The sequence below is a fragment of the Delftia sp. WSY_7 genome (assembly GCF_043104845.1).
Taxonomy (GTDB): Bacteria; Pseudomonadota; Gammaproteobacteria; order Burkholderiales; family Burkholderiaceae_C; genus Comamonas; species Comamonas tsuruhatensis.
In genome coordinates, this window is record NZ_JBICLB010000036.1 from 1 (window position 1) to 54,438 (window position 54,438).

Genomic DNA, 54,438 nt, shown 5'->3' on the forward strand with positions numbered 1-54,438 from the left:
GCCGGGCCGAGACCCGGCCTCGAAAAACAACCACCCGGCAGGGTCAAAAAAGACCGAAGTATTTAGAACGGCAACGTCCCTTGCACATACAACGTCCGAGGCATCCCCACATACTTGCCCCCGTTGTTGTCCGTAGACCGCGTGTAGTACCTGCGATCGAACAGATTCTTGACCCCCACGGCCACCCGCAGATTGCCCAGCGACTTGCCAAAGTCATAGCCCGCACGCAGGCCCACGGTCGCAAACCCGGGAATATCACCCAGCCGCCCCGCAGCATCTTCCTGCGTCACATACTGCGTGCCCGACCCCGGAGAGCGCTGCTTCGATTGCGCGGCCAGGTCCGCATTCAGCGTCCACTGCCCCAGCGCATAGCGCGCCCATAGCTGGCCCGTGTGGCGCGAGTACAGCGGCAGGTCGCGCCCCGCGAAATCGCCGGCGCGCGAGACGGCCTCGGTGTAGGTATAGGACACACCCGCCGTCAGCCCCTTGAGCGCGGCATTCCACTGGCCCAGGTCGTAGCGCAGCGAGGACTCGATGCCGCGGTGGCGCGTGGCGCCCAGGTCGGTCCAGATGCCGTCCACGCCCACGCGGGTCAGCAGCAGTTCCTTGTCGAAGTCGATGTTGAACAGCGTCAGCTCGGCGTTCAGCGCCGGGCTGTTGTAGTGCGTGCCCACCTCATAGGTCTTGGCCGATTCGGGATGCAGGCCGCGCTCGGTCTGGGCCAGCTGCGCATACTGCTGCGGGCCGAAGGACTTGCCCGCGTTGGCGAACAGCGACCACTGCGCATTCATGCGGTAGAGCACGGACAGCGTGGGCAGGAGCTCGCGTGCCTCGGCCTTGGGGAACAGCTGGCTGGTGACGGTGCTGCCGTCGGCGCCCAGGTTGCTGACGTTGTTGAAGGAGTTGATGCGTTCGTAGCGCACGCCGGGGGTGATGGTCCAGTTGCCGATGTCGATGCGGTCATCGATGTAGAAGGCATGGGCCGTGGTGCCGCCCTGGCTGGTCTGGTAGGGCGTGATCGGCAGGGCCATGGCGTTGGCCATGGTGGCGGGGTTGTAGTAGGCGGTGCGCAGCGCGACCTCGGAACTGCTTTCCTTGAGGTAGCGGTAGCCCACGCTGACTTCCTGCACCACGGAGCCGGTCTCGAACAGGCGCGAGTAGCGCGGCTCGATGCCGAAGTAGTGGTAGCTGCGCGGCGCGGCGGTCAGGCGGCGCTGGTTGGCGTTGTCCTGCTCGATGTGGCTGCCGCGGAACGAGTCCACGTAGTAGCCCAGCACCTCGAAGTTGTTGCGCCCGTCCTTGTGGTTGTACTTGAACGAGGCATCGGTGCGGCGGCCGTCGAAGCTGTCGTAGGAGCGCGTGGACTGGAACGGGTCGGCCGCGTACTGCGCTGTGGTCAGGCCGCCGGGCATGCGGCCCGAGCCCTCGAAGTGGTGCAGCGACACGGCGATGTCGTCCTGGGCCGAGATGCGGTAGGCGCCCTTGAGCAGGATGTCGTCGATATCGGTCTTGTCATTGCCTGCGCGCCAGCCGTCGCCATGCGTGCCCGAGTACAGCAGGGCCAGGCCCAGGCCGGATTCGCTGGTGCCGCCCACGAAGAGGCTGGGCGTGGTCTTGGCATTGCCGCCGTGGCTGTAGAACTCGGTGCCCACCGAGGCCTCGGCCGCGAAGGTCTTGGGAATGGCGCGCGTGACGAAGTTGATGATGCCGCCCACGTTCTGGGGGCCGTAGCGCACCGAGCCCGCGCCGCGGATCACGTCCACCGACTCCAGGTTGCCCAGCGAGACGGGCGCCAGCGACAGCTGGGGCTGGCCGTAGGGCGCGTAGGAGACGGGCACGCCGTCCATCAGCACATACGAGCGCGGCGACAGGCGTGCCGTCAGGCCGCGCACGCCGATGTTCAGCGACACGTCGCTGCCGCCCGTGCCGTTGCTGTCCTGCACCTGCACGCCGGGCACCAGGCGCAGCACGTCGCGCAGGCTGGAGGCGCCGGTTTCCTCGATGCGCGCCCGCTCGACGATGGTGCGCGCGCCGGCATGGTCCAGCACTTTTTCCTCGCTGGGGTTGTCCAGCCAGTTGCCCGTGACGGTGATGGTGGACAGGCCGGCCTCGGGTGCGGTGGTGGTGGATGGTGCCTGTGCCGACGCCTGCAGCGACAGCAGGGCGGCGGCGACAGCGGCCGCGCAGCGTGTGAGCGTGGCGCAGTGATTGCTGGAAACCATGGAAAACTTCCTTTGTGCCTCTGGGAATGGTGCAGCGCTGAAGGGTCGGCTGGCAGGCTGCAGGACGCGTGGCGGCGGGCGAGGCGGAAGCAGGAGACAAGGACCGGTCAGCATGCATGGCGGCAATGCCGGTTCGGGGCGCGAGTCTAAATGAGAATCATCCAGCCGGCACCAGGCTGGCAGCAGCTGCGCGGGGTCGCGTTGCCCGGGCGCTACAGCGCAGCAGGTGCTGCCAGCGCAGCGGGCGCTTACCTTGCTGCTTTTGCTGCTGGAAGGGACTGCATTGCGCGGGCCAGCTCGCCCAGCGTGGCCAGGGCCTGCCCGGTCTCGTCGCTCCAGTCATGGCCGTAGTTCAGCCGCAGGCAATGGCCGAAGGCCTGCGAGGCCGAGAAGATCGGCCCCGGCGCCACGCTGATGCCGCGCGCCAGCGCTGCGCGGTGCAGGGCCAGCGCATCGCAGTACGGCGGCAGCTCTATCCACATGAAGTAGCCGCCCTCGGGCCGCGTGGCCCGCGTGCCTTGCGGAAAGTGGCGGGCAATGGCCGATGCCATGTGGTCCCGCTGCAGGGCCAGGCTCTGGCGCAGGCGGCGCAGGTGACGGTCCACGCCACCGCTTTCCAGGTAGTCGGCCAGCGCCTGCTGGCTGGGGGCATTGGTGGCCAGCGTGGTGGTGAGCTTTTGCCGCGCCACGGCGCGCGTGAAGCGGCCCGGAGCGGTCCAGCCCACGCGCCAGCCGGGCGCCAGGCACTTGGAGAACGAGGCGCAGTGCAGCACCCAGCCCTCGGTGTCGAAGGCCTTGGCCGGTGGCGGGCGGTGTTCGCCAAAGTACAGCTCGCCGTAGACATCGTCCTCGATCAGCGGCAGCTGGTGGCGCGTGGCCAGTTCCACCAGGGCCTTCTTGCGCGCCTCGGGCATCAGGCTGCCCAGCGGATTCTGGAAGCTGGTCATCAACCAGATGGCCTGGGGCCGGTGACGCTGCACGGCGGTCTCCAGCGCGGCCAGGTCCATGCCTTCGCCGGGATGCGTGGGCACCTCGATGGCGGACAGCCCCATGCGCTCCAGAGCCTGCAGCGCGCCATAGAAGCACGGCGATTCGATGACCACGGCGCCACCGGGCCGCGTGACGGCGGCCAGACACAGGTTCAGTGCCTCCAGCGCGCCATTGGTGATGACCAGGTCGGACGGTGACAGTGCCAGACCGTCGGCCAGGTAGCGCCGCGCGATCTGGCGTCGCAATGCCATGCTGCCGGGCGTGAGGTCGTCGAGGGCGCTGCGCGGATCGGCCTGGCGCGCGGCGCGGGCCAGGGCCTGGCCCAGGCGCTGCAGCGGGAACAGGCGTGGCGAGGGAAAGGCCGAGCCCAGCGGCACGACATCGCGGTCCATGGACGATTCCAGAACCTCGAACACCCGCTCGCTCACATCGACCACGGCAAAGCGCTCGCCCGGGGGGGCCGACAGCTGCGTGGGCTCGGGCGGGGCGCTGTGCGGCCGCGCCGCGACGAAGTAGCCCGAGCGCTCGCGCGCGCGCACCAGGCCGCGTGCCTCCAGCAGGTAGTAGGCCTGGAACACCGTGGAGGCGCTGACGCCGCGCCGCTCGCTGGTGTGACGCACGGAGGGCAGCTTGTCGCCCGCGCGCAGCACGCCTGCGGCGATGGAGGCCTCGATATCGTCGGCCAGTTCCTGGTAGCGCGTCATGCCTGGGGAGGTCGCGGCCCGGGGATCAGCCCTGTTCGGCCAGCAGTTCCTGCAAGGCCTTGATCTGCTGGCGCAGGCGCTCGTTCTCGGCTTCAAGTTCGTTCACGCGCTGCTGCAGTTCCTCGGGCGAGGCGGTCACGGCCGCACCTTCGCCGTCGGCAGCGTCGGCTTCGGGCTTGGCGGCCTTGGGCTTTTTCTTGGCATCGCGCACGCGCTTGGCGGCCTGCTTGAGTTCGTCGGCGCCGGCGGCGGCCACGGCCTGCTGCTCATCCACGGGCAGGCTGGCGACCACGGCGGCGGTGCTCAGCGAGATGTCGCCCGAGCGCACGGCGGCCACCACTTCGGGCGCGGCCTTTTGCTGGATGGTCTCGATCAGCTTGACCTGGCTGCTGGACAGGCGGGCCACGCGGGCCAGGGCCTCGCGCGTGTCCAGGGCCTCATCGGGCACCTTGGCCACGCTGGCCAGGGCGGCGGCGACCACGGGGTCGGTCTCGCCTTCCCAGGGCGCTTCGCCTTCGGGCTGGGCCGGCGCCTCGGCCTTGGCCGCCATCACGGCGGCGGCAGCGGCCGAGCGGCGGGCCGCAATGATCTCGCGCTTGCGCAGCGCCAGCACGCCGCGCTGGAAGTCGGACACGCTGCGGCGGCCCAGGTGCTGGTCGATCATCCACAGGTGCACGTCGTCCATGTTCTTGAACTGCGTGGCCTGGATGGTGTTGAAGGGCAGGCCGTGCTTTTGGCAGATGGCGTAGCGGTTGTGGCCGTCGATGAGCAGGTCGTTCCAGAGCACGAGCGCATCGCGGCAGCCCTCGGCCAGGATGCTGCGCTCCAGCGCGTCGAGTTCATCGGGGGTCAGCGGGTCGATGTAGGCCTTGAGTTCTTCGTTGACGACGATGTCCATGGCAGTGCAGAAATGAGGAATGAAAGAAAAAGGCGACCGCTCCAGGCCATTGCGGCAATGGACCTGGACGGCCGCCAAGAAGAAAAACTGGAAGCAGGGGCGAAGCCCGCCCTCAGAGCAGGCGCGAGATCAGCGCGCCTTCAGCCGGGCCTTCCAGGGGGATGCGCACGCGCACCGGGTTGCCCTGGGCCACCTGCACGGGCTCGCCGTCGAGGTTGAACATCTTCTCCAGTAGCAACTGGCGGTTGCCCTGGGGGTGGATGATCTCCAGCGTGTCGCCCACCGAGAAGCGGTTCTTGGTCTCCACCTCGGCCATGCCGTCGGCATAGCTGCGCACTTCGCCCACGAAGTGGCTGCGCTGCAGCACCGAGTGGCCGGTCTCGTAGTTCTGGTAGTCCTGCGAGGGACGGCGCTCCAGCAGGCCGCCCGTGTAGCCACGGTTGGCCAGGCCTTCGAGCTCGGTGATCAGGTGCGGGTTGAAGGGGCGGCCGGCCACGGCATCGTCGATGGCGCGGCGGTAGACCTGGGCCGTGCGGGCCACGTAGTACAGGCTCTTGGTGCGGCCCTCGATCTTGAGCGAGTCCACGCCGATCTTCACCAGGCGCTCCACATGCTCCACGGCGCGCAGGTCCTTGGAGTTCATGATGTAGGTGCCGTGCTCGTCTTCCATGATGGGCATCAGCTCGCCGGGGCGGCCCTTTTCCTCCAGCAGGTAGACCTGCTCGGCCTTGGGGTGGCGTGCGCCGTCGCCGCAGGTGCTGGTGAACTGGCTGTCGGCTTCCTCGCGGGCCTTCTCGAAGCTGAAGTCCTGCTCCATGGTCTGGGCCAGGGCCTCGCCGGTATTGGGGTCCACGGCCGCGTCATGCGTCTTGTAGTCCCAGCGGCAGGCATTGGTGCAGGTGCCCTGGTTGGGATCGCGCCGGTTGAAGTAGCCCGACAGCAGGCAGCGGCCCGAGTAGGCGATGCACAGGGCGCCGTGCACGAAGACCTCGATCTCCATGTCCGGGCATTCCTGGCGGATCTTCTCGATCTCGTCCAGCGACAGCTCGCGCGACAGGATGATGCGCGAGACGCCGGCCTTCTGCCAGAACTTCACCGTGGCCCAGTTGGTGGTGTTGGCCTGCACCGAGAGATGGACCTCGGTCTCGGGCCACTTTTCCTTGACCATCATGATCAGGCCGGGGTCGGCCATGATCAGCGCGTCGGGCTTGCACTCGATCACGGGCTCGATGTCGCGGATATAGGTGCGCACCTTGTCGTTGTGGGCGATCAGGTTGCTGGTGACGAAGAATTTCTTGCCCCGCGCGTGCGCCTCGGAGATGCCCTGGGCGATCTGTTCGAGGCGGAATTCGTTGTTGCGTGCGCGCAGGCTGTAGCGGGGTTGCCCGGCGTAGATGGCGTCGGCGCCAAAGTCGTAGGCCGCGCGCATCTTGTCGAGCGAGCCGGCCGGCAGCAGCAGTTCGGGGGCTTTGAGGGTCATGATCCCCGTATTGTCCTGCATAGCGCTTTCCAACATGGTTCGCTAAGGCTCAGGCGAGCCAAGCCCTTGCAGATGCACCAGCAACTGCCTTGCATGGGCGGGCAACTGGTCTTCCCGGGCCGTGCACAGCAGCAGCTGGCGCCGGGCCCAGGCATCGCTCAAGGGCACGGCGCGGGCGCCGCTGGCCGGGGCCAGGCGCTGCGCGGCTGCCGCCGGCATGACGGCCACGCCCACGCCCTGGCCCACCAGCTGGCAGATGCTGTCCAGGTGCTGCAGCTGGGCGCGCCAGCGCAACTGCCCTTCCGACGGCCCCCCCAGCAAGGCGGCCTGCTGGCGCACCAGCATCTGCAGGGCGGCATCGTGCGGCAGGCCCACCCAGTCTTCGGCCAGCAGCTCCTGCAAGGCCAGGCGCGTGCGCCGGGCCAGGCGGTGGCCGCGCGGCAGCACGGCCACCAGCGGGTCGGGGCGCCAGGGCGTGGCCTGCAGGCCGGTGGTGTCCTGCGCATCGCTGGCCACGCCGATGTCGCACAGGCCCTGGCGCAGCCGGTCCAGCACTTCGGCGCTGCCGCATTCCTGCAGCTCCAGCGCCACGCGCGGGTGGCTGCGCAGAAAGCCCGCCACGGCCAGCGGCAGGTGCTCGCCCACGGCCGAGGTGTTGCCGCAGACGCGCACATGGCCGGCCAGCCCCGCGCCGTACTCGGCCATGTCGCCGCGCAGGCGCTGCATCTGTGCCAGCACGCTGCGCGCATGCTGGCCCAGCGTGTGGCCGGCCGCCGTGGGCCGTACGCCGCGCGCCTGGCGCGCGAGCAGGGCGCAGCCCAGTTGCGCCTCCATGCCGCGCACGCGCTCGCTGGCCGAGGCCAGGGTCATGTGCGCGCGCCCGGCCGCCGCGGTGAGCGTGCCGCAGTCGAGGATATGGACGAACAGCTGCAGGTCGGTGAGGTCGAATCGCATGGCCTGTGGTGCTGAAGGATCAGGCCATGCCTGAGCCTTGGTTTGAAGATTCCCGATTGTGATCCCTTTGTTGGTGCACGAGCATGGCGCCATGAGGTTCAGGAAGGGCCTGAGCCAAGTCGGTGGAAAGTGCAGGGTGGCCGTGATGTGGGATGCGTGGTGGGTGCTGGCGGCGGCGGTGGCCGTGTTCGGGCTGGCCGGTGTCGTCAAGGGGGTGGTGGGCCTGGGGCTGCCCACGGTGTCCATGGCGCTGCTGGCGCTGTTCATGCCGGCCGGGCAGGCAGCGGCCTGGCTGCTGCTGCCGTCCCTGGTGACCAATGTGGTGCAGATGCGGCCCCTGCCATCGCTGCGGCCGCTGCTGCGGCGCCTGGGCTGGATGCAGCTGGGCATTGTCGCGGGCACGGTGGGCGGCATGCTGTGGTGGGGCCCGGTGGGCGAGGCCGCCGTGGCGCGCACGGCGCTGGGCGTGGCCCTGGTTGTGTATGCCCTGTGGGGCCTGTGGGGGCCGGGCCTGCAGTTGCCGCAGAGGCATCAGGCCTGGCTGGGCCTGTTGTGTGGTCTGCTGACGGGCGGGATCACGGCGCTGACCGGCGTGTTCGTGGTGCCGGCCGTGGCCTTTTTGCAATCGCTGGCGCTGGGCCGGCAGGCGCTGATGCAGGCCATGGGTCTGTGCTTCACGGTGTCCACGCTGGCGCTGGGCGCGGGCATGGCGCTGGCGCAGGGGCCGGACCATGCCGCTTCGTCCTGGACGGGCTGGGGTGCCACAGCCCTGGTTTCCGCGCTGATGCTGCTGCCCGCCCTGGCCGGCATGGCCTGGGGCGAGCGGCTGCGCCAGTCGCTGTCGCCCCAGGTCTTCAAGCGCGTGCTGATGCTGGGCCTGCTGGCCCTGGGCATCTACATGTGCGCCCGGGGCTAGCCCCGGGCGTTCAGGCGCGGAACACCTTCACGGGGCTGCCGCGCTCCACCTCCCAGTGCTGCTGGCTGCGCGTGCGCCGGGCCTGGCCCTCGCCCTGCGCGTTGAGGCGCGCCAGCTTCAGGGCCAGCAGCTCGCGCGCCAGCCGCTTGTTGGCGTGCTGGCTGCGCTCGCTCATGACCTTCACCGAGATCCCGCTGGGCACATGCAGGGCATGGACGGCGGAGTCCGTGGTGTTGACATGCTGGCCGCCCTTGCCCGAGGCCTTGCAGGCCTGGAAGACGATTTCGCCGTCTGCCGGCAATTGCCGGGGCGGCTCGCACTGTTGCACGGCCACGAACCAGTTCCTGCGCGGGTGGTGGGGGCGCAGGGGACTGTCGAAGACCCACTGGATGGTGCCCAGCCAGGCGCCCAGCGTGCCGTGAAGCAGGCCGGTGTCGCCCTCGCAGCGCAGCAGCACGGACTTGTAGCCGGCCGGCGTGGGCGTTTCTTCCAGCACGTCCACGGTGATGCCGCTGGCGGCGCAGTCGCGCAGCAGCTCGCGCAGGGTCAGGCGCACGGCATGCTCGCACTCAGCGGGGCCGTGGGATGCGGTCAGCTGGATCAGCAGCATTGCATGGCTCCCTTCTTGTAGGTCAGCAGGGGGCGCAGCCGCGCCACCAACTGCACCAGGCCGGCTTCCTGCAGGCTGGCGACGACGGAGTCCACGTCCTTGTAGGCCTGGGGGGCCTCCTCGTAGACCAGTTCGCGGTCGGCGCAGACCACGGCGCTGCCGAATTTTGTGCGCAGCAGTTCGTCCAGCGTGAAGCGCGGGCGCAGGCGGCCCATGCAATCGGTACGTGCCCACTTGCGGCCCGCGCCGTGCGCCAGCGAGTGCAGTGCCTCGTCACGCCCGGCCACGGGCCGCACAAGGTAGCTGTAGTCGCCGCGCGAACCCGGGATCACCACCAGACCCTGGTCGGCCGGCGTGGCGCCCTTGCGGTGCAAAAAGCCGTCTTCGCCGCGCCAGTGGTGGGCGATCACGTGGTTGTGGGTGATGTCCAGCAGGGCCTGGCCGCGCGTGCGCAGGGCGCGCAGCAGGCGTGCCGCAATGCTGGCGCGGTTCAGTTGGGCGAAGGCGATGGCGGCCGCGTGCTGGCGCAGGTACTGCGTGGCGGCATCGCTGCTGGCGGCCAGGCCGTCGTGGCTGAAGGCCTCCACATGGGCGCGCAGGATGGCGCCGCCCAGCCCGCGCGAGCCGCTGTGCACCATGAGGTGCACGCGCTTCCTGTCGAGCGCGCCGTCCTCGTACAGCGTGTCCACCACTTGCAGTTCGGCAAAGTGGTTGCCGCCGCCAATGGTGCCCAGGCTGTCCTGCAGATACGCCAGGTCGGCCACGCCGCTGGCCTGGGCGATGTGCTCCAGCTGCTGCATGTCCACGGCGTCCAGCAGTTCCTGGGGCAGGGGGCCGTCGATGTTGCCCACCGCCTTTTCCAGCTTGGGAGCCGAGGTCTTGTGCGCTGCCAGCTCCGTGCTGTACAGCGACATGCCGCAGCCGATGTCGCCGCCGACCAGGGCCGGGTAGAAGCGGCCCACGGAAAAGAAGGCTGCCCCTACCGGGTAGCCCCGGCCCGGGTGCAGGTCCGGCAGGCCCACGGCTGCGCGCATGCCGGCCAGGTTGCGGGCCGTCGTTTGAAGTTGTTGGATGGCGGTGTCTTCAATCCAGACGCCGCGGTTGGCGAACACCTGAAGATGGATGTCCGGCCCCCCTGAGTCGCTGCGCGCCTTCCCCCCTCTCGCTTCGCGGGGGGAGACGACACCCTCGGTGCGGGGCGGCCCTTCCTCGGTGTCTCTGGCTTGAGTGATTGCGGGTGCCGCGTTTGCGCCACGGAATACTATGGAATTGCCCATGAATGGCTTTCGATCGAGTGCTTGGGGCACATTCCGGCAGATGCGGAATGCGCAATGGGCAGTCGCCGCAAGCTCGATGGACAGGCATCAGGAAAAGCGCACGCGCAGCCGAAAGCCGGGCCTCTTGCGGGGCCGGGAATCAGGTCTGCAGCGTGGCCTGGAGGCGCTAGGGCTTCAAGCGTGCACGACTGCAAAGGGACGTGTCGAATGGGACATGGGTTCTCTCCTTTGCGATGGTGGACGGGTGCCGCGAATGCGGCAAAGACGGGGATGCTAGGGACAAGCGGCCGGTGCCGCAAGCGAAGTCGCAGGCGCGTGGCGGATTGCATACAACGCAAGATGGAAAAAGCCCCGCCGGCAGGTACCGGCGGGGCTTTTTGATGAAGGGCCCGTGTCCGTTCAGTCCTGCGGGCGGAAGCCGATGACCAGGTCCGAAGGCACGCGGCCATCGATGTCGCGCGGCAGCGTCTCGGTCTTTTGCAGCGCGCGGATGACGGCGTCGTCCCAGGCCTTGTTGCCGCTGGACTTGGCGATGGTGGCGCCGGTGATGGTGCCATCGGGTGCGGTGCGCACGCGCACCTCGGCCCGCGGGTTGCCGCTGATGGCGTCCGGGTAGACGATGTTGGGCTTGACGCGCGCGGCCACCTTGGCGCCATAGCCGGCCGAGGGGCCTCCGGCGGAGCTGCCCGAGCCGCCGCTCTTGCTGCCACCGGCGCCTTCGCCGGCCGAGCCGCCGCTGCCGGCCAGGCCCTGCATGCGGCGGATGTTCTCCAGGCGGCGTGCCTCGGCTTCCTTGGCCTCGCGCGCTTCCTTGGCGGCCTGTTCCTTCTTGCGCTTGTCCTCGGCGGCCTTCTTCTCGGCTTCTGCCTTGGCGGCCTTTTCGGCCTTTTCTTTCTCCGCCTTCTCGGCTTTCTCGCGCTCGGCCTTGTCCTTGGCAGCTTTTTCCTTGTCCGCCTTTTCCTTTTCGGCCTTGTCCTTCTTTTGCTGCTCCAGGCGGTCCTTGCGGTCCTGCTCGGCCTTGTCCTTTTTCTGCTGCTCGAGCTTGTCGCGGCGGTCCTTCTCGGCTTTTTCCGCCTTCTCGCGCTCGGCCTTGTCCTTGGCCGCCTTCTCGGCCTTTTCCTTGTCCAGGCGCTCCTGGCGTTCCTTTTCGCGCTGCTCGCGGGCGGCCTGTTCGGCGCGCTCCTTCTTTTGCTGCTCGATCTTGCGCTTCTTCTCCAGCGCGATCTCGGCCTCGCGGTCGTCGTCCACGGCCTGCGGCTTGGGAGGTGGGGGCGGTGCAATCACGGGCGCGGGCGGCGGCGGTGGCGGCTGGGGAACGGGCTCGGGCGCAGGTGGCGGGGGAGGCGCGGGCACGGGCAGGGCAGGGGCCGGCGCGGCCGTGGACCAGAACTCGGCCTCGACCATGGGCTCGTCGGCCTGCTTCGGGGGGCGCACGGTCCACAGCATGGCGGCCACGAGCAGCCCGTGCGCGGCCACGGCCATGGCCCACGAACGGGTGCGGCCGCGCGTGCGCGGCGGTGCGAACTGGTCGTGGTCTTGCAGGTTGGGCATGGAGTCGAAGGCGGGCGGCGCTGCTTACTGGGAGGACTTGACGCCGAAGGCCACGCGCTTGACGCCGGCCGCCTGAAGCTCGGACATGGCGGCCATCACGGTCTCGAAGGGCAGCTTCTTGTCGGCCGAGATCAGCACGGCGCTGTCGTCGCTTTGCTGGTCCTGCCAGCTCCTGGCGGCTGCGCCCAGCTCCTTGAGCGTGACGGTCTTGTCGGTGCTGCCGGCCTTGATGCGGATGCCGCCGTCCTTGTCGATCATCACGTCGGCGCGTTTCGGGGGCGTGCGCGCGGCCTTGCCGGCACTGGGCACGTTGATGGAGCCCGGCGTGAGCATGGGCGCCGTCACCATGAAGATGATGAGCAGCACCAGCATCACGTCGATGAAGGGCACCATGTTGATCTCGTTGACGGTGCGGCGGCTGCGGCCGCCGCGCGAGGCTACTGCGGGCATGTGCTCACTCCTTGCAAACTGTGCGCGACTTCAATGGCCGGACGGGGTGCTGGAGCCGGTCGCACCCACGTTGCGCTGCAGGATGTTGGAGAACTCTTCGATGAAGGTTTCCTGCTGGCTGGCCACGCGGTCGATCTGGTGGGCATAGCGGTTGTAGGCCGTGACGGCCGGGATGGCGGCGAACAGGCCCATGGCCGTGGCCACCAGCGCCTCGGCAATGCCGGGGGCCACGGTGGCCAGCGTGATCTGCTCCATGTTGGCAAAGCCGGTGAAGGCGTGCATCACGCCCCAGACGGTGCCGAACAGGCCCACGTAGGGAGAGACCGAGCCCACGGTGCCCAGGAAGGACAGGCCCGATTCGACCTCGTCCATCTCGCGCTGGAAGCTGGCGCGCATGGCGCGGCGGGTGCCGTCCATCAATTGGTTCACATCGGCGATGCGGCGCTCGCGCAGCTTCTGGTACTCGCGCATGCCGCTGGCGAAGATGCGTTCCATGGGGCCGCCCTGCTTGGCGTGGTGGGCCGCCGAGGCATAGAGGTCGTTGAGGCTGGTGCCCGACCAGAAGTCCTGCTCGAAGCCGTCGTTGAGCGTGCGCACGCGCTTCAAGGTCTGCGACTTGCGGAAGATGGTGGCCCAGCTGGCCACCGAGGCGCCCACAAGGATCAGCATGACCAGCTGCACGACCCAGCTGGCCTGCAGCACGAGGCTGAGTATGGACATGTCATGGGAGTTCATGAGAGTTGCTCCAGGATGCGGTTCGGAATTCTTGCGGGGCGCATGGCCGAGCCATCCACCCATCCAATGCGGATCGTGCCTTCGCACAACAGGGGCGGCGGCGCATTGCCATCGCCGGCGGATGCCAGCAGCGCCTGCTGGCGTATTGTCAGCGAAGCGCGGCCGCTGCTTTGCAGCTCGGCGGTAACAAGGAGTTGGTCATCGAGCCGGGCCGCCCGCAGGTATTGCAGCTGGGCCTGGGTTACGACAAACATGCCGCCCGTTTGTTCCCGCAACTGCTGCTGGCCTATGCCCAGGGCGCGCAGCCACTCGGTGCGGGCACGCTCGAAGAACTTCAGATAGTTGGCGTAGAACACGATGCCGCCGGCATCGGTGTCCTCCCAGTAGACGCGGATGGGAAATTCGAAGGCCATGTGCGGCGGGCCTCAGGCCAGCAGGCGCTGCAGGCGGCGCACGGCCTCCTGCAGCTGTTCCATGGAGTTGGCCGTCGAAAAGCGCACGAAGTCGGCGGTCTCGAACGTGCCGAAGTCGCGGCCCGGCGTGATGGCCAGGTGGGCGCGCTCCATGACGGCGTAGGCAAAGTCCCAGCTGCCCTGGACGCCGAGCCTGGCGGCAGCGGCACGGCAGTCGGCCCAGGCGTAGAAGGCGCCGTCGGGCTGCACGGGCACGGGCAGGCCCAGGGCCTCGAGCGCGGGGATGAAGAAGTCGCGCCGGGCCTTGAACTCGGCGCGGCGGCGTTCGTACTCGGCAATGGACTCGGGCTCGAAGCAGGCCAGGGCGGCGCGCTGCGAGACGGTGCTGGCGCAGATGAAGAGGTTCTGCGCCACGCGCTCGACCACGGGCACCATGGCCTCGGGCACCACCATCCAGCCCAGGCGCCAGCCCGTCATGTTGAAGTACTTGCTGAAGCTGTTGATGCTGATCACGTCCTCGCCCAGCGCCAGCGCGGTCTGGCCGAAAGCCGCATCGTACGAAAGGCCCAGGTAGATCTCGTCGATGATGGTCAGCCCGCCCCTGGCGCGCACCACGTCGAGGATGCGGCGCAGCTCGGCCGGCGCAATCGAGGTGCCGGTGGGGTTGGAGGGTGAGGCCAGCAGCACGCCGCGCGTGTGCGCGTTCCAGGCGGCCTCGACCTTGTCGGCGCTCAGCTGGTAGCGCTCGGCCGCCGTGGTCGGCACCATCACGGCCCGGCCTTCGGCTGCGCTCACGAAGTGGCGGTTGCAGGGATAGCTGGGGTCGGGCATGAGGATTTCGTCGCCCGCGTCGATGGTCGCCAGGCAGGCCAGCTGCAGCGCGGCCGAGGCGCCGGCCGTGACCACGATGCGCCGCGCCGGCACATCCACGCCGAAGCGCTGCGCATACCAGTGGCTGATGCGCTCGCGCAGCTGGGGCAGGCCCAGGGCCGGCGTGTACTGCGTGGCGCCGTCCTGCACGGCACGGGCCGCAGCCTCCTGCACCAGCGGGGGCGCGGTGAAGTCGGGCTCGCCGATGTTCAGGAAGATCATCGGCGTGTCGCTGTCCGCGCAGCCGCGCGCCATCTCCTGCGCCGCCTTGGCGATCTCCATCACGTAAAAGGGCTCAATGCGGTCGGCGCGGGTCGAAAACTTCATGACGGGTGAAATCCTGAAAGAGGCGCCCGCGCCCGGCAGGCGCGGGCGGGCCAGGGACGGCCGGATGCGGCGGGGCCTGTGCCCCGGTGGATGCAGGCGCGTGGCAGGACGCGCTTCAGCCGGCCTGGCCGGCCGCGTCGTCGGCCGCAGGCGCGGCCGGTGCAGCAGGCGCTGCGCTGCTCTTTGCGGCGCGGTCGTGTGCCACCTCATCGGCGCGCAGCGTGGGCGCCAGGCCGTTGAGCACGGCGTTCACGTACTTGTGGCCGTCGGTGCCGCCGAATTCCTTGGCCAGCTCGATGCACTCGTTGAGCACCACGCGCCAGGGCACGTCCATGCAGTGCTGGAATTCATAGACGCCTATCCACATGCTGGCGTGCTCGATGGGCGAGATCTCGGCCATGGTGCGGTCCAGCTTGGGGGCGATCAGTGCGTCCAGGTCCACCTGGGAGTTGATGCAGCCGCGCAGCAGCGCGTCGTAGTGCACCGAGTCGGCCTTGTGAAAGCCCGACAGGTCGCGCGTGAAGCGGTCGATGGCCTCCACGTCGTTGCCGCCCACCAGGTGCTGGTACAGGGCCTGCAGCGCGAATTCACGCGCGCGGCTGCGGTTGGACTTGGAGGCGGCCTTGCGCGCGCCGGTGCTGGTCAGGCCGGTGCGGCTCTGGCGGGGAGGGCGTGCAGAGGCCGGTGTGGAGTGTTCGTCGCTCATGGTCGGTCAATGGTTTGGAGCAGGTTGGCCATTTCCACGGCGACCCGGGCCGCGTCGCGTCCCTTTTCGGTCTGGCGTGCAATGGCCTGCTCGGTGTTCTCGGTGGTGATGATCGCGTTGGCGATCGGCAGCTGGTAGTCCAGGGCCAGGCGCGTGACACCCGCGCCCGATTCGTTGGCCACCAGCTCGAAGTGGTATGTCTCCCCACGGATGATGCAGCCCAGCGCCACCAGGGCGTCGTAGCGGTCGGACTCGGCCATCGCCTGCAGCGCCACGGGCACTTCGAGGGCGCCGGGCACGGTGACGTGGTCGATGTTTCCGGCCTGCACGCCCAGGGCCAGCAGCTCTTCGCGGCAGGCCTGGGTCAGGCTGTTGGTGATGCTTTCATTGAAGCGGGCCTGCACGATGCCAATGCGCAGTTGCGCACCATCAAGATTCAGGGCCTGGCCCTTTTCTGCGTTCAACATTTCTTATTCCTTGGGGATGTAGCCGCTGATTTCGAGGCCGTAGCCGGCCATGCTGGGCAGGCGGCGCGGCTGGCCCATGAGCTGCATGCGCTGCACGCCGCACTCGCGCAGGATCTGCGCGCCCACGCCATAGGTGCGCAGGTCCATGCGGCCGCGCTCGGGCGCCTGGGCGGCGCGTGCGCTGCCGTCGAACTGGGCCAGCAGCTGGTCGCCGCTTTCGCCGCAGTTGAGCAGCACGGCCACGCCGTGGCCCTGGCGGGCGATGTATTCGAGGCTGGTGTCCAGGCTCCAGGAATGCAGGGTGCGGCCGGTCTCCAGCGCATCCAGCACGGACAGCGGCTCATGCACGCGCACGGGCACGGGCGTGTCGGCATCCCACTGGCCCTTGACCAGGGCCAGGTGCACGGACTGGCTGGGCAGATCGCGGAAGGCATGGGCGATGAACTCGCCATGCGCCGTCTGCAGCGGGCGCTCGCCGACCTTGCTGAGCAGAGTTTCGTTGCGGCTGCGGTACTGGATCAGGTCGGCAATGGTGCCGATCTTCAGGCCGTGCTCGGCCGCGAACAGCTGCAGGTCGGGCAGGCGGGCCATGGTGCCGTCGTCCTTCATGATCTCGCAGATCACGGCGGCGGGGCTGCAGCCGGCCAGGGCGGCGAAGTCGCAGCCGGCCTCGGTGTGGCCGGCGCGCATGAGCACGCCGCCGTCGACGGCCTGCAGCGGGAAGATGTGGCCCGGCTGGACCAGGTCCGTGGGCTTGGAGTCCTTGGCCACGGCGGCCTGCACGGTACGGGCGCGGTCGGCGGCGGAGATGCCGGTGGTCACGCCCTCGGCCGCTTCGATGGAGACGGTGAAGGCCGTGCTGTACACGGTACCGTTGCGCGCGGCCATGGGCGGCAGCTTCAGGTATTCGCAGCGCTCGCGCGTGAGCGTCAGGCAGATCAGGCCGCGGCCGAAGCGCGCCATGAAGTTGATCGCCTCGGGGGTGACATGGTCGGCGGCCAGCACCAGGTCGCCTTCGTTCTCGCGGTCTTCCTCATCGACGAGGATGACCATGCGGCCCGCGCGCATGTCGGCAATGATGTCTTCCACCGGCGAGATGGGCACGGGGGACGTGGAGTTGTTCATGGAGTGCCTTCTGGAGGAGCCGGGTCGTGCGGACGGGGCGCGGCACACGCGCCGGCTTCCTCGGCCTGGCAGGCGTCAGAAGTGGGCTTCCAAAGAACGTGTGGCGCGGCGCAGCCGCTGTCGGCAATCGGCATGACCCGGAATGACCTTGCGAAAGCGCACATTCTATTCCAGCGGCCATCGGCCGCAGGCGGCGCGGGCTTTGGCCGGATTCAGGGGCCGGGGTCCTGCAGCACCACATCGCCTTCGGGATAGGCGATGCAGGGCAGCACGCAGCCCTCGGCCCGCTCCTCGCGCGTCACGCCCGGCCATTCGATCTCGTAGCGCACGCTGCCCGACACCAGCTGCCCGATGCAGGTGCGGCAGGTGCCGTTGCGGCAGGAACTGGGCCAGTCCACGCCGCCCTGCTCCAGCGAGTGCAACAGCGGCTGGTCGGCCCAGGCATCGACCTGCAGGCCGCTGGGCGTGAGGCGGGCGGTGAAGAAGGGCGGGGCAAAAGGGGAGGAGGCGGGGGAATCCTGGCTCATGGTTATCAAGGGGGGCTGCAATTCTGTGGGGCGAAGGGTGTTTGTACCCTGTATCGGGCTCTGTATCGGGCCTATATCAGGCAATGTCTGGCGCCAGGGGCCGGGTTGAGGTGGGTCTCCCGGGCAGCGGTCAGCGGTGCGCTAGGCTTGGCTCCATGCATATCAAGCCCTACCTCCTGCCTGTGCTCGTTTTCCTGCTGGTCGGTCCCGGTGTGGGCGTGCTGACCGTGATGCTTGTGGGCGCGGACGGTGCGCCGGTCCTGCCGGTGAACTGGCTGCTCGTCGTGTTCGGCTATGGCATAGGTGCTGTTCCTGCCGCTTTGGCGGGGGTGATCTATGTGGTCGGCTGGCCTCTCAGGGGCCTGCTCCAGGTACTGAGCACCAGGGAGTTCGGCGCCGTGCTGGGTGCGGTGAGCGGTGTCGCCGCGCTGGCTGCATGCTTTTCAGCGACCTCCGGCACGCCGTTTCCCAAATCCCTCGGCGTCTATGTCTTTCCCCTGGTTGCCGGTGCCGTCTGCGGGGCGCTTGCAGCGCATGCGCGTGATGAGGCCTGTGAGGGGAGCGGGTCGCAAGGCGTTTGAACGCGTCCGGCTGCGACGCACAGGTTTGCCTGTTTTTTGAGCAATTGGCTGGCTTGTTTGTCAAATCAATGACTTATGTTGCGAATTCGGCATTTTTGGCGGCTTGTCCACATGCTTGTCCAGTACGAATGGGGGTAAATGCGTACATGCAGGTTGCGCGGTGGATAAGCGGGACGTGGCCCGAAAATACGGGGTCTTCTGCCTATTTTTTAAGCGATCCTCCTGTTTCTCTTTTGAATCAATGACTTGCGTGTCTTATCCCGCCCGCTGTGAAAGTTGTTCACAAGATTGTTCAGGGTGAGGCGGGATAAGTCGGGCACACGACTTGTGGATTTGATCAAAAAATAGGCAAAACGAAAAAATCGAATAAAAACAATTACTTAACCAGCCAGTCCCGAGCCTGCACATGGTTTTCCACAGGCTTGTCACGAAATGATGGGGACAAGGCCGGCGGGCCTGCCGCAGTCGCTTCGGCAACCGGAATGCGGCCGGCGTCCGTCTACATTGCTGGGTGGCCGGTGCCCTGCCATCCGGAGGGCGCAACCGGCATCCAACGACACAAAGGGAGCATCTCCATGGCGATTGAGTTTGAAGGCCGCGTGGCCATCGTGACGGGGGCCGGCGGCGGCCTGGGGCGCCTGCATGCGCTGGCGCTGGCGGCGCGCGGCGCCAAGGTGCTGGTCAATGATCTGGGCGGTGCGGTCGATGGCAGCGGCGGTTCGGCCACGGCGGCCCAGGCCGTGGTGGACGAGATCCGCGCGGCGGGCGGCCAGGCGCTGGCCAACGGTGCATCGGTCACCGATTTCGAGGCCGTGCAGGCCATGGTGCAGCAGGCCGTCGATGCCTGGGGCCGCGTGGACATTCTGGTCAACAACGCCGGCATCCTGCGCGACAAGAGCTTTGCCAAGATGGGCATGGACGACTTCCGCCTGGTGGTGGAAGTGCACCTGATGGGCGCCGCGCATTGCTGCAAGGCCGTGTGGCCGCACATGCAGGCGCAGAACTACGGGCGCATCGTGATGACCACCTCGTCCACGGGCCTGTACGGCAACTTCGGCCAGGCCAACTACGGCGCGGCCAAGCTGGCCCAGGTCGGCCTCATGCAGACCCTGGCCATCGAAGGCGCCAAGCACGGCATCCATGTGAATGCGCTGGCACCCACGGCGGCCACCCGCATGACGGAAGGCCTGATGCCCGAGGCCGTGCTGGCCGCCCTCAAGCCCGAGGCCGTGGTGCCCGCCATGCTGGTGCTGGCCCACGAAAGTGCGCCCACGCGCACCACGCTGTGCGCAGGCGCGGGCGGCTTCGAGGCCGCCTTCATCACGCTGACCGAAGGCGTTTACCTGGGCCAGGGCGAGCAGGTGCCGGAACAGCTGGCCGCACAGCTGGCCCAGGTGCTGGACCGCAGCGGCGAACAGGTGCCCGCCAGCGGCGCCGCCCAGGGCACGCTGGAAGTGGGCAAGGCCATGGCTGCAGCCCGTCGATGACCAGGGGCCGGCCAGAGGTTTCGCCGCTGGCCGGCCGTCCCTTGCCCGGTATCAAGGCAGCGCCGGCCGGGAGGGCAAAACTCTGACATATTCCTTTCGCTCGCGGCGATCCCATGCGGGGCAACAGGCCAAAACGCGTGGTTAAGCGGACAGGCGCCATCGCGTTTCCTGCCGTTTCTCTATCATTCGGCGTCCGGGTCGGGTCCGCCGGGAATCCTGGTGGTTTCCGTGTGGGCCGATGCCCATCAACGAATCGGTAAACAAGAATGAAAACATCGCAGGCATCCATGGCGGTTCCCGGTCCTGAGCGGCTCAAGGGCATACGCCGTGGCATAGAAAAGGAGGGCCTGCGCGTGCTGCCTTCCGGCAGCCTGGCACTGACGCCGCATCCCCTGGCGCTGGGCTCGGCGCTCACGCATCCGCACATCACCACCGACTACAGCGAATCGCAGATCGAGCTGATCACCGGCGCGCGGCTGGGCGTGCAGGAATGCCTGGACGAGCTGGTGCAGATCCACCAGTTCGTGCTGCGCAGCCTGCGCGATGCGGGTGGCGAGATGCTGTGGTCGTCCAGCATGCCCTGCCAGCTGCCCACGGACGAGACGATTCCGCTGGCGCGCTACGGCTCCTCGCACTCGGGCCGCTCCAAGAGCGTGTACCGCATGGGGCTGGGCCACCGCTACGGCCGGCGCATGCAGACGATTTCGGGCATCCACTACAACTGGTCGCTGCCCGGCGTGACCAGCGACCAGTATTTCTCGCTCATCCGCAATTTCCGGCGCCATGCCTTCGTGCTGCTGTACCTGTATGGCGCGTCGCCCGCGCTGTGTCCCTGTTTCGTCGAGGGGCGCGAGCACCGGCTGCAGCCGCTGGGCAATACGGGCCAGGCGCTGTACCTGCCCCACGCCACCTCGCTGCGCATGGGACGCCTGGGCTACCAGAGCGATGCGCAGGCCAGCATCAACGTCAGCTACAACGGCCTGGAAGGCTATGCGAATTCGCTGTACGACGCGCTGACCCAGCCCTATCCCGCCTACGAGATGCTGGGAGTGCGCAACCCGGGCGGCGACTACAACCAGCTGGGCACGGGCCTGCTGCAGATCGAAAACGAGTTCTACGGCACCATCCGCCCCAAGCGCACCGTCAGCCGCGGCGAGCGCCCGCTGCACGCGCTGCGCGAGCGCGGCGTGGAGTATGTGGAAGTGCGCCTGATGGACCTCGATCCCTTCGAGGACGTGGGCATTGCCGCGCCCACCATGCGCATGCTGGACGTGTTCCTGCTGCACTGCCTGAACGCCGACAGCCCGCCGGATACGCCGGACGAGATCGCGGAACTCAAGCACAACCAGCACCTGACGGCCGAGCGCGGCCGCGAGCCGGGCCTGCAGCTGGTGCGCGCCGGCCGAGAAGTGCCGCTGCGCGACTGGGCCCATGAAGTGCTGGACCAGTGCCGACCCTACGCCCAGGCGCTGGACAGCACCCACGGCACGCAGGACTACAGCGCCGCCCTGGCCCAGGCGCTGGAGCGCCTGGAGCACCCCGAGCGCACGCCGTCGGCCCATGTGCTGGGCGAGCTGACGGGCGCATACGGCAACAGCTTTGCGAACTTCACGCTGGCCCGGTCCGAGCAGGCCCGCGACTCGCTGCTGGCCCTGCCCTGGAGCCAGGCGCAGCAGCAGCGCTTCGAGCAATGGTCGGCGCAGTCCGTGCAGGAGCAGCGCGACATCGAGGCCGCGGACACGCTGTCGTTCGAGGAATGGCGCCTGCGCTACATGGCGCCGGAGAACCTGCGCTGAGCGCGCTTCAACCCCGCCCGGCGCCCAGCGCCTGGCCTGCGTCCTCGCACCAGAACAGCACGGCGTCGTAGAAGCCCTCCCAGACGCAGCCGTTGCAGCCGCGGCCGCAGCAGCTCGTGGGCTGGGGCGGCGCAGGGCGCAGTGCAATGCCTGCGGCCTGGGCGCGCTGCTGCCACAGCTGGATCTGCGACAGCGCCTGCTCCAGCGGCCCCTGCACCATGCTCAGCGCCGCGCCTTGCTGCGGCGCACCGCAAACAGCACGATGAAGGCCGTGCCCAGCAGCAGGGCGAACCAGCCGACCAGGTACGACTGGGCCATCATCTGCACGATGCCCCCGGGCGCCATGAACTGTGGCGCCAGCAGAATCACCAGCCCGATCACGGCGCAGGTCACGCCCTTGATCAGCAGTTCGATGTCTGCCTTGCGCGAGGCGGAGCGGGACGAGGGGGTATCGGGCAAGGACATGGGCAGTGAGGCTGGGCGTAAAAGCGGGGGACAATTGCGGCTTGCGCAAGAAAAAATGGAAGTCTGCGGGTTGCGCCGGGGCGCCGCGCGTTGTTGCATCCTGTCTGCGCAAGCCATGAATTATCCTTGCGCCCCTGCCAGTCCCCCCGTTTCCCAGAAAGTAATCCCATGGCCATACAGTGGTTCCCCGGTCACATGAATCTCACGCGCAAGGTGATCACCGAGCGCGTCAAGGAAATCGATGTGGTCATCGAAGTGCTGGATGCGCGCCTGCCGGGGTCGAGCAGCAACCCGCTGCTGCAGGAGCTGACGGGCCACAAGCCGCGCCTGCAGGTGCTCAACAAGCAGGACCTGGCCGATGCCGCGCGCACGCCGCTGTGGCTGGACTGGTACAACGCCCAGAGCGACACGCGCGCCATTGCGCTGGACGCCTCCGAGCCCGCGCCCACGCGCCGGCTGATCGAGGCCTGCAAGCTGCTGGCGCCGAACCGTGGCGGCATGGCCAAGCCCATGCGCGTGCTGATCTGCGGCATCCCCAACGTGGGCAAGTCCACGCTGATCAACTCCATGAGCGGCAAGCGGCAGGCCAAGACGGGGGACGAGGCCGGCATCACCAAGCTGGAGCAGCGCATCGTGCTGGCCGACGACTTCTACCTCTGGGACACGCCCGGCATGCTGTGGCCGCGCATCATCGTCGAGCAAAGCGGCTACAACCTGGCCGCCAGCGGCGCCGTCGGCCGCAACGCCTATGACGAGGAACTGGTGGCGCTGGAGCTGCTGGGCTATCTGCAGAAGAACTACGCGGACATGCTGGAGGCGCGATACAAGCTGGGCCTGGACAACGAACGCATCGCCTCCCTGCACGACGACGAGCTGCTGGACGCCATCGGCCGGCGCCGCGGCGCCATGATGGGCGGCGGACGTGTCAATGTGCAAAAGGCGGCCGAGCTGGTGCTCACGGATTTCCGCGCAGCGGTCCTGGGCCGCATCACGCTGGAGACTCCCGAGGAGTACGCGCAATGGCTGGCCGTGGGCCAGCAGCGCGATGCCGAGCGCCAGGCGCGCAAGGATGCCGTCAAGGCGCGCAAGCGGCCGCCGCGCGAGCGCAAAAGCGCGCCCTGAACCGGCGCCCGCATACCCTGTTTGGTGCAAGAGCGCGTCCGACCGGGGCGGTGGCACAACCACCACAGCCGCAGGCGGCGCCGACCGCTAGCATGTTGAGTGTTCTTTCTCTGTTGGGGCTTTTTCATGCGGCGTCATCGAGTCGAGGCGGAAACCCATTTGTCCCTGCGCAGGGTGGTCCTGGTGGGCAGCATATGGATCACCAGCCTCACCGTGATGCTGGCCATGGCGCTGCTGATGCAGGACCCCGTTCCATGGCTCAGCGTGCGGCTGAACCTGGTTGCCGCAGGCGTGAGCTTCGGTGCCGTGCTGCTGGGCTGGCGCCGGCACTGGCGGCTGGCCTCCAATGTGCTTGTCTGGGGCACCTGGACGGCGGCCGTGACCGTGGTGGCCGCCACGGGCGGCGTGCAAAGCGGTTCGGTGCTGGCCTTTCCTGCCCTGCTGGTCATGTGCGCCTGGGTGCTGGGCGTGCGCACCACGCTGGTCATGCTGGTCCTGTCCGTGCTGACCATGGCCGGTTTCTGGGTGGCGGGCCGGGAAGGCGTTGACTGGATCGGCCAGCGCGAGACCTCGCCCGTGTTCTCCATGCTCTACTTCGTGGGCATGCTGGGGCTGACGGGCACGGTCACGCTGATGGCGCGGCGCAGCCTGATCCGCCGCGCCCAGGAGCTGCAGGACACACTGGGCGCGCTGGAGCAGCACCAGGACGATCTCCGCAAGTTCTACCGCGCCGTGGAGCAGAACCCCGAGAGCATCGTCATCACCGACGTGCACCAGAACATCGTCTATGTGAACGAGGCCTTTTTGCAGCGCACGGGCTTTGCGCGCAACGAAGTCCTGGGCCAGCCCACGCACCGCTACTCCACCATGGGGCTGGATGCTCCGGCCTGGGAAGAGGCGCTGCACCAGCTGGGCCGGGGCGCGCTGTGGCGTGGCCAGATGACCAACCGCACGCGCCAGGGCGAGGACCTGCCCGAGGCCGTGCTCGTGGCGCCGATACGGGCCTCGGACGGCAGCATCGTCAACTACGTGGAACTCAAGCAGGACCTGTCCGAGCGCATGCGCGCGGAGCGCCAGATCCATGCGCTGGCGCATTTCGATGCGCTCACCGGCCTGCCCAACCGCCTGTCGCTGACCCAGCGGCTGCGCGCGCTGGCGCGCGAGTTCCGCGAGGGCGGCAAGGGGGGCGAGCCGCGCCACGGCCTGCTGCTGCTGGACATGGACCGCTTCACGGCCTTCAACGACGTGCGCGGCACGGTGCGCGGCGACGCGCTGCTGGGCGCGCTGGCGCTGCGCCTGGCCGATGCCCTGCCCGACGGCGTGCTGCTGGCCCGCATGGGCGCCGACGAATTCGCCGTGCTGCTGGAGAAGGCAGGCCACGAGGCCGCCGAGGTCGACCAGCACATGCGCGCCCTGGCCCAGGTGCTGCAGGACGCGCTGGAGCGGCCGCTATGGCTGGAGGAAACCGGCGAGGAAGTGCAGGCCAGCTGCAGCATTGGCGCGGCCAGCTTTGCCGCCTCGCGCACCGACAGCGGCGGCCATGACGTGCTGCGCCGCGCCGGCGTGGCCCTGCACCAGGCCAAGCAGGCCGGTCTGGGCCAGGTCGTCATCTTCCAGCCCGACATGGCCGAGGCCGTGGGCAAGCGCTTTCGCATCGAAAAGGACCTGCGCCGCGCCATCCCTGCCGGCGAGCTGCAGCCCTACCTGCAGTCCCAGGTGGACCGCATGGGGCGCTGCGTGGGCGCCGAGGTGCTGGTGCGCTGGAACCATCCGCGCCTGGGCATGGTCGAGCCCGGCGACTTCATTGCCGTGGCAGAGGAGTCGGACCTGATCGTGCAGCTGGGAGACTGGATGCTGGAGCAGGCCTGCCGCATGCTGGTGCGGCCCGAATTCGTGCAGCACGGCTGGCGGCTGTCGGTCAACGTCAGCTGGCGGCAGTTCCGCCAGCCCGATGTGGTGAACAAGCTCAAGCGCATCCTGGCCACCACCGGCGCCGACCCGCGCCGGCTGACGCTGGAGGTCACGGAAAGCGTGGTCATGCGCGACGTGGACGAGGCGCGCGAGCGCATGACCGAGCTGCAGCTGCTGGGCGTGGAGATGGGGCTGGACGACTTCGGCACCGGCTATTCATCGCTGGCCTATCTGCAGCGGCTGCCGTTCCGTGAACTCAAGATCGACAAGTCCTTTGTGCAGGACTGCCATGCCTCGCCCGGCAATGCCGCCATGGTCGAGGCCATTTTGCTCATGGCCCGTCGCCTGCACCTGCGCGTGGTGGCCGAAGGCGTGGAGACCGAGGAGCAGGCCGGCACCCTGCGCGCCTGGAACCAGGATGTGCTGTTCCAGGGCTACCACTACGGCCGGCCGCTGCCTGCCGCCGAGTGGGTGGATCTTCAAGTGGGGGCGGCCGGCGTCTGAGGCCGTAGGCACGCCAGGGTCGCGGCCCTGGCGCGGCCTGTCTCAGTCCCTGGCCTGGTTGGCGGGCTGCTCCAGCCAGCGGCGCGCCAGCAGGTCCCAAAAGCGTGCGCCACGTCCCAGGTTGTCGTCGTTGAAGTCGTAGCCGGGATTGTGCAGGCCCACGCCGGGCTGGCCCGTGGCGGGACCGTTGCCTATCCAGCCATAGGCGCCGGGCACGGCCTCGAGCATGAAGCCGAAGTCCTCGGCCGTCATGGCCGGCAGGATGTCGGCGTGGGTGCGGTCCTCGCCCACCGCCTCGCGCATCACATCGGCCATGAAGCGGGCTTCGTGCGCGTGGTTGGTGGTGTTGGGGTAGCCGGGCTTGAGGATGAACTCGGCGCGGCACAGATGGGCCGCCGCCACATGCTCGCTGATGCGCTGCATGCCTTCGATGAACATCTGCTGCGTCTCGGTCCTGAGGGCGCGCACCGTGCCGAAGATGCTGGCCTCGTCGGGAATGATGTTTTCCACCGTGCCGCTGGTGATCTTGCCCACGGTGAGCACGGCGCTGTCCAGCGGATCGGTGCTGCGCGACACCAGGGTCTGCAGCTGGCCGACGATGGCGCAGGCCACGGGAATCGGGTCCAGCGTGGTGTGGGGCATGGCAGCGTGGCCGCCCTTGCCGTGCACGCGGATCTCGAAACGCAGCGTGGACGCCATGATGGGCCCCACGCGCACCGCCATTTCGCCGGCAGGCAGGGCAGGCCAGTTGTGCAGCGCGAACACGGCCTCGCAGGGGAATCGCTCGAACAGGCCATCGTCCATCATGGCCTTGGCGCCTGCGCCGCCTTCCTCGGCGGGCTGGAAGATCAGGTGCACCGTGCCATCGAAATCGGGCTGCTGCGCCAGCAGCGTGGCCGCACCCAGCAGCATGGTGGTATGGCCGTCATGGCCGCAGGCATGCATGCAGCCCGGGTTCCGGCTGGCGTGGCCGAAGGCATTGAGTTCCGTCACCGGCAGCGCATCCATGTCGGCACGGATGCCGAGGCCGCGGCCCGGGTTGGCGGCGCTGCGCCCCCGGCCGTGGATGCTTGCCACCACGCCAGTCCGGCCCAGCCCGCGATGCACCTGCAGCCCCAGCGCCTGGAGATAGGCCGCCACCTTGTCGCCGGTGCGGTGCTCCTCGTAGCGCAGCTCGGGGTGGGCATGCAGGTCGTGGCGGAACTTCAGCAGGGAGCCGAGATGGGGGGTGATGTCGGGTGTGGATCGCATACAGGGGCCGCGACGGCCTGCACGCCAAGCGGGTCCGCAGGCGGTCGCAGCAATTCAATGACAAGGCGGACATGATAGGTCCTGGGGTTTGCCTATGCCGTCTGCCGCGCCGATAGGCCTTGTGCTGCCGAGGCTTTGCGCTACGTTCTTTGATAGCTGCCCGCGCAATGCCCTGGCCCGGGAGTTGGCGCAGATGCAGGGGAATGGCGCCAGGACCGACAATCGCCCCCATCATGAAAAACACCATCCTGCCCCTGCAATTGTTCGTGCGCCCCGAGCATGACGATCCCCAGCCCCTGATCCTGTACCACGGCCGCCGCTGCCCGGACGGCTATGGCGCAGCGCTGGCGGCCTGGCTGTTCTACGGCGGGCAGGCCGAATTCCGCGGGCTGGACCATGGCGAGATCCAGAAGGCCGACGACCTGGGCGAGCTGGCCGGCCGCGCGGTCTACGTGCTGGACTTCGCCTTCGAGCCCGAACTGATGGCCGAGATCGAGTCGCGCGTGTCCAAGCTCGTGGTGCTGGACCACCACAAGAGCGCTGCCGAAAAGCTCACCGGCTACCAGTGCCGCTGCGGCGTCGTGCACTTCGACATGAACAAGTCCGGCGCGCGCCTGGCCTGGGAGTTCTTCCAGGCCGACAAGCCCGTGCCGGGCCTGATCCGATTCATCGAGGACCGGGACATCTGGAAGTGGGAATTCGCCGAGAGCGCGGGCTTTCTCGCGGCGCTGGACATGGAGCCGCGCAGCTTCGAGCGCTGGGCCGAGATCGCGGCCTTCACGCCCGAGCAGGAAGCTGCCTTCATGGCACGCGGCGGCGCCATGGACGAGAAATTCCAGAAGCTGTGCGCCGACATTTCCGAGTCCGCCCAGCCCCTGGTCTTCAACGGCATGCAGGGCCTGATGGTCAACTGCCCCGGCATGTTCCACAGCCAGGTCGGCGACCTGCTGGCGCGCCAGAGCGGCAGCTTCGCGCTGATGTGGCATGCCAGCACCAAGGGCGTGAAGGTCGGGCTGCGATCGCGCTCGGAGTTCAACTGCATTGCGCTGGCCGAAAGCTTCGGCGGCGGCGGCCATGCCCAGGCCTGCGGCTTCAAGATGGGCAACGAGCGCCTGGTGGAGCTGCTGTCGGGCGTGCTCAAGGCCGATGCCTCGGCCGACTACGCCTACGTGGCCGCGCCGCTGATGGAGCAGCCTGAAACGGGCGCGCCTGCCAAAGCTGCCTGATCCAGCCCGGCCGTCGCCGGCAGGCCCGCACAGGCCTGCCAGCCGGGCAGGGCGCACAGCGCGCGCCATTGCTGCACATCGGGCACATGGCCCAGCCGGCTCCAGTCGGCCTCCAAGCGCAGCGGCTCGCCCGTCATCGGGTGCGCCAGCTCCAGCGCATGGGCATGCAGCCATAGCCGCTGCAGGCCCAGGCGCTCGGCCCACCAGCGGTTCAGCGGCCCCTTGCCGTGCGTGGCGTCGCCAATGATGGGATGGGCCACATGCTTGAGATGGCGGCGTATCTGGTGGCGCCGGCCCGTGGCAGGCAGCGCCTGGACCAGCGAAATCCGCGTGGCCGCATGGCGCGGATCAAAGGCCTCGGGCCATTCCAGGCGCGCCAGGCAGCGCAGCGAAGTCCGTGCGGGCTGGGCTGGCGCGTCCTCGGGCGCATCGTCGGGTCGGAGGGCATGGTCCACCTCCACCGCATCGGGCAGCCAGCCGCGCACCAGCGCCAGGTATTGCTTGCGCACTTGCTGCCCGGCAAACGCCTGGCCCAGCCGCTGCGCGGCCTGGGCATGCAGGGCCATCACCAGCACGCCGCAGGTGCCCTTGTCCAGCCGGTGCGCAGGGTGCACATGGCAGCCCAGCTGGTCGCGCAGGGTCTGCAGCACGAAGCGCGTCTCGTGCGCGTCCAGTCCCGTGCGGTGCACCAGCCAGCCTGCGGGCTTGTAGACCGCCACCAGGTGCTCGTCGCGCCAGAGGATGTGCAGCGGTGCGTCGCCGCACTCGGAGGGCAGCGGCTGGGCGATGGGGGATGAGGGCTGGGACATGAGGGCGTGAGTGTAGGCGCTGCTGTCCACCACGGCCCACGACCCTCTCCCAATACCCCTGCCCAACATCGCCGCTCAGTACCCCCGCGCAGGGCAACGCAGTGCTGCCCGGCAGTGCACGACTGGCGGCTCCTTGGCGATGCAAGATCGCGCCTGGTTCTGCGCTGGCGCATGGACCTCATTTTCGAGCCGCAGTTTTTGAACCTCATCGCAAAGGCACCGCACCGCATGGACCATCGCAGCACCGCTCCCATCCGCATCGCCATCGTCGGCCACGGCAACCTGGGCCGTGGCGTGGAGGCGGCCATTGCCCGCAACCCCGACATGGTGCTGGCCGGCATCTACTCCCGCCGTGATCCGGCGCAACTGCGTCCGCTACAGCCCGGCACGCCCGTGCACGGCATGGACAGCCTGCTGGCCCATCGCGCAGGCATCGACGTGCTGGTGCTGTGCGGCGGCTCCAAGGACGACCTGCCGCAGCAGTCCCCCGCGCTGGCCGCGCATTTCAGCCTGGTGGACAGCTTTGACACGCATGCGCGCATTCCCGGGCATTTCGAACTGGTCGACGCGGCGGCCCGCGCGGCGGGCACCACGGCGCTGATCTCGGCCGGCTGGGACCCGGGCATGTTCTCCCTGCAGCGCCTCATGGGCGAGGCCCTGCTGCCCGATGGCGCCTCCTACACCTTCTGGGGCAAGGGCCTGAGCCAGGGGCACTCCGACGCCATCCGCCGCATTCCCGGCGTGGCCGGCGGCGTGCAGTACACCATTCCCGTGGACGAGGCCGTGCAGCGCGTGCGCAGCGGCGTGCGGCCCGAACTGTCTGCGCGCGAGCGGCACCGGCGCGAGTGCTTTGTGGTGCTGGAGCATGGGGCCGATGCCGACGGCGTGCGCCAGGCCATCACCGGCATGCCGCATTACTTCGACGAGTACGACACCACGGTGCACTTCATCAGCGCGCAGGAGCTGGCCCGTGACCATGCGGCCATGCCGCATGGCGGCTTCGTCATCCGCAGCGGCAGCAGCTCCGATGGGCTGCGCCATTCCATCGAATACCGGCTGCAGCTGGACAGCAACCCGGAGTTCACGGCCAGCGTGCTCGTGGCCTACGCGCGCGCCGTGCACCGGCTGCAGCAATCGGGGCAGACGGGCTGCAGGACCGTCTTTGACGTGGCGCCCGGCCTGCTGTCGCCCAAAACTGCGCAGCAGCTGCGGGCCGAGCTGCTTTAGCCCTGGCCCACGCGGGCCGCGTCTTCCAGCCGGTCCACGTCGCGCAGCGGCTTGAACAGGGTCATCCAGCTGCCGACCACGCCCAGTGTGCACAGGCTGCCCACCACGGCGGCGGGCACCGCGCCCAGCCAGGCGGCGCTGGTGCCGGCACGGAACTCGCCCAGTTCGTTGGACGAGCCGATGAACAGCATGTTCACCGCGTTCACGCGCCCGCGCATGGAGTCGGGCGTGGAAAACTGCACCAGGGCCGAGCGGATGTACACGCTCACCATGTCGGCCGCACCCGCCAGCATCAGCGCCGCCATGGACAGCCAGAACCAGTGCGACAGCGCAAACACCAGATTGGCCACGCCGAAGATGGCCACGGCGGCGAACATCACGCGGCCCACATGGCGCTGTATGGGGCGGGCCGACAGCCACAGGCCCATGGCCACCTCGCCCACGGTCATGGACGAGCGCAGCAGGCCCAGGCCTTCGGGCCCAACCTTGAGCACCTCGTGCGCGTACACGGGCAGCAGGGCCACCACGCCGCCCAGCAGCACGGCGAACAGGTCCAGCGAAATCGTGCCCAGGATGATGGGGCGCGTGCGGATGAAGTGGATGCCTTCGCCAAAGCGCAGCCACAGCGAGCCGCCGGCCGGCGCCATGGCTTCGGCATAGCGCACGGGCACCGTGCCCAGCAGCAGCACGGCCAGCACCAGGGACACGCCGCAGACCGCATAGGTCAGCACGGCGCCGCCCCAGGCGTAGAGCAGGCCGCCCAGCACGGGCGCCGCGATGGCGGCCGTGCGCATCAGCATGCTGTTGGTGGCCAGCGCCTGGGCCAGTTGCTCGCGCGGCACGATCTGCGGCAGCAGGCTTTGCAGGGCCGGCCCCGTGAAGGCGCGGCTGCAACCGAACAGCACCAGCACGGCGTAGATCCAGTGCACATCGTGCGCGGCAGCGCCCTCGTGCCAGGACAGCCACAGCAGCAGCAGGGAGCACAGCGCCGCCACGGCCCAGCTGCCCGACAGCAGGCGCTTGCGGCTCATGCGGTCGCTGAGGTCGCCTGCCGGAATCAGCAGCGCCAGCATGGGCAGGAACTGGGCCAGTCCCACATAGGCCAGGGACATGGGGTCGCGCGTCAGGTCGTAGACCTGCCAGGCGACGACCACGGCCTGCATCTGCTGGGCGAACATGGACAGCATGCGCGCCATGACGAAAGGGACGAAGGCGCTGTTGCGCAGGCCGGCAGCGGGGCTGTCGGCCGAAGTGGGGGGAAGCGGGGAGGAGGGCAAGATCGGAAGTCCGTGGCAGAGCACGCGCAGTATCTGCGAAATGCCGCCGCCCTGCAGGCCGGACCGCCTGCGCCATGCTGCCGACGAAGGCATGCGGCCTGCTCCCACAAACAGCGGGGACGCGGCGCGTGAACATGCCATCACGGGTCAGGCCAGAACCCCGCATCAGAGGAGCAACACACCATGTCCATGTTGTCCATGCAATACGCCGGCACCTTGATCGGGCGCGAAGCGGTCATCGATTTCCCCGATAGCAAGGCTGATGTGCGGTACACGCCTCAGGGCCAGATGGTCTGGCATGTGGTCGATTCCCTGGGCCATGTGTCCGACGGCTGCGAACGGCTCAGCTACCTGCAGGTCAGCGACAGCCTGCACTTCCTCAACTGGATCGAGAAAACCGGTTTCACCGTCAGCCAGGTCATAGACACGGCGCAGGGAACGGTGCAGGCCTTCTGGTCCTTTGCCGATCCGGCCAGCGAGGGAGGCCACCGGTCCTCCATGTTCGTCGAAGGCCGTTTCCGCTTTCGCTGAGAACCCTGCCGGTGCTGCGTGAAACATTGCGGCGGCGGCGCAACATGCCTGTTTTTTGAGCGCCACCGGCAAAGCCAAGGCTGGCGCCGCAAACTCGGGTTGTCCCGAAGCTTGTCCACAGGCAGGCCCACAGTCGCTGGGCATAACCGTCACGCCATCGTCATTTTCTTCATCCAACGGAAAAGTTCCGTGGGATGTGTGCGTGTACTTTCGTCATGATTCAGGTTTTTCGTGGAATTCTGTTCCTGGATCCATCACCGGTGTGCAGCCGCCCGCCGCAGATCAAGGCCCGTGCCCCCGTGAAACATTGCGCGCCTGAGAAACAGGTCCGCAATGCCGCCGCTATGCTGGCCGCATGACCTGGCTGCTTATCGCATTGCATCTGCTGCTCATCGCGGGTTTCGGCCTGCGCATCCTTTTGCGTGACGATGTGCGCCCCGACGTTCGCATGGGCTGGCTCACCGTCATCGTGCTGCTGCCCTACGTCAGTTGCGCGCTGTACTACCTGTTTGGCGAAGTCACGCTGCGCCGCCGCGGCCGGGCCCGGTACCGCAAGGTGCAGGACTTCGCGGCAGGCGCTGCCATGGATCACGGCGCCGCCGTGCCGATAGCGGGCATCGCCCCGCAGTGGCAGGCTGCCTTCGGCTATGCGGCCTCCATCAACCGCTTTGCCGCACAGCCGGGCCACACCGCGCAGCTCATGGCCGATGGCGCCGAGGCCCGCGCCCGCATGCTGGCCGACATGGACGCCGCCCAGCATGAAATCAACGTGCTGTACTACATCTGGCTGGCTGATCACACGGGCACGGCCGTGGCCCAGGCGCTGGTGCGCGCGGCACGGCGTGGCGTGGTCTGCCGCGCCATGGTGGACGGCCTGGGCTCGCGCGCGCTGCTGCGCACCGACCTCTGGCAGCAGATGGCCCAGGCGGGCGTGCAGCTGGCCGTGGCCCTGCCCACCAGCCATCCGATCCGCGTGATGTTCACCAGCCGCCTGGACCTGCGCAACCACCGCAAGATCACCGTGATCGACCAGCGCATCACCTACTGCGGCAGCCAGAACTGCGCGGATGAAGCCTTTGCCGTCAAGGCCCGCTATGCGCCCTGGGTCGATGTCATGCTGCGCATGCAGGGTCCGGTGGTGGCGCAGATGCAGCAGGTGTTCGCCAGCGACTGGGCGCAGGCACGCAGCGTCGCCCAGGTTCCTCCCATGCCGTTGGCTGTCCGGTCCGCAAACGGTCTGCCCGACCGGCCTGCAGGCGGCTTTGCCGCCGTCGTCATTGCCGAAGGCCCGGCCGAGCGGCCCCGCTCCACCTCGCAGCTCGTGTCCACGCTGCTGGCCAGCGCACGGCGCGAGGTCGTGATCTCCACCCCTTACTTCATTCCCGACGCCACGGTGCTCGAGGCCCTGTGCGCCGCCGCCTGGCGCGGCGTGCAGGTCAGTCTCATCCTGCCCGCGCGCAACGATTCGTGGATCGTGGGCGCGGCCAGCCGCAGCACCTACCGCTACCTGCTGCGTGCCGGCGTCATGCTCCATGAATTCCGCCCCGGCCTGCTGCATGCCAAGACCCTGTGCGTGGACGGGCAGGTGGCTTTGCTGGGCTCCACCAACCTGGACCTGCGCAGCTTCGACCTGAACTTCGAGAACAATGTGCTGCTGCAGGACGAGGCCGTGACCCGCGCCATCCGTCAGCGCCAGGGCGAATACATCCGCCAGTCCGACCGCATCACGGCCGCCCAGGTCCACGCCTGGCACTGGGGCCGCCGCATCTGGAACAACCTGCTGGCGATGCTGAGCCCGGTGCTGTGAGCCGAAGGCATCACCGCCGCCGCGCCGGCCCGGGTGCCTTGGCGAAGCCCAGCTTCTCCATGGCCTCATGGGTCTCCAGCACCAGGGCCGACACCTCGGCCACGGTCACCCGCAGGCCGGTGGCGCGCTCGCGCATGTGCACATAGGCCTGCTCCTCCGTCATCTGCTGGTGGTCCACCAGCACGCGGATGGCCTTCTCGATCTGGCGGCGCGACTTGATGGTGGATTCGAGCTTGTCGATCTTGCCCTGCAGCCGCTGCTGGAACCCCTGGGCCGACCTGGCCAGCACCAGCGTGCTGAGAATGCCGGAGGAGCGGAACGGCTTGGTGATCACGCCATGGGCCTGGGTGTCCAGCAGCAGCTTCAGGGTGGTGGGGCTTTCGTAGTCCGACAGGGCGACCAGCGCCGCGTCTACGGTGCCGGCATTCCAGCCGGAGTTGGCCTCCAGATCCTGGGTGACCTGGAAGAAGATCACATCGGCGCCGGAGGGCGGCTCCCCAGGCAGCGGCCAGATGATCCGCAGCCGGCATCCGATGCGCTGCAGCTGCTCGACGATGATGTCGCGGTCCTCCCCGGGTGGGTGGACGACGGCAACGCAGATGCTGCGCAGGTCTTCGTAGAGGCGTCGCAGGCTGGAACTCATGGGCTCACCTCAGCCAGAACTCGGAAAACCCGAAGGTGGATAGATAAGGGTCCGGCCGGATCGGCTCCCCGGCTTCCCAGACGATGTCGAACTGCCCGTCGCTGCGGCAGATGCCTATGCGCGGCGTCAGGCTGCAATGGTTGTTCTCGGGGTCCACGGTGATCAGCCCCTCGGGCGCTTCAAATTTCACCTGATGCACAGCCTCCACCAGTTTGCGCCTGTCCAGGCTGCCCGAACGCTGCAGCGCCTGGGCGAACAGGTGAACCTGGGCATAGGCCAGCTCGGACCACATGCTGGTGGGTCGGTCGCCAAAGCGCGAGCGCCACAGTGCGATGAAGCGCTGGTTGCCCTCGCCGGCCACCGAGCCGAAGTAGGTGGCAGCCGTGATGTGTCCCTCGCACAGCGGCGGGCCGATCTGGCGTATCTCTTCCTCCACCATGGACAGGCTGGCAATGGGAATGCGCAGCGGGTCCAGCCCGAAGTCGCGGTACAGCTGGTAGAACTGCCGCGCAGACTGGCCGACCATGGTGGAGAACACCGCATCGGGCTGCGCGGTGCGGATATCGGCGAGGACTTCCTCGACTTCGGCGCGGCTGGCCTCCAGCGGCAGATAGACCTCGTCGAGCACCTCGCCTCCGTGTTGTTCCACCAGGTCGCGCATGATGCGGTTGGACTCGCGGGGGTAGATGTAGTCGGCGCCCACGAAAAACAGCTTGCGGCCCCGGTTCTGCAGCAGATAGGCGGCCAGTGGCACATTGTTCTGGTTGGGCACGGCCCCCGTGTAGATCACGTTGGGCGAATACTCGAAGCCCTCATAGAACGAGCAATACCACAGCAGTGCGTTGTTGCGCTCTATCACCGGAAGCACCGCCTTGCGGCTGGAAGAGCGCGAACAGCCGAAGATCACGTTGACCTCATCTTCCAGCAGCAGCCGCGTGGCGAGCTTGCGGTACTCCGTCGCATCGCCCCTGGGGTCGTAGGCCACAGGGATCAGCGGTCGGCCCAGAACGCCGCCGAGCTGGTTGATTTCCTCGATGGCCAGGGCAGTGCCGAGGAAGTGCTCGGACTCCGTCACCCCCGTGGGGCCGGAGCGCGAGAACAGCACGCCGATGCGCCAGCCATCGTCCATCTGTGTTTCGTGGGTCATGGAGCGGCTTTCACTGGTTGGAGATTCCTGGTCGCGGGATACGCGTCCAGTGCCTGCGGTCCTGCCGGACGGGCAGCAAGACACGAAGCTTCGGCGGATGCGGGTAAGAATGCGGGGGCATAAGGCATGGTGCTTGCTCCGTGTTGGCAAGGGTCAGACCCGCAGATGCCCGAACACCGCCTCGACCGCACCAACTGCACGGGCCGGCCCCTCGTCGATCAGCTCGCCTTGCTTGAGGATCGCGTACCGGTCCGCCACCTGCAGCGCAAACGGCACGTTCTGCTCCACGATCAGCATCGCCGTGCCATGGCGCTGGCGCTCCTGGGCCAGGGCCTGGGCCAGCCGCTCGATCACCGAGGGCTGCAGTCCCTCCGTGATTTCGTCGAGCACGATCACCGAGGGGCGCATCATCAGCGCCCTGGCCAGCAGCAGCATCTTCTGCTCTCCGCCCGACAGCGTGCCCGCAGGTTGCTGCAGCCGGCTGCCGAACAGCGGAAACAGGGGCTCCACGGCGGCCAGGCGCTCCGGAAACAAGGCCTGCTGCGCCAGTCCCAGCCGCAGGTTGTCGCGGATGCTGAGGTCGGCAAACAGCGCATGCTCCTGTGCCGCGTAGGCCATGCCACGCCGGGCGATGCGGTGGGGTGCCATGCGCGTGATGTCCTCGCCATGCAGGCGCACGGCCCCCGTCTTCTTGGGCAGAAAACCCATGATGGTCTTGAGCAGCGTGCTCTTGCCCATGCCGTTCTTGCCCAGCAGTGCGACGGCTTCGCCCTGGCCTATGGCCAACGACAGATTGCGCAGGACGACCGAGCCCCGGTAGCCGCTGGTGACACCGTCCAGTGCCAGCACGGTGGAATTCATGCCGCCTCCTTGTGCCCGTGGGCACTGCCCGAATAAATCGTCCTGACCAGGGGCGAGTCCACCACCTCGCGGAAACTGCCCTGCATGGCGATGCTTCCCTGGTGCAGCACCACGACACGCGTGGCGATCTGCTCCACGAAGTCCAGGTCATGCTCGACCAGCAGGCAGCACAGCCGGTAGCGCCCGGCCAGCGAGGCCAGGACTTCGCCGATCTGCGTGCGCTCGGTTTGGGTCAGCCCGGCTGTGGGCTCGTCCAGCAGCACCACGCGCGGCTCCAGCGCCAGCACCATGGCCAGTTCAAGCGCCTGCTGCTCGCCGTGGGACAGGTCGCGCGCCACGTGGCCGAGCTTGTGCTCCAGCGCCGTCATGCGCACCACATGCAGGGCATAGGGCGGCAGGCGCAGCGCGCCATCGCGACGCACCAGCGAAGGCCGCTCAAGCCGCGTTCCTGCAATGCGCAGGCACTCGGCCACGGTCAGCGATTCGAAGATATTGGCGTTCTGGAACTTGCGCCCCAGCCCGAAGCGCACGCAGGCCTCGGGAGGCTGGCGCCCAATGTCATGGCCGCACAGCCGTATCGTCCCCGCGCTGCGCTCGGCGCCGTCGCTCATGCAGCGCATCAGCGTCGTCTTGCCGGCGCCGTTCGGCCCGATCAGCCCCACCAGCTCCCCGGCATGGGCCTCCAGATCAATGCCCTGCAGCACCTTCAGTGCACCGTAGTGCCTGGCCACACCCTGCATGTGGATGGCCGCTTTCTGCAGCCTGTCCTCCCCGTCCGGCATGCCGTCCATCTCCCGCGGGGCGCGCTCCTGCAAAAGAGGCGGGTCCTCAGCGTCCTGGCCGGTCCTGAAGGGCTTGAGCAGCAGGGGCATCAGGCCTTGCGGAAGCAGCACGATCACGACGACGAAGGCCGCCCCCAGGATGAGTTGCCAGGCAAACGGCATGCTGCTGCCGAGATAGGCGGAGGCCACATTGATCAGCACCGCGCCGGCCAGAGGGCCCCACAGCGTGCCCCTGCCGCCCAGCGCCACCCAGATGATGAACTCGGTACCCAGCGCAAAGCCCGCCAGCTCGGGCGCCACCACGCCGCTGAAGGAGCCGTACCCGAATCCGGCCAGGCCCGCGACGGCCGCCATGGCCACCAGCAGGAGGATCTTGACGATCGATGTATCGAGGCCCAGGTAGGTGCAGCGCACTTCGTTGTCGCGGATGGCCGACAGCACCCGGCCGGCGTCGCTGCGCACCAGCATCCAGCCCAGGCCGCCTGCCATTGCCAGCGCGCCCATTGCGATGCCGTACCAGGCCTGCATGGACAGATCGAAACTCTCGTAGCCCGTCAGGCCCGAACTGGACCCCGTCCACTCGCCGCCGGACAGCAGCAACTGCGTCAGCACGATGGGCAGCACCAGCGAGATCACCGTGGCAAAGAACGGGGAAGCTCCCCGGTAAAAGGACAGCCAGCCCACCAGGGCCGCCACGACGGCGCAGGCAGCCACCGCCAGCCCCATGGCCAGCAGGGCCGAGGCCGGACCCGGCCCCATGTATGTGAAGACCAGGCCGGCCGCATAGGCGCCCATGCCGAAGAACGCTGACTGCCCGAAGGTCAGATAGCCCGTATGGCCCCAGAGAATGTCCACGGTCACGGCCACGATGGCGAAGAAAAAGGCCTTGACGAGAATGTTCTGCAGATAGCTGTCGAAAATCCAGGGCCCTGCCGCGAACGCCAGCACGGCCAGTGTTGCCAGGACTGCCGTGGGGCGCAGCCAGGGCGCTGATGCGGTCCGGGCGGGCAGCGCGGCGCTGCCAGGTATGTGTGCTTCAGCCATGGGAGAACCCCCGTGGGCGGATGCGCAGCGTGACGGCGGCAAGAACGGCGATGGTCAGGCCGCCAAGGACCGGGCTGGCATAGGTGCTGACCAGCACCTGGGCCGTACCGAACACCGCACAGGTCAACAGCAGGCCGCCCATGGAATGGCCGGACACCATGACCAGCATGAAGGCGCTGACCAGCCAGGACAGGCCCATGTTCGGGTCCACGCTGGACAGCGGCGTGATCATGGCGCCGGCCAGGGTGCCCAGGCCGGCGCCGAGGCTGAACGTGATGAAGCGCACTCGTCCCGAATGGATGCCCAGGCTGCTGGCGAGGTCCTCATTCATGATCACGGCGCGCGTCCTGACACCGAAGTCCGTGGCATTGAGCAGGCCCGCCAGCAGCAGGCACATGAGCAGCGCGACGGGCACCAGCAGGAGCCGGTAGGCCGAGTAGTCCACCCCCAGGAACTGCCAGGTTCCGGACAGCGGAGCGCTGACGAACTGCACCTCGCGGCCGAACGCCATCATGATCAGCTGGCCGATGACGATGCCCAGGCCCCAGGTGGCCAAAATGGCATCGAGCGGCCGCCGGTACAGCGGCCTGACGATCAGCCGCTCCACCAGCATGCCCGCCGCCACGCCCGTGACGAAGGCCAGCGGCCAGCCCAGCCAGGGATCGATCTGCAGCCGGGTCACCACGTAGCTGGCATAGCCGCCCAGCGTGAGCAGGGCGCCATGCGCGAAGTTGACGATTTTCATCACCCCGAAAATCATCATCAGCCCGACCGTGACGATGAACAGCATGCTCGCCGTGGTCAGCAAATCCAGTAGCAGTACCATGGTGCCTCCTTGCAGGGTTGCGGTGGAAGGGGGCTGCCCGTCACTTGAGGTTCGGGCACTGCATGCCGGGGTCCACCTTCTCGAAAGTCTCCAGCACCTTGACCGTCCCGTCGGCCTGGACCTGGCCCAGGCGCATGGCCAGCGGCGTGTGCCGGCTGCGGTTCATCTGGATGACGCCGCGCGGGCCATTGAAGGACACCTCCGCCAGCGCCCTGATCACCAGCGCCGCGTCCGTGGAGCCGGCCTTCTCCACCGCTGCCTTGAACAGATGGAAGGCTTCGTACTGCGGTTCGGACAGCTCGTTCGGCGTCTTCATTTCCGCTCCGAACTTCTTTTGCATGGCCTGCATGAAACGGTTGTTCTCCGGCGTGTCTATGCCGGTCAGGTACGAGGCCGACAGGAGCATCCCCTGCGCATCGGTGCCCATGGTCCTGGCCGTTCCCTCGTCGACGGCCAGGTTGCCGTAGGCCAGCGACAGGCCTGCAGCCTTGAGTTGCTTGGCCAGGGACACATTGGGGGCGCCGCCCGCCGTGGCGCTGATCAGGGCGTCGGCCTTTGCCGACCGGAGCTTGGACAGCACCGAAGTCCAGTCGCTGCCATCGATGGGCAGATATTCCTCGCCCACCACCTTACCGCCCTGCTGCTCTATGTACTTGCGCGTGAATGCCAGCATGCCGCGGCCGAACGCATAGTCATTGCCCACCAGAAAGAAGTTCTTGGCATTGCGGTTCTTGGCGAGAAAATCCACCATGGGCGCCACCTGTTGCTCGGGCACCCAGCCGTTGACGTACATCCAGGGATTGCACGAACGGCCTTCGTAGAACGACGTGTAGATATAGGGGAGCTTGCCCCGGTTGATCACGGGCAGCGCCGCGTTGCGCGCGGCGCTGGTTTCCATGGCGATCACCACGCTGACCTTCTTCTGGAACACCAGGGTGTCGAAGGCCTTTTGCGCGCCCACGGCGCCCGAGGCGTCGTCGGCAATCTCCAGTTCGACCTTGCGCCCCAGGATGCCGCCGGCCGCATTGATCTCCTCCACCGCCAGTTGCGAAGCCTGCACCACGGCCGGGGCCACGACGCTGTTGGCGCCTGAAAGTCCGACCGCCACGCCGATGCGCAGGGGCTCGGCGGCGTGTACCTGCCATGCCAGCAAGGGCGCGAAAGCCAGGGCCGCAGTGCGGCGTGCAATGGATGTGAGCGTTTTCATGCAAATGGCTCCAAAAAAAGAGGGGGATGGATGGAAAGGGCTCAGGGCTGTGGGCGCGGCCATCCCGTGCCCAGCATGGCGTCGTAGATGTCGGTCCTGCGGTCGCACAGCACATGGTTGAAGGCGCTCAACCGGCGCTTGCGGCGCGCGTCCTCCAGTTCGATCGATGCGTGCAGGATCTCCTCGGCATGCACCGAGGCGGGGCCGGCCAGCGGCCAGCCTTCAGCGCCCACGATCAGGCTCTGGCCTATGAAGGGCTGGCCGCGCTCCGTGCCGGTGCGGCAGGCGCAGACGATGCTCAACGCGTTGCTGTGTGCATTGGCCATGGCCAGCGTATTGGCCATGGCCGGCCGGTCTGCGGGCTGACCTCCCATGGGGACCCAGTTGGTCGGCATGGCCACGATGTCCACGTCCTGCATGGCCAGCAGGCGATAGGTTTCGGGAAACCAGCCGTCATAGCAGATCAGCACGCCCAGGCGCCCCCATTCGGTGTCGAACACGGGCAGGCCCCGGTCCCCGGGCTCGAAGAACACGTTCTCGTCTCCCCACAGGTGCAGCTTGCGGTAGGTGCCCAGGTATCCCTGGGGACCCAGGACCACGGCGGTGTTGTAGAGACGGTCGCCCGCGCGCTCGGCAATGCCGGCAACGATGTGCACATTGCAGCGCCGCGCCACATCCATCCAGACCTGGGTGCAGGAGCCGTCCGGGACGGACTCCGCCAGCGCAAGTGCCTCGGCGCGGCTGGCAAAGACATAGCCGGTGTTGGCCAGCTCGGGCAGCACCACGAGGTTGGCGCCCTGGGCGGCGGCGCGCTCGATCAGATCCACCGAGTGCGCAAGGTTTTCGCCCTTGCGCCCCACGCGAGGCTCCATCTGGATGCTGGCCACCGCAAGCGGGGGCCTCGGGGATGCCGGGGATACCGTGGACGGCGGGCGCGAGTCAGGAAGACTTTCCGTAGAAGACATGCAGGCTCCAAAAAGCAAAAAGCCCCCGACGGCGCCGTAGGCGCATGTCAGGGGCTTTCATAGCCGATATGAGTCAGCAGTTATTGCTGAGGTTGGGCGCGAGAGAGGTCTCGACCGTGGCAACCATGTTGTCGTCCCGATTGACGGGTGTCAAACCAGTAGATTCCCGTACATGGGCTGGCGCAGGCCGTCTCCTTCCGAAAAAGAAAAAGGCCTGCGCAATGCAGGCCTTGATCGGGGCTTGTCGAGACGCTGCAGCGCGCTCAGCGGCCCACGCGCTCGCTCTCGACCACCATGTCCAGCACATAGGCGTAGGCCGATGCGTCGGCCGGCACGTTCTGGCGCTTGTAGCGCTGGATGCGCAGCACGTTGCGGATGCCGGGCTCGTGCTTGTAGCCCTCGATCTCGCTGTAGAAGTTCTCCCACTCGCCGGTGGAGGTCTTCACGCCGTTGTCGCCGTAGCGGATCTCGCGCACGCGCAGGCACTGGAAGTCCTTGATCAGCGGGTGGTTGCAGGCCGTGCGCTGGGGCGCCACTTCCAGGAAGATGCGTTCGCCTGCGCTGCCGTACTGGGTCTGGGCCGTGGGCGAGCCTTCGAGCTGCCAGCGCGTGCCGTCGATGAAGGTGAGCGTCAGGCGCGCAGGCTGCTTGCCTTCGCCCAGTTGCACGGACCATTGCTTGGCCGTGGGCAGGATGCGGGCCACCTTTTGCTCCAGCGCCATCAATTGGTCGTCATCGCAGGCCATCAGCGTGCTGGCGGCGCGCTGGGTGGCGATGCGGTTGCCTTCGGTGCGGTAGCCCGTGGTCACCACGTTGCACAGGTTCTTGACGGCCAGGCGCTGGTCGGCGAACTCCAGTTGCAGGGGCCGCTTGCGCGAGGCGGCCGTCAGGAACCAGCTCTGGTCCTCGGTGCCCTGGGGCGTGAAGGCCTGGCGAAGACTCCAGTGGTAGGCGGTCAGCGATTGGGCGTCACCGGGCGGGCCGGCAGGAGCCGACACCTGGGGCTTGGCGCCGTCTTCGGCGTTGCCGCCCTTGTCGATATGGCTGCAGGCGCCGAGCCCCATGGTGACGATCACGGGCAGGCACCAGGTCCAGCTTGGCTTCATGTTGAGTTCCTTGGTTGATGGGTACAGGTACAGGCGCAGCGGCGGCAGGCTTGGGCAGCCCGGGTGCGGCATGAGCCGCACCGGCCCTGGCCGAACCGGGGCACCATAACGCAGATGCGCGGCGGCGCTTGTCAGAACGGGGCGCTATTCACATTCGTTTGCATCTATTTGATGCAGACGGAAAAACCGATTGCTGCAAAGTTGCCGGCCATTGCATTGCGCTCGGGTGAGAATAGGCGGCCAGCCGCCATGCCATCCGCAGGCAGCGGCACCGGAGCAAGGAGCAGGTTCGTGTATCGACGTTGGAGTGCAGCAAACAGGGTGCGTGGCATGCGCTGCGCAGGGGCTTTGGCCGTCATCATGGTGCTGGCGGGCTGCGGCTCGACGATTCCCCAGCATGTGCCGGTGCAGGAGAGCTTCGGCTCCACCGAGACCTTCTCGCGCATGTTCGATGCCTCGCCGGCCCAGACCTGCGAGGCCGCGCGCCGCGCGCTGCTGAGCCAGGGCTACATCGCCATGGCGCGCACGGCCGAACTCATAGAAGGCAGCAAGAGCTTCCAGCCCGACCCGGAGCTGAACCTGCAGATGAACATCCGCGTGGTCTGCGTGCCGGAGACCGCCGACGGCCAGGTCAGCATCGGCTTTGTCACGGCGCTGCAGGACCGCTATACCCTGAAGAAGAGCGCCAACTCGGCCAGCCTGGGCGTGGGTGCGCTGGGGTCCGTGTCGCTGCCGTTCTCCTCGGGCAGCGACTCCATGGTCAAGGTGGGCAGCGAGACGATTGCCAAGAGCGGCTTCTACGACAGCTTCTTCGAGCTGGTCTCGCGCTACCTGGCGCAGGACCGCGACTCCATCGCCGTGCCCACGCCGGTGGCGCCGCAGAACACGATTCCCTCGGCCGACCACTGACGCCGGCGGGCGCCACAGCCCCGTTCACGCCGCCAGGAACAGCGCCGGGTCCACCATGCTGCGGTTGAGCATCACGCCCCAGTGCAGGTGCGGGCCGGTGACGCGGCCCGTGGCGCCGACCTTGCAGAAGGCCTCTCCCGTGTCCAGCTGATCGCCCAGCTTGCACTGCACGCTGCTCAGGTGGCAGTACATGCTCAGCAGGCCGCCGCCGTGGTCCAGCCACACGGTGCCGCCGTTGAAGAAATAGTCGCCCACGTCCACCACCTTGCCCGGCAGCGGCGCGACGACGTTGGTGCCGGTGGCTGCCGCGATGTCCATGCCGCTGTGCGGATTGCGCGGCTGGCCGTTGAACACGCGGCGCAGGCCGAAGCTGCTGCTGCGCCGGCCCGGCACGGGCTGGCGCATGCGCAGGTCGCCGGGGCGTGCGGGCGGCTCGGTGAACAGCGCCATGATGGTCTGCTGGTGGGCGCGCTCACGCTGGTAGCGCGCATCGTCCTCGGGCGACAGGTCCACGGTCTTGGGCGAGACCTTCAGGCGCTGCTCGGTGTACTTCTTGTCACGCACCTCGTAGGCCAGGGAGCGCGCTGCGCCTTCGCCCTTCACGGTCACGCTGTGGGTGCCAGGTGCGGCCGACAGCGCAATGCCGACCACGGCCGTCCATTCGATCATGTCGCCCACCACCAGCACGGGCACGTCGCCGGCCAGTACCTGGGGCCGCTGGGATGCGGGCCCCAGCGACAGGCGGGCCACGCCGCCGGGCACGCGGCTGTCATGGGGCCAGGGGGATTCGCTGGAGGGCGCTGCGGCCTTGGCGGCCCAGGAGGGAAGGATCAGGCCCGCGCCCGAGGCGCACAGGGATTGCACGAACAGTCGGCGGGAGCGGGGATTCGTCGTCGGTATCTGCATGGATGAAGCGGCGGGCTTGGCGCCGGCATGGGGCCGTTATCGATCGCCCCATTGTCCGCCAAGCGTGCACCAAGCCAAACCTCTGCCGGGCCGTTCAGCGGTCCCGGCGTTCGTCACGTCCGCCGCGCCGTTCCTGCGGGCGGGATGCGTTGGCCATGCGCTGCTGCTGTTGGCGCTGCTCCTGCTGCGCGCGGGCCTGCTGCTGCTGGGCGCGCGCCTGGGCCTGCTGTGCCTGCTGGAGCTGCATGCGTTGCTGCTGCGCCTGACGCTCCTGCATCTGGGCCTGCATTCTGGCCTGCATCTGTTCCTGCGCACGGGCTTGTTGCTGTTGTTGCTGCAACTGCTGCTGGCGGGCCTGCATCTGCGCCTGTTCGCGGGCCTGGTCCCTGGCCTGCATCTGCATCTGTGCCTGGCGCTGGGCCTGTTGTTGCTGCCGTTGTTGCTGTTGCTGCCGCGACTGCTCCTCGCCACGCAGGCGGGCGGTCTGCATCTCCATCTGCTGTTGCTGCTGCTGGCGCATGCGCGCGGCATCGGCCATGGAACGGTCGCGGTCCTGCCGGTCCTGCTGCCGCATGCCCTGCTGCGCGGCGGCAGACGACCACGAAGGCACGCGGGAATCGCGGCCCCGTTCGCCCGGCATGGCGGCAGCGGGCAGGGCGGCTGGCGGGCGCTGCACCCCTGCAGCCTGGGTCGAATGCGGAGCCTGCGGCCACTTGCCGAACTGGCCCGGCTGCGAGGCCGGCACCGGGTTCATCCTGGGCTGCAACGCTGCCTGCGGCCGGTCATCGGGCCGCAGGCCCGGGCGGCCGCGATCGGCGCCGTCATGCCGGGCAGATCCTTGCGTGGCGCCGGGCGGCAGCATGCCCTGGGAAGACGCCGGCGGGCCGCCCTGCGGTGGCCTCAGGCCCAGCCGCTGCGGCATGCCGCCATGCGCTGCGGCGGCCGCGCCTGCCATGCCGGCGGCGCCGGCCAGGGCCGCCGCGGCCATGCCGCCCGGGCGCGGATCGCCGCCCTGTGGCGGGTTGGGCGGGTTGCCGGCAGGGCGGGGCTCGACGTGCGGGTTGTTCGCGATGTGGGTGACGTTGCCACCGTTGTTGATCTGCGTGTTGCGGATGTTCTGCACCACTGTGGTCGAGCGCGTCACATAGGTGTTGTTGTTGTAGATCACGGCTGGCCGGCGCGAGGGCGGTGGCGGCGGCTCGTTGCGGTGCCAGCGGTAGCCGGGCTCGCCCCAGCGCATGCCCCAGGAGTTCCAGCCCCAGGGGCGACGGTCCACGGACTCGGCGAGGATCACGCCTGCGCCAAAGCCGATCAGCCCCGCCACCACGGGCGCGGCCGAACTGCCCACGTAGACGGGCTGCGGCGCCACGATGGGGCGGTAGCCGCCATACACCGGCAGCGGCTCGCCATACACCACACCCGGGTCGTACTGCGGCACATAGACGGTGTCGGGCTGGGCGGGAGTGATCTCGATGAACTGCGAGGGCGCATCGATCACCGGCACCGGCAGCATGGACGACAGGGGCTCGCCCATGTCCTGGGGCGCTGGCTGGGGATCGCGCGGCGGGGCGTCGGCCGCGGCCACGGCCACCTTGAGCCGGCTGGAGTCCTTGAGCGTACCGGCCTTGTAGGCGCGCTGGCGCATCACCTGGATGGCGTTCATCACGTCGGCCGGATCGTTGTAGTAGGCCCTGCCCAGGGCCGTGGTCCAGGGAATGTTGGAAGACAGCTGCGCCAGCACGTTGGGAAACTGGGCCAGGGACTTGACCGACGGGTCCCAGTCCTGGCCGTTGACGGCGTCCTGCAGTTCCTGGGGCTTGAGGCCCGGGTTCTGCCCCAGCCAGACCTCGGCGGCGCCGACCTGGTCGGGATAGGTGGAGGCGGCCAGCACCTGGGCCACGAGCTTGTCGGGGTACAGCGCAATGGGCGCCACCATCTGGTAGAGCGTCTCGGCCGACGGCGGCACATAGGCCACGGGCGTGGCGACGGGTTGGGCGCTTTCGGTGGCAGGCGGCAGCGGCGCGCTAGCGGCCTGCGGGGGCTTGTCCTGGGATTCGTTGCAGGCGCTCAGCGCCAGGGCGGCGGCCAGGCCCAGCACGCTCAGGCGCAGGGCGCCGGCGTGGGAAGCTGAGGGGGCCATGGTGCGTGCTCTGGGCACGGCGGATTGCAGCATTGCGTTCTCCTGGGCAGGAACGCCTTGCGCGCCGAAGCGGCAAGGCACATGTCATTTGAACGCCAAAGTGCACGCTGCGTTGACACCGGCGTGTCAGCCGATGCCCCCAGTCCGCGCAACTTCTGTGACGCGGTGTTTACCCAGGCGGAATCAGGCCGCGATCAAGCCGCGAGCAGGCGGGCCTGGTAGCTCTCGGCACCCTTGGACCATGCCAGCAGGCGGTCGATGTTGGGGTGCTTGCCAGGGAAGGCGATGGCGTCCTGCGTGTGCTCGGCATACCACTCCAGGCCCAGTTCGGCGGCGGCGGGCGTGATGCTGCCGCCGTAGAGGGCGGCCAGCGCGTGGTACACGGCCAGCGAGCCGGTCTGGCCGGGCTTGTTCTCGATGGTGGCCACGACCTGGCCCTGGGCATCGGCCAGCTGCAGCGCGGCGAGGTGGGTGACGGTGGGCAGTTGCTGAAGGCGTGCGGAGAAGTTCATGCTGAAAGGCAAATCAAAGAAAGGAAGGCGGAGAAAGAACGATCGGCTCGGGGCGATCAGGCCTTGGCGGCAATCCACGCGCACCAGAACAGGCTGGAGAAAAAGCGCTTGGCCTGAACGAAGCCGGCCTGGGCCAGCATCTGCTCCACTGCCTCTTCCGAGGCGGGTGGAACCGCGCCCTGCCGGATCTTGCCGAGTTTCGCATGGACGGCGGCCTCGTCCGCGCCTGCCATGCGCCAGCGCATGGCCCAGGCGTCCAGGAACAGCGGCTCGCTGTCGTAGCGATGGCGATTGCAGGCCAGGATGAAGGGCGCGCCCGGCGCCAGCCTGGCCGACAGGGCCTGCAGCAGCCTGAGCTTGTCCGCATCGTCAGGAATGTGGTGCAGCACGCCGATCAGCGTGGCCGCGTCGAACACCGTGCCGGCGGGCAGGTCCTCCACCGCACAGGGTGCTGCACGCACCTGGGCCGACAGGCCGGCGGCTGCGATGCGGTCCATGGTCTGGTCCAGCATGGGGGGCGAAGGGTCGGCGGCCGTGAATGTCCACTGTGGCCTGAGCCGCGCCGTGGCCAGGATTTCCTGGCCCGTGCCACCGGCGCCGCCAATCAGCACGGACTTCGGCCCGGCATCCAGGCTGGCTGCCAGCAGGCAGGCGGCCAGCTCGTGGCAGGCGTCGTAGCCGGCCAGGGCGATGCGGCTTTGCGTCTCGTACTCGGCCGCGCGGGAGGTGTCGAACTTGGCGGCGGAAGCCGCCTGTGGCAAGGCTTGGTTCATGGCCTGGAATTGTGCTGAGGCCATGGTCACTGCAAAAGCGCCGATGTGCGATGGCCCACCCCTGCAAAGCAGGATGGTGGGCCATCTTCGGGGGAGCGGTGCAGGTGCCCGCCAGCGGGCCGTGCGCCTACTTGCCCCAGGAGTCCTTGAGACCCGTTGCGCGGTTGAACACGGGCTTGCCCGGTGCGTGGTCCTTGCGGTCGGCCACGAAGTAGCCGAAGCGCTCGAACTGGAACTTGTCGTCAGGCTGTGCCTGGGCCAGCGACGGCTCCACGTAGGCCGTCACGACCTTGAGGCTGTCCGGGTTGAGCAGGGCCAGGAAGTCCTTGCCGCCCGCATCGGGCTGCGGGTCGGTGAACAGGCGGTCGTACAGGCGCACTTCGGCCTGCACGCCGTCGGCCGCGCCCACCCAGGTGATGGCGGCCTTGACCTTGACGCTGTCGGCGCCCGGCGTGCCGCTCTTGGTGTCGGGCACCACGGTGGCCAGCACCTTGGTGACGTTGCCCTCGGCATCCTTCTCGCAGCCCGTGCACTCGATCACGTAGCCGCCCTTCAGGCGCACCTTGTTGCCGGGGAACAGGCGCTTGTAGCCCTTGGGCGGCACTTCGGCGAAGTCCTCGCGCTCGATCCACACCTCGCGGCCCAGCGTGAAGCGGCGCACCGGCACCTGCTGGCCTTCGGCGGCGTGGGGCAGGGCGGGCAGCTCGCAGGCTTCCAGGTGGTCGGCGCTGCCGAAGACCTCGGCCCAGTTGGTCAGCTCCAGCTTCAGCGGGTCCAGCGCCACCATGCCGCGATGGGCCTGGTTCTCCAGGTCTTCGCGCAGGCAGCCTTCCAGCGTGGAGTAGTCGATCCAGGCGTAGTCCTTGGTCACGCCGATGCGCTCGCAGAAGGCCTGGATGCTCTGCGGCGTGTAGCCACGGCGGCGCAGGCCGACGATGGTGGGCATGCGCGGATCATCCCAGCCGCTGACGATGCCGTTGTCCACCAGGTGCTTGAGCTTGCGCTTGCTGGTGATCACATAGGTCAGGTGCAGGCGCGAGAACTCGTACTGGCGCGGCTGCGGCGCGGCGATCAGGCCGCCTGCGCGCAGGTGGTCCAGCAGCCAGTCGTAGAACGGGCGCTGGTCCTCGAACTCCAGCGTGCAGATGCTGTGGGTGATGTGCTCCAGCGCGTCCTCGATGGGATGGGCGAAGGTGTACATCGGGTAGATGCACCACTGGTTGCCGGTGTTGTGGTGCTCGGCATGGCGCACGCGGTAGATGGCGGGATCGCGCAGATTGATGTTGGGCGATGCCATGTCGATCTTTGCGCGCAGCACGGCAGCGCCATCGGGCAGCTTGCCGTCGCGCATTTCGCGAAAGCGCGCCAGGTTCTCGGCCGCCGTGCGGCTGCGGAACGGGCTGTCCACGCCGGGGCGCGAGAAATCGCCGCGGTTGGCCTTCATGTCGTCGGCGCTTTGCTCGTCCACATAGGCCAGGCCCTGCTCGATCAGGTACTCGGCGGCGCGGTACATGAAGTCGAAGTAGTTGCTGGCGAAGTACAGGTTCTCGTGACCGTCGGCTTCCTTCCAGCCGAAGCCCAGCCAATGGACGGCATCGATGATGCTGTCCACGTACTCCTGGTCTTCCTTCTCGGGATTGGTGTCGTCGAAACGCAGGTGGCAGGCGCCTTGGTAGTCGCGCGCCAGGCCGAAGTTCAGGCAGATGGCCTTGGCGTGGCCCACGTGCAGGTAGCCGTTGGGCTCGGGCGGGAAGCGTGTGCGGATCTTCGCCACGTCCACCTGGCCCTGGTTGTGGTGGTCGCCATCACCGGGGCTTCCACCCCAGCGGCGCTGGGCGTAGGTACCGTTGGCCAGGTCGGCCTCGATGATTTGGCGCAGAAAGTTACTCGGTTTGACCGGATCTTTGGAGATGGGGGAGGCGTCAGCAGAGCTCATCGCAGCATTGTAGGCGCGCGCCTGCCGACCCGCTCCGGACGGCTTTGGGACAGCTGCGCCGGGCAAGGGTTGAGGCATTTGGAAACAAACTTGTATAAAAGCCTGCCATCCGTTGACCCCTGTCGCGCGTTGAGAATGCAGGGCGTGTGCCGTCCCCTGTGCCAAAGTGCGGGGAGGCGGCGCCAGCGGCAATGCCTGCCACGCCTGTCCAACTTCGAGGAGAGACACCATGACAACGACAGCTTCCCCGTGGGTTGCAAGAGCAGCAGCAGCCGGCCTCGCATTGGCCGCCCTGGTGGCTTCGGGCGCCGCCCAGGCCCGGGGCGATGTGCACTGGTCCATCAGCCTGAATTCGCCGGGCATGTATGGCCCGCCCGTCTATGTGGCGCCGGCCCCCGTCTATGTGGCGCCGCCCCAGCCCATCTACTACGCTCCCCCGCCTCCGGTCTACTACGCGCCGCGCGCTGTCTACCGTGCGCCGCCCGTCGTGGTCGTTCCCGGCTATGGATACGGCTATCGCGGCGGCTACCGTGGCGGATACCGCCATGGTCATGGTCATGGTCATGGCCATGGTCACGGTCACTGGCGCCGTTGAGCCGGACCGGGCTGGATTGACTTGTGCCGCCCTCCGGGGCGGCTTTTTCCGTGGTGCCAGCGTTGCGGCCGGGCCCGGGATGGCCCGCATAATCCAGCCCGTTGGAAACCTGGAGTGTCCCCGCCGTGAAAACCGTCTATGTCCTCAATGGCCCGAACCTGAACCTGCTGGGCCTGCGTGAACCCGCCATCTATGGCTCCCAGACCCTGGCCGATGTGCGTGCGCTGTGCGAAGCCGCCTGTGCGCGCTACGGTCTGGCCCTGGAGTTCCGCCAGAGCAACCATGAAGGCGAGCTGGTGGACTGGATCCACGAGGCCGGCCGCGTGCACGCCGAAGGCCGCCTGGCCGGCCTGATCTTCAACGCCGCCGCCTACACCCACACCAGCGTGGCCCTGCTGGATGCCGTCAAGGGCACGGGCGTGCCGCTGGTGGAGCTGCACATCAGCAACGTGCATGCGCGCGAGAGCTTCCGCCACCACTCCTACCTGTCGGCTGCGGCGCGCGCCGTGATGTGCGGCTTTGGCGTGGCCGGCTACGGCCTGGCCATCGACGCCGTGGCCCAGTGGTGAACACGCCTGTCGCCATAGAGCGCCTGCGCGCCCGTGCGCGGCGCCTGACCACGCCGCTGTCTGCCGCGCGGCCCGAAGACGGCCACATGGTCTGGCATGTCTGGGGCGAGGCGCGCGCGGGCGTGCTGCCGGTGGTCATGCTGCACGGCGGCAGCGGCAGCTGGACGCACTGGCTGCGCTGCATGGACGCTCTGCTGGCCCAGGGCCGCCAGCTGTGGATACCGGACCTGCCGGGCTTTGGCGATTCCGATGGGGTGCCAGGCGGCCAGGATGCCGACACCCTGGTCGAGCCGCTGCGCCAGGGCCTGCGGCAACTGCTGGCCGATGGCGGAGCGCCCGCCGCCCCGCTGTGCGATCTGGTCGGCTTCTCTTTTGGCGGCATGACGGCCGGCATGCTGGCGGCTGCCGACGGCACGCTGGCCCGGCGCCTGGTGCTGGCCGGGGCGCCCGGCATGGGCGTGGGCAAGGGCCTGGCCGTGCGGCTCAAGGGCTGGCGCCACCTGGCCACGCCCGAGGCGCAGGCCGTGGCCCACCGCTACAACCTGCAGGCGCTGATGCTGCATGACGCCAGCCTCATCGACGAGGACACGCTGGCCCTGCATGTGCTCAATGTGGAGCGCGACCGCCTTCCACGCCGCCGCCTCTCGCACACCGATGTGCTGGCCCGCGCCCTGCAGGCCGTGGACGGCCCCGTATGGGCCATCTATGGCGAGCACGACGCGCTCTACCCGGGACCGATGATGCAGGAGCTGGCCCAGGCCTTTGCACGCCATGCGCGCGACTTCCGGGGGCTGGCCCTGGTGCCCGGCGCAGGCCACTGGGTCATGCATGAGCGTCCCGATGCCTTTGTGGCGGCATTGGCCGCTGCGCTGGATGCCTGAGCGCATGCGCCCCATCGAGCTGCACGAGGTGCAGTGGACCGCCATGCGCGCCCAGGGCGCGGGCGGCCAGAACGTGAACAAGGTCTCCAGCGCCGTGCACCTGCGCTTCGACGTGCGCGCCTCGCGCCTGCCCGAGGCCGTGCAGCAGCGCCTGCTGGCCCTGCGCGACGGCCGCATCACCAACGAGGGCGTGGTCGTCATCAAGGCCCAGCAATACCGCACGCAGGAGCAGAACCTGCGCGCCGCGCTGCAGCGGCTCAACGCGCTGGTGGCCGCCGCCTATCCCGAACCCATTCTTCGCCGCGCCACCCGGCCCACGCTGGGATCGCAGCGGCGGCGCCTGGACAGCAAGAGCCGGCACAGCGCCACCAAGGCCCTGCGGGGCCGCCCGCGCGACGATTGAGCCGGCCAGCGCAACAATGTGTGCCGCCTTTGGCGGCTTGGCGCGGCCCGCTTGCGTCCCTACATTAGGGGAATGCAAGATTTTCACGCTTCCCTCGATTCCGGCGCATCCTCCATAGCCGCTTCGGCCGGCATTCGGCTGCCCGTGCTCTACGTCTCCCATGGCTCGCCCATGTTCGCGCTGGAGCCGGGTGAAACAGGCCCCGTGCTCGCGCAATGGGGCAGGGCGCTGCGCCAGGCCCACGGCCCGCTGCGCGGCGTGGTCGTCATGTCGCCGCACTGGATGTCGCATGGCGTGGAAGTCATGACCGGAGCCACGCCCTCCACCTGGCACGACTTCGGCGGCTTCCCGCCCGCGCTCTACGAACTGCAGTACCCGGCCCCCGGCGCGCCCCAGCTGGCGCAGGAAGTCATGGACCGCCTGCAGGCCGCAGGCATTGCCTCCACCGCCAACGCGCAGCGGCCCTTCGACCACGGCGCCTGGGTGCCGCTGATGCATTTGCTGCCGGATGCCGACCTGCCCGTGGTGCAGCTGTCCCTTCCCGCCTCGGCCGGGCCGGCCGAAACCCATGCGCTGGGCGCGGCCCTGGCGGCGCTGCGCGATGAAGGGGTGCTCATCGTCGGCTCCGGCAGCATGACGCACAACCTGGCCGAATTCCGGGGCGGCACGGGCGAGGCCACGGTACGGGTGGACGACGCCGTGCAGGCCCTGCGCAGCCAGGATGGCCTGCAGGACGACCATGCCGTCGGCGGCTCCAGCGCCTCCTCGCCCTACGTGCAGGATTTCAGCCGCTGGATCGAGTCGCGCCTGCAGGCGCAGGACCTGCCCGCGCTGCTGGACTACCGCGCACGCGCTCCCTCGGCCCGGCGCGCCCATCCCAGCGAAGAGCACTTCATGCCGCTGTACTTCGCCCTGGGCGCGGCCGGCGCCACGGCGCGGCCTCGGTATCTGAGCCGCGAAGTCATGTACTCCTTCCTGGCCATGGATGCGATGGCCTTCGAGGACGCGCAGGCGGCATAACCTCCTGCCCCCGCGGACTTGGCGAGGCGCCACAATGGCGCGTTGCCCGGGACCACCCCGGTCCCGGAAATCGCTTAAAAACCAAGGAGTCCGTGATGATCGACCTGCCCCTGCTGGCGCTGGAGCGCCCCGCACAACCCGCACCGGGGCAGCAGCCCTGGCTGCTGGTGCTCATGCATGGCGTTGGCAGCAATGAACAGGACCTGTTCGGCCTCGCATCGTTCGTGCCGCCGCAGTTCCACGTGCTCAGCCTGCGTGCCCCGTTTTCCATGGGGCCCAGTGCCCATGCCTGGTTCCAGTTCACGGTGGATGCCAACGGCACGCGCCACATCCACGCATCGCAGGAAGAGCACAGCCGCGCCCTGGTGGCCCAGACCGTGCAGCAGGCCGGCGCGCGGCTGGGCATTCCTGCCCAGCGTACCGTGGCGGGCGGCTTCAGCCAGGGCGGCATCATGGCGCTCAGCCTGCTGCTGACCCAGCCCGCGCTGCTGCGCGCCGCCATGTGCTGGCACAGCCGCCTGCTGCCCGAGGCCTTGCCGCACCAGGCCCCTGACGCGGCCTTCGACGGCAAGTCGCTCTGGGTCAGCCACGGCACCTACGACAACGTCATCCCGCTGACCAGCGCCCACGCCATTCGCAGCCACGTGCAGCGCCTGCCGCTGCAACTGAGCTACCACGAATACCCGAGCATGCATGAGATCCGCCCCGACGAGCTGCAGGCCGCCATGGCCTGGCTCCAGGATCTGGGCACGCAGGGCTGAGCCTGCTGCACCGCCCCCTTCTTGTGCGCAGGCTGGCCGCGTAAGCCGGGTAACGCCTTGTTGCCTGGCGCGCACAAGGGCCTGCGCGGGCAGCGGGGCGGCTTATAAACACCAGTCAGGGGCTGGTGTCAGGAAAGCCCGGGAACCCCGGTTGTGCTTTGCTGTCGCACGTCCTGCGGCAACTGTGCTGCCAGCCCCTGCCCAAGCCAAAGGACCCATCCATGCCAGAACGCGACCCCCAAGACTTCCGCCCCCGCGCCAGATCCTCCGGCCCATCGGCTTTCGGCATCGCCGCAGCGGTACTGGCGGCTGCCGCCGTGGGGGGCGCAGCCTGGTGGTACTGGTGGCGTCCCGCCGACGTGTCCGAGGCGCCGCCCGAAGTGGCAGAGGCGCCCGCCCAGCCTGCCGAGCCTGAACCCGTCCCCGCGCCCGAGCTGACCGAGCCCCAGAACCCTGTCGATGCGCTGGAGCCACCCGCGCCCGGCCTGCCCGCGCTGCAGGACTCCGACGCCCATGTCGCCCAGGCCCTCAACGGCCTGCTGGGCCGTGACAAGGCAGGCAGCTTTCTGCAGATGGACGGTTTTGTGCGCCGCGCCGTGGCCACCGTGGACAACCTGACCCGCTCCCAGGCCCCTGCACGGCTTTGGCCCGTGCACCCCGCGCCGCAGCGTTTCACGGTGGAGGGCGCGGCGGAGGCCGGGGAGGCACAGGCCATCTCCCCCGCCAACGCCGCACGCTACAAGGCCTTCGTGGCCTTCGCCGAGTCCATTCCCATGGACGGGGCCGTCAAGCTCTATGCCCGGCTGTATCCCCTGTTCCAGACCGCCTATGAAGACCTGGGCTATCCCAGCCGCTATTTCAACGATCATCTCATTGCCGTCATAGACCATCTGCGCGCCGCGCCCGAGCCCGCGGGTCCGGTGCAGGTCAGGCTGACCAAGGTGGAGGGCGAGGTGCCTTCCGTCCAGCCCTGGGTGCGCTACGAATACGCCGACCCGGAGCTGCAGGCCCTGTCCAGCGGCCAGAAGATGCTGGTGCGCGTGGGGCTGGACAACGAGCGCCGCCTCAAGGCCGTGCTGGGCGAGCTGCGCCGCCGCATCGCCACCGGCGAGATGGCCAAGCCTGCGGGCTGAGGCCAGTCTCCATCCGCCTCAGCCTGCGGCCGGCAGGGGCAGGGCGGTCTTGTACCGCACCTGCTTGAGGGTGAAGCTGGAGCGGATCTTCTCTATGCCCGGA

General features: G+C 68.3%; 53 protein-coding genes (1 of these 53 only partly in view). 18 read left to right on the top strand and 35 right to left on the bottom strand.

All coding sequences use genetic code 11. From position 1 onward, the window contains the following. Nucleotides 1–62: 62 nt before the first annotated feature. The 5 genes from ACF8ME_RS21510 to ACF8ME_RS21530 all read right to left on the bottom strand — a co-directional run bounded on the left by ACF8ME_RS21510 (nt 63) and on the right by ACF8ME_RS21530 (nt 7,248). Nucleotides 63–2,222, bottom strand: coding sequence for a TonB-dependent receptor family protein (locus ACF8ME_RS21510; protein ID WP_392418151.1), 2,160 nt, complete (start codon nt 2,220–2,222; stop codon nt 63–65). Nucleotides 2,223–2,470: 248 nt separating this feature from the next. Continuing rightward, a complete protein-coding gene (locus tag ACF8ME_RS21515) occupies nt 2,471–3,916 on the bottom strand; it encodes a PLP-dependent aminotransferase family protein (protein ID WP_203399741.1) in 1,446 nt (481 codons plus the stop codon). 25 nt (nt 3,917–3,941) lie between these two features. Continuing rightward, a complete protein-coding gene (locus tag ACF8ME_RS21520; RefSeq protein ID WP_016450446.1) occupies nt 3,942–4,814 on the bottom strand; it encodes a hypothetical protein in 873 nt (290 codons plus the stop codon). Nucleotides 4,815–4,926: 112 nt separating this feature from the next. Further along, the gene (yegQ, locus tag ACF8ME_RS21525; protein WP_392418154.1) at nt 4,927–6,315 is read right to left on the bottom strand and encodes a tRNA 5-hydroxyuridine modification protein YegQ; all 1,389 of its coding nucleotides are present in this window, start codon (nt 6,313–6,315) and stop codon (nt 4,927–4,929) included. A gap of 21 nt (nt 6,316–6,336) precedes the next feature. Further along, nucleotides 6,337–7,248: a LysR family transcriptional regulator gene (locus tag ACF8ME_RS21530; RefSeq protein ID WP_252653373.1), complete on the bottom strand. Its 912-nt coding sequence runs from the start codon at nt 7,246–7,248 to the stop codon at nt 6,337–6,339. A gap of 145 nt (nt 7,249–7,393) precedes the next feature. On the opposite strand from ACF8ME_RS21530, the gene ACF8ME_RS21535 reads away from it, so the two are divergent. Then, entirely contained in the window at nt 7,394–8,164 is a 771-nt protein-coding gene (locus tag ACF8ME_RS21535) for a sulfite exporter TauE/SafE family protein (RefSeq protein ID WP_392418189.1), read from the top strand. Nucleotides 8,165–8,174: 10 nt separating this feature from the next. Here the strand turns inward: ACF8ME_RS21535 and prfH are convergent, their stop codons facing one another. The 11 genes from prfH to ACF8ME_RS21590 form a co-directional block, all read right to left on the bottom strand. Further along, nucleotides 8,175–8,774 (bottom strand): peptide chain release factor H, encoded by a 600-nt coding sequence (prfH, locus tag ACF8ME_RS21540; protein ID WP_392418156.1) that lies wholly within the window; start codon nt 8,772–8,774, stop codon nt 8,175–8,177. After that, nucleotides 8,765–10,051 (bottom strand): RNA ligase RtcB family protein, encoded by a 1,287-nt coding sequence (locus tag ACF8ME_RS21545; protein WP_151021188.1) that lies wholly within the window; start codon nt 10,049–10,051, stop codon nt 8,765–8,767. Before ACF8ME_RS21545 ends, prfH begins: the two co-directional genes overlap by 10 nt. Before the next feature lie 399 nt (nt 10,052–10,450). Continuing rightward, nucleotides 10,451–11,602: a cell envelope integrity protein TolA gene (gene tolA, locus ACF8ME_RS21550; RefSeq protein WP_209801121.1), complete on the bottom strand. Its 1,152-nt coding sequence runs from the start codon at nt 11,600–11,602 to the stop codon at nt 10,451–10,453. 24 nt (nt 11,603–11,626) lie between these two features. After that, the gene (locus ACF8ME_RS21555; RefSeq protein WP_047218593.1) at nt 11,627–12,052 is read right to left on the bottom strand and encodes an ExbD/TolR family protein; all 426 of its coding nucleotides are present in this window, start codon (nt 12,050–12,052) and stop codon (nt 11,627–11,629) included. Nucleotides 12,053–12,082: 30 nt separating this feature from the next. Beyond that, nucleotides 12,083–12,787, bottom strand: coding sequence for a protein TolQ (gene tolQ, locus ACF8ME_RS21560; RefSeq protein ID WP_016450454.1), 705 nt, complete (start codon nt 12,785–12,787; stop codon nt 12,083–12,085). Beyond that, nucleotides 12,784–13,200, bottom strand: a complete 417-nt coding sequence (gene ybgC, locus ACF8ME_RS21565; RefSeq protein WP_392418159.1) for a tol-pal system-associated acyl-CoA thioesterase — start codon at nt 13,198–13,200, stop codon at nt 12,784–12,786. Before ybgC ends, tolQ begins: the two co-directional genes overlap by 4 nt. A gap of 12 nt (nt 13,201–13,212) precedes the next feature. Continuing rightward, nucleotides 13,213–14,397, bottom strand: coding sequence for a pyridoxal phosphate-dependent aminotransferase (locus ACF8ME_RS21570; RefSeq protein ID WP_016453905.1), 1,185 nt, complete (start codon nt 14,395–14,397; stop codon nt 13,213–13,215). Nucleotides 14,398–14,512: 115 nt separating this feature from the next. Continuing rightward, nucleotides 14,513–15,103 (bottom strand): transcription antitermination factor NusB, encoded by a 591-nt coding sequence (nusB, locus tag ACF8ME_RS21575; protein WP_016453904.1) that lies wholly within the window; start codon nt 15,101–15,103, stop codon nt 14,513–14,515. Then, nucleotides 15,100–15,570 carry a 6,7-dimethyl-8-ribityllumazine synthase gene (gene ribH / locus ACF8ME_RS21580; protein ID WP_016450458.1) on the bottom strand — a complete coding sequence of 157 codons (471 nt, stop codon included), beginning with the start codon at nt 15,568–15,570 and terminating at the stop codon, nt 15,100–15,102. Before ribH ends, nusB begins: the two co-directional genes overlap by 4 nt. A 3-nt stretch (nt 15,571–15,573) precedes the next feature. Continuing rightward, nucleotides 15,574–16,695 (bottom strand): bifunctional 3,4-dihydroxy-2-butanone-4-phosphate synthase/GTP cyclohydrolase II, encoded by a 1,122-nt coding sequence (gene ribBA / locus ACF8ME_RS21585; RefSeq protein ID WP_016450459.1) that lies wholly within the window; start codon nt 16,693–16,695, stop codon nt 15,574–15,576. A gap of 212 nt (nt 16,696–16,907) precedes the next feature. After that, nucleotides 16,908–17,222 carry a 2Fe-2S iron-sulfur cluster binding domain-containing protein gene (locus tag ACF8ME_RS21590; protein WP_013803407.1) on the bottom strand — a complete coding sequence of 105 codons (315 nt, stop codon included), beginning with the start codon at nt 17,220–17,222 and terminating at the stop codon, nt 16,908–16,910. 155 nt (nt 17,223–17,377) lie between these two features. Between ACF8ME_RS21590 and ACF8ME_RS21595 the strand changes: the two genes are divergently transcribed. The 3 genes from ACF8ME_RS21595 (at nt 17,378) to gshA (ending at nt 21,086) form a co-directional block, all read left to right on the top strand. Next, nucleotides 17,378–17,803 (top strand): hypothetical protein, encoded by a 426-nt coding sequence (locus ACF8ME_RS21595; RefSeq protein WP_016453902.1) that lies wholly within the window; start codon nt 17,378–17,380, stop codon nt 17,801–17,803. Nucleotides 17,804–18,378: 575 nt separating this feature from the next. Next, nucleotides 18,379–19,290 carry an SDR family NAD(P)-dependent oxidoreductase gene (locus tag ACF8ME_RS21600; RefSeq protein WP_016453901.1) on the top strand — a complete coding sequence of 304 codons (912 nt, stop codon included), beginning with the start codon at nt 18,379–18,381 and terminating at the stop codon, nt 19,288–19,290. A 266-nt stretch (nt 19,291–19,556) separates the two neighbouring features. After that, the gene (gene gshA / locus ACF8ME_RS21605) at nt 19,557–21,086 is read left to right on the top strand and encodes a glutamate--cysteine ligase (protein ID WP_034348046.1); all 1,530 of its coding nucleotides are present in this window, start codon (nt 19,557–19,559) and stop codon (nt 21,084–21,086) included. A 7-nt stretch (nt 21,087–21,093) separates the two neighbouring features. On the opposite strand, the gene ACF8ME_RS21610 is transcribed toward gshA, so the two are convergent. Beyond that, complete coding sequence (locus ACF8ME_RS21610) at nt 21,094–21,306, bottom strand: oxidoreductase-like domain-containing protein (protein ID WP_016450464.1); 213 nt, start codon at nt 21,304–21,306, stop codon at nt 21,094–21,096. Nucleotides 21,307–21,308: 2 nt separating this feature from the next. Then, entirely contained in the window at nt 21,309–21,551 is a 243-nt protein-coding gene (locus tag ACF8ME_RS21615; protein ID WP_013803403.1) for a hypothetical protein, read from the bottom strand. A 168-nt stretch (nt 21,552–21,719) separates the two neighbouring features. On the opposite strand from ACF8ME_RS21615, the gene ylqF reads away from it, so the two are divergent. Further along, entirely contained in the window at nt 21,720–22,673 is a 954-nt protein-coding gene (gene ylqF, locus ACF8ME_RS21620) for a ribosome biogenesis GTPase YlqF (protein WP_203399737.1), read from the top strand. A gap of 126 nt (nt 22,674–22,799) precedes the next feature. Then, nucleotides 22,800–25,088, top strand: coding sequence for a bifunctional diguanylate cyclase/phosphodiesterase (locus ACF8ME_RS21625; protein ID WP_026062425.1), 2,289 nt, complete (start codon nt 22,800–22,802; stop codon nt 25,086–25,088). Between the two features lie 42 nt (nt 25,089–25,130). Here the strand turns inward: ACF8ME_RS21625 and ACF8ME_RS21630 are convergent, their stop codons facing one another. Next, nucleotides 25,131–26,339, bottom strand: a complete 1,209-nt coding sequence (locus tag ACF8ME_RS21630; RefSeq protein ID WP_392418162.1) for a M20 aminoacylase family protein — start codon at nt 26,337–26,339, stop codon at nt 25,131–25,133. 233 nt (nt 26,340–26,572) lie between these two features. Between ACF8ME_RS21630 and ACF8ME_RS21635 the strand changes: the two genes are divergently transcribed. Next, nucleotides 26,573–27,565 carry a DHH family phosphoesterase gene (locus tag ACF8ME_RS21635; protein ID WP_392418164.1) on the top strand — a complete coding sequence of 331 codons (993 nt, stop codon included), beginning with the start codon at nt 26,573–26,575 and terminating at the stop codon, nt 27,563–27,565. On the opposite strand, the gene ACF8ME_RS21640 is transcribed toward ACF8ME_RS21635, so the two are convergent. Further along, nucleotides 27,505–28,374 (bottom strand): pseudouridine synthase, encoded by an 870-nt coding sequence (locus ACF8ME_RS21640; RefSeq protein ID WP_392418166.1) that lies wholly within the window; start codon nt 28,372–28,374, stop codon nt 27,505–27,507. The genes ACF8ME_RS21635 and ACF8ME_RS21640 overlap by 61 nt on opposite strands. Before the next feature lie 228 nt (nt 28,375–28,602). Here ACF8ME_RS21640 and ACF8ME_RS21645 point away from each other — a divergent pair, with 228 nt between their 5' ends. Further along, nucleotides 28,603–29,601: a diaminopimelate dehydrogenase gene (locus ACF8ME_RS21645; RefSeq protein WP_392418167.1), complete on the top strand. Its 999-nt coding sequence runs from the start codon at nt 28,603–28,605 to the stop codon at nt 29,599–29,601. Here ACF8ME_RS21645 and ACF8ME_RS21650 read toward each other — a convergent pair. Further along, nucleotides 29,598–30,971 carry an MFS transporter gene (locus tag ACF8ME_RS21650; protein WP_151020086.1) on the bottom strand — a complete coding sequence of 458 codons (1,374 nt, stop codon included), beginning with the start codon at nt 30,969–30,971 and terminating at the stop codon, nt 29,598–29,600. The two genes, ACF8ME_RS21645 and ACF8ME_RS21650, sit on opposite strands and share 4 nt — an antisense overlap. Before the next feature lie 90 nt (nt 30,972–31,061). On the opposite strand from ACF8ME_RS21650, the gene ACF8ME_RS21655 reads away from it, so the two are divergent. Together ACF8ME_RS21655 and cls are read left to right on the top strand one after the other, a co-directional pair. Then, nucleotides 31,062–31,409 (top strand): hypothetical protein, encoded by a 348-nt coding sequence (locus tag ACF8ME_RS21655; RefSeq protein WP_012204400.1) that lies wholly within the window; start codon nt 31,062–31,064, stop codon nt 31,407–31,409. Between the two features lie 355 nt (nt 31,410–31,764). Further along, on the top strand, nt 31,765–33,216 hold the full coding sequence (cls, locus tag ACF8ME_RS21660; protein WP_392418170.1) for a cardiolipin synthase: 1,452 nt from the start codon (nt 31,765–31,767) through the stop codon (nt 33,214–33,216). Nucleotides 33,217–33,226: 10 nt separating this feature from the next. Here the strand turns inward: cls and ACF8ME_RS21665 are convergent, their stop codons facing one another. The 8 genes from ACF8ME_RS21665 to ACF8ME_RS21700 form a co-directional block, all read right to left on the bottom strand. After that, nucleotides 33,227–33,859 carry an ANTAR domain-containing response regulator gene (locus ACF8ME_RS21665; protein ID WP_206424536.1) on the bottom strand — a complete coding sequence of 211 codons (633 nt, stop codon included), beginning with the start codon at nt 33,857–33,859 and terminating at the stop codon, nt 33,227–33,229. Nucleotides 33,860–33,863: 4 nt separating this feature from the next. Continuing rightward, a complete protein-coding gene (locus ACF8ME_RS21670; RefSeq protein ID WP_047218589.1) occupies nt 33,864–35,006 on the bottom strand; it encodes a transporter substrate-binding domain-containing protein in 1,143 nt (380 codons plus the stop codon). Nucleotides 35,007–35,159: 153 nt separating this feature from the next. Continuing rightward, nucleotides 35,160–35,867, bottom strand: a complete 708-nt coding sequence (locus ACF8ME_RS21675; protein WP_065347366.1) for an ABC transporter ATP-binding protein — start codon at nt 35,865–35,867, stop codon at nt 35,160–35,162. Then, on the bottom strand, nt 35,864–37,693 hold the full coding sequence (locus tag ACF8ME_RS21680) for an ATP-binding cassette domain-containing protein (protein WP_392418172.1): 1,830 nt from the start codon (nt 37,691–37,693) through the stop codon (nt 35,864–35,866). The genes ACF8ME_RS21675 and ACF8ME_RS21680 overlap by 4 nt, the downstream gene beginning before the upstream one ends. Continuing rightward, nucleotides 37,686–38,519, bottom strand: a complete 834-nt coding sequence (locus tag ACF8ME_RS21685) for a branched-chain amino acid ABC transporter permease (RefSeq protein WP_209672658.1) — start codon at nt 38,517–38,519, stop codon at nt 37,686–37,688. Before ACF8ME_RS21685 ends, ACF8ME_RS21680 begins: the two co-directional genes overlap by 8 nt. 40 nt (nt 38,520–38,559) lie before the next feature. Then, nucleotides 38,560–39,726: a substrate-binding protein gene (locus tag ACF8ME_RS21690; RefSeq protein WP_209672659.1), complete on the bottom strand. Its 1,167-nt coding sequence runs from the start codon at nt 39,724–39,726 to the stop codon at nt 38,560–38,562. Nucleotides 39,727–39,767: 41 nt separating this feature from the next. Next, complete coding sequence (locus ACF8ME_RS21695; RefSeq protein WP_047218623.1) at nt 39,768–40,598, bottom strand: nitrilase family protein; 831 nt, start codon at nt 40,596–40,598, stop codon at nt 39,768–39,770. 356 nt (nt 40,599–40,954) lie between these two features. After that, complete coding sequence (locus tag ACF8ME_RS21700; RefSeq protein WP_034348043.1) at nt 40,955–41,797, bottom strand: META and DUF4377 domain-containing protein; 843 nt, start codon at nt 41,795–41,797, stop codon at nt 40,955–40,957. 330 nt (nt 41,798–42,127) lie between these two features. Between ACF8ME_RS21700 and ACF8ME_RS21705 the strand changes: the two genes are divergently transcribed. Beyond that, nucleotides 42,128–42,706, top strand: a complete 579-nt coding sequence (locus ACF8ME_RS21705) for a DUF2242 domain-containing protein (RefSeq protein ID WP_016450474.1) — start codon at nt 42,128–42,130, stop codon at nt 42,704–42,706. A 24-nt stretch (nt 42,707–42,730) separates the two neighbouring features. On the opposite strand, the gene ACF8ME_RS21710 is transcribed toward ACF8ME_RS21705, so the two are convergent. The 5 genes from ACF8ME_RS21710 to ACF8ME_RS21730 all read right to left on the bottom strand — a co-directional run bounded on the left by ACF8ME_RS21710 (nt 42,731) and on the right by ACF8ME_RS21730 (nt 48,973). Continuing rightward, complete coding sequence (locus tag ACF8ME_RS21710) at nt 42,731–43,612, bottom strand: peptidoglycan DD-metalloendopeptidase family protein (protein ID WP_016450475.1); 882 nt, start codon at nt 43,610–43,612, stop codon at nt 42,731–42,733. Between the two features lie 94 nt (nt 43,613–43,706). Next, nucleotides 43,707–45,785 (bottom strand): DUF3300 domain-containing protein, encoded by a 2,079-nt coding sequence (locus tag ACF8ME_RS21715; RefSeq protein ID WP_392418174.1) that lies wholly within the window; start codon nt 45,783–45,785, stop codon nt 43,707–43,709. Between the two features lie 161 nt (nt 45,786–45,946). Continuing rightward, on the bottom strand, nt 45,947–46,264 hold the full coding sequence (locus ACF8ME_RS21720) for a DUF2322 family protein (protein WP_016453887.1): 318 nt from the start codon (nt 46,262–46,264) through the stop codon (nt 45,947–45,949). A 56-nt stretch (nt 46,265–46,320) separates the two neighbouring features. Further along, nucleotides 46,321–47,037 carry a class I SAM-dependent methyltransferase gene (locus ACF8ME_RS21725; RefSeq protein ID WP_034367120.1) on the bottom strand — a complete coding sequence of 239 codons (717 nt, stop codon included), beginning with the start codon at nt 47,035–47,037 and terminating at the stop codon, nt 46,321–46,323. Nucleotides 47,038–47,164: 127 nt separating this feature from the next. Continuing rightward, nucleotides 47,165–48,973, bottom strand: a complete 1,809-nt coding sequence (locus tag ACF8ME_RS21730) for a glutamine--tRNA ligase/YqeY domain fusion protein (protein WP_280048206.1) — start codon at nt 48,971–48,973, stop codon at nt 47,165–47,167. Nucleotides 48,974–49,202: 229 nt separating this feature from the next. Here ACF8ME_RS21730 and ACF8ME_RS21735 point away from each other — a divergent pair, with 229 nt between their 5' ends. The 7 genes from ACF8ME_RS21735 to ACF8ME_RS21765 all read left to right on the top strand — a co-directional run bounded on the left by ACF8ME_RS21735 (nt 49,203) and on the right by ACF8ME_RS21765 (nt 54,335). Then, nucleotides 49,203–49,568 carry a hypothetical protein gene (locus ACF8ME_RS21735; RefSeq protein ID WP_026062444.1) on the top strand — a complete coding sequence of 122 codons (366 nt, stop codon included), beginning with the start codon at nt 49,203–49,205 and terminating at the stop codon, nt 49,566–49,568. A 125-nt stretch (nt 49,569–49,693) separates the two neighbouring features. Continuing rightward, nucleotides 49,694–50,137: a type II 3-dehydroquinate dehydratase gene (aroQ, locus tag ACF8ME_RS21740; RefSeq protein ID WP_016450549.1), complete on the top strand. Its 444-nt coding sequence runs from the start codon at nt 49,694–49,696 to the stop codon at nt 50,135–50,137. Next, nucleotides 50,134–51,018, top strand: coding sequence for an alpha/beta fold hydrolase (locus ACF8ME_RS21745; RefSeq protein ID WP_016453884.1), 885 nt, complete (start codon nt 50,134–50,136; stop codon nt 51,016–51,018). Before aroQ ends, ACF8ME_RS21745 begins: the two co-directional genes overlap by 4 nt. Continuing rightward, complete coding sequence (arfB, locus tag ACF8ME_RS21750; protein ID WP_016450547.1) at nt 51,011–51,421, top strand: alternative ribosome rescue aminoacyl-tRNA hydrolase ArfB; 411 nt, start codon at nt 51,011–51,013, stop codon at nt 51,419–51,421. The genes ACF8ME_RS21745 and arfB overlap by 8 nt, the downstream gene beginning before the upstream one ends. Before the next feature lie 72 nt (nt 51,422–51,493). Beyond that, complete coding sequence (locus ACF8ME_RS21755) at nt 51,494–52,441, top strand: dioxygenase (RefSeq protein WP_392418176.1); 948 nt, start codon at nt 51,494–51,496, stop codon at nt 52,439–52,441. Nucleotides 52,442–52,536: 95 nt separating this feature from the next. After that, nucleotides 52,537–53,202: an alpha/beta hydrolase gene (locus tag ACF8ME_RS21760; protein WP_016450545.1), complete on the top strand. Its 666-nt coding sequence runs from the start codon at nt 52,537–52,539 to the stop codon at nt 53,200–53,202. Nucleotides 53,203–53,423: 221 nt separating this feature from the next. Then, nucleotides 53,424–54,335: a DUF3014 domain-containing protein gene (locus ACF8ME_RS21765; RefSeq protein WP_392418177.1), complete on the top strand. Its 912-nt coding sequence runs from the start codon at nt 53,424–53,426 to the stop codon at nt 54,333–54,335. Nucleotides 54,336–54,353: 18 nt separating this feature from the next. On the opposite strand, the gene ACF8ME_RS21770 is transcribed toward ACF8ME_RS21765, so the two are convergent. Then, a protein-coding gene (locus tag ACF8ME_RS21770; protein WP_012204416.1) for an Lrp/AsnC family transcriptional regulator crosses the window boundary here: on the bottom strand, nt 54,354–54,438 show its 3' portion. 386 nt of this gene lie beyond the right edge of the window; 85 of the gene's 471 nt are visible here — the last part of the coding sequence; its start codon lies beyond the right edge, outside the window; its stop codon occupies nt 54,354–54,356.

Bases quoted from the DNA above. Each gene is read 5' to 3' on its own strand.
- ACF8ME_RS21635 (WP_392418164.1), top strand. From the start codon at position 26,573: ATGAAAAACACCATCCTGCCCCTGCAATTGTTCGTGCGCCCCGAGCAT.
- ACF8ME_RS21650 (WP_151020086.1), bottom strand. From the start codon at position 30,971: ATGCCTTCGTCGGCAGCATGGCGCAGGCGGTCCGGCCTGCAGGGCGGC.
- ACF8ME_RS21510 (WP_392418151.1), bottom strand. From the start codon at position 2,222: ATGGTTTCCAGCAATCACTGCGCCACGCTCACACGCTGCGCGGCCGCT.
- ACF8ME_RS21755 (WP_392418176.1), top strand. From the start codon at position 51,494: ATGCAAGATTTTCACGCTTCCCTCGATTCCGGCGCATCCTCCATAGCC.
- ACF8ME_RS21645 (WP_392418167.1), top strand. From the start codon at position 28,603: ATGGACCATCGCAGCACCGCTCCCATCCGCATCGCCATCGTCGGCCAC.
- ACF8ME_RS21545 (WP_151021188.1), bottom strand. From the start codon at position 10,051: ATGGGCAATTCCATAGTATTCCGTGGCGCAAACGCGGCACCCGCAATC.
- ACF8ME_RS21640 (WP_392418166.1), bottom strand. From the start codon at position 28,374: ATGTCCCAGCCCTCATCCCCCATCGCCCAGCCGCTGCCCTCCGAGTGC.
- arfB (WP_016450547.1), top strand. From the start codon at position 51,011: ATGCCTGAGCGCATGCGCCCCATCGAGCTGCACGAGGTGCAGTGGACC.
- ACF8ME_RS21730 (WP_280048206.1), bottom strand. From the start codon at position 48,973: ATGAGCTCTGCTGACGCCTCCCCCATCTCCAAAGATCCGGTCAAACCG.
- ACF8ME_RS21760 (WP_016450545.1), top strand. From the start codon at position 52,537: ATGATCGACCTGCCCCTGCTGGCGCTGGAGCGCCCCGCACAACCCGCA.
- ACF8ME_RS21600 (WP_016453901.1), top strand. From the start codon at position 18,379: ATGGCGATTGAGTTTGAAGGCCGCGTGGCCATCGTGACGGGGGCCGGC.
- ACF8ME_RS21685 (WP_209672658.1), bottom strand. From the start codon at position 38,519: ATGGTACTGCTACTGGATTTGCTGACCACGGCGAGCATGCTGTTCATC.
- ACF8ME_RS21700 (WP_034348043.1), bottom strand. From the start codon at position 41,797: ATGAAGCCAAGCTGGACCTGGTGCCTGCCCGTGATCGTCACCATGGGG.
- ribH (WP_016450458.1), bottom strand. From the start codon at position 15,570: ATGTTGAACGCAGAAAAGGGCCAGGCCCTGAATCTTGATGGTGCGCAA.
- ACF8ME_RS21615 (WP_013803403.1), bottom strand. From the start codon at position 21,551: ATGTCCTTGCCCGATACCCCCTCGTCCCGCTCCGCCTCGCGCAAGGCA.
- ACF8ME_RS21690 (WP_209672659.1), bottom strand. From the start codon at position 39,726: ATGAAAACGCTCACATCCATTGCACGCCGCACTGCGGCCCTGGCTTTC.
- ACF8ME_RS21715 (WP_392418174.1), bottom strand. From the start codon at position 45,785: ATGCTGCAATCCGCCGTGCCCAGAGCACGCACCATGGCCCCCTCAGCT.
- ACF8ME_RS21520 (WP_016450446.1), bottom strand. From the start codon at position 4,814: ATGGACATCGTCGTCAACGAAGAACTCAAGGCCTACATCGACCCGCTG.
- ACF8ME_RS21735 (WP_026062444.1), top strand. From the start codon at position 49,203: ATGACAACGACAGCTTCCCCGTGGGTTGCAAGAGCAGCAGCAGCCGGC.
- ACF8ME_RS21670 (WP_047218589.1), bottom strand. From the start codon at position 35,006: ATGACCCACGAAACACAGATGGACGATGGCTGGCGCATCGGCGTGCTG.
- cls (WP_392418170.1), top strand. From the start codon at position 31,765: ATGACCTGGCTGCTTATCGCATTGCATCTGCTGCTCATCGCGGGTTTC.
- ACF8ME_RS21695 (WP_047218623.1), bottom strand. From the start codon at position 40,598: ATGGAGCCTCGCGTGGGGCGCAAGGGCGAAAACCTTGCGCACTCGGTG.
- ACF8ME_RS21535 (WP_392418189.1), top strand. From the start codon at position 7,394: ATGTGGGATGCGTGGTGGGTGCTGGCGGCGGCGGTGGCCGTGTTCGGG.
- gshA (WP_034348046.1), top strand. From the start codon at position 19,557: ATGAAAACATCGCAGGCATCCATGGCGGTTCCCGGTCCTGAGCGGCTC.
- ribBA (WP_016450459.1), bottom strand. From the start codon at position 16,695: ATGAACAACTCCACGTCCCCCGTGCCCATCTCGCCGGTGGAAGACATC.
- ACF8ME_RS21610 (WP_016450464.1), bottom strand. From the start codon at position 21,306: ATGGTGCAGGGGCCGCTGGAGCAGGCGCTGTCGCAGATCCAGCTGTGG.
- ACF8ME_RS21710 (WP_016450475.1), bottom strand. From the start codon at position 43,612: ATGCAGATACCGACGACGAATCCCCGCTCCCGCCGACTGTTCGTGCAA.
- ACF8ME_RS21720 (WP_016453887.1), bottom strand. From the start codon at position 46,264: ATGAACTTCTCCGCACGCCTTCAGCAACTGCCCACCGTCACCCACCTC.
- ACF8ME_RS21555 (WP_047218593.1), bottom strand. From the start codon at position 12,052: ATGCCCGCAGTAGCCTCGCGCGGCGGCCGCAGCCGCCGCACCGTCAAC.
- ACF8ME_RS21725 (WP_034367120.1), bottom strand. From the start codon at position 47,037: ATGAACCAAGCCTTGCCACAGGCGGCTTCCGCCGCCAAGTTCGACACC.
- ACF8ME_RS21515 (WP_203399741.1), bottom strand. From the start codon at position 3,916: ATGACGCGCTACCAGGAACTGGCCGACGATATCGAGGCCTCCATCGCC.
- ACF8ME_RS21705 (WP_016450474.1), top strand. From the start codon at position 42,128: ATGCGCTGCGCAGGGGCTTTGGCCGTCATCATGGTGCTGGCGGGCTGC.
- ACF8ME_RS21675 (WP_065347366.1), bottom strand. From the start codon at position 35,867: ATGAATTCCACCGTGCTGGCACTGGACGGTGTCACCAGCGGCTACCGG.
- ACF8ME_RS21595 (WP_016453902.1), top strand. From the start codon at position 17,378: ATGCATATCAAGCCCTACCTCCTGCCTGTGCTCGTTTTCCTGCTGGTC.
- yegQ (WP_392418154.1), bottom strand. From the start codon at position 6,315: ATGCAGGACAATACGGGGATCATGACCCTCAAAGCCCCCGAACTGCTG.
- ACF8ME_RS21570 (WP_016453905.1), bottom strand. From the start codon at position 14,397: ATGAAGTTTTCGACCCGCGCCGACCGCATTGAGCCCTTTTACGTGATG.
- ACF8ME_RS21655 (WP_012204400.1), top strand. From the start codon at position 31,062: ATGTCCATGTTGTCCATGCAATACGCCGGCACCTTGATCGGGCGCGAA.
- tolA (WP_209801121.1), bottom strand. From the start codon at position 11,602: ATGCCCAACCTGCAAGACCACGACCAGTTCGCACCGCCGCGCACGCGC.
- ACF8ME_RS21665 (WP_206424536.1), bottom strand. From the start codon at position 33,859: ATGAGTTCCAGCCTGCGACGCCTCTACGAAGACCTGCGCAGCATCTGC.
- ACF8ME_RS21530 (WP_252653373.1), bottom strand. From the start codon at position 7,248: ATGCGATTCGACCTCACCGACCTGCAGCTGTTCGTCCATATCCTCGAC.
- ACF8ME_RS21680 (WP_392418172.1), bottom strand. From the start codon at position 37,693: ATGGCTGAAGCACACATACCTGGCAGCGCCGCGCTGCCCGCCCGGACC.
- ACF8ME_RS21765 (WP_392418177.1), top strand. From the start codon at position 53,424: ATGCCAGAACGCGACCCCCAAGACTTCCGCCCCCGCGCCAGATCCTCC.
- ACF8ME_RS21630 (WP_392418162.1), bottom strand. From the start codon at position 26,339: ATGCGATCCACACCCGACATCACCCCCCATCTCGGCTCCCTGCTGAAG.
- ylqF (WP_203399737.1), top strand. From the start codon at position 21,720: ATGGCCATACAGTGGTTCCCCGGTCACATGAATCTCACGCGCAAGGTG.
- prfH (WP_392418156.1), bottom strand. From the start codon at position 8,774: ATGCTGCTGATCCAGCTGACCGCATCCCACGGCCCCGCTGAGTGCGAG.
- ybgC (WP_392418159.1), bottom strand. From the start codon at position 13,200: ATGGCCTTCGAATTTCCCATCCGCGTCTACTGGGAGGACACCGATGCC.
- ACF8ME_RS21590 (WP_013803407.1), bottom strand. From the start codon at position 17,222: ATGAGCCAGGATTCCCCCGCCTCCTCCCCTTTTGCCCCGCCCTTCTTC.
- tolQ (WP_016450454.1), bottom strand. From the start codon at position 12,787: ATGAACTCCCATGACATGTCCATACTCAGCCTCGTGCTGCAGGCCAGC.
- nusB (WP_016453904.1), bottom strand. From the start codon at position 15,103: ATGAGCGACGAACACTCCACACCGGCCTCTGCACGCCCTCCCCGCCAG.
- ACF8ME_RS21625 (WP_026062425.1), top strand. From the start codon at position 22,800: ATGCGGCGTCATCGAGTCGAGGCGGAAACCCATTTGTCCCTGCGCAGG.